At 48.0% G+C, this 57671-nt stretch carries 57 protein-coding genes; 33 read left to right on the top strand and 24 right to left on the bottom strand.

Features of this window, described 5'->3' with window-relative positions; genetic code table 11:
• The 3 genes from BGO59_RS03585 to BGO59_RS03595 form a co-directional block, all read right to left on the bottom strand.
• Positions 1–830: TolB family protein (locus tag BGO59_RS03585; RefSeq protein ID WP_367120181.1), on the bottom strand; the 830-nt coding region annotated here is incomplete at its 3' end.
• 7 nt (positions 831–837) lie between these two features.
• Positions 838–1359, bottom strand: coding sequence for a DinB family protein (locus BGO59_RS03590; protein WP_293680645.1), 522 nt, complete (start codon positions 1357–1359; stop codon positions 838–840).
• A gap of 206 nt (positions 1360–1565) precedes the next feature.
• Entirely contained in the window at positions 1566–3704 is a 2139-nt protein-coding gene (locus BGO59_RS03595; RefSeq protein WP_293680648.1) for a S46 family peptidase, read from the bottom strand.
• A 174-nt stretch (positions 3705–3878) separates the two neighbouring features.
• On the opposite strand from BGO59_RS03595, the gene BGO59_RS03600 reads away from it, so the two are divergent.
• Together BGO59_RS03600 and BGO59_RS03605 are read left to right on the top strand one after the other, a co-directional pair.
• Complete coding sequence (locus tag BGO59_RS03600; RefSeq protein ID WP_293680651.1) at positions 3879–4070, top strand: hypothetical protein; 192 nt, start codon at positions 3879–3881, stop codon at positions 4068–4070.
• Between the two features lie 167 nt (positions 4071–4237).
• Positions 4238–5065, top strand: a complete 828-nt coding sequence (locus BGO59_RS03605; protein ID WP_293680654.1) for a hypothetical protein — start codon at positions 4238–4240, stop codon at positions 5063–5065.
• Between the two features lie 68 nt (positions 5066–5133).
• Here BGO59_RS03605 and BGO59_RS03610 read toward each other — a convergent pair whose 3' ends face one another.
• The gene (locus BGO59_RS03610; protein WP_293680657.1) at positions 5134–6474 is read right to left on the bottom strand and encodes an NAD(P)/FAD-dependent oxidoreductase; all 1341 of its coding nucleotides are present in this window, start codon (positions 6472–6474) and stop codon (positions 5134–5136) included.
• A 221-nt stretch (positions 6475–6695) separates the two neighbouring features.
• Between BGO59_RS03610 and BGO59_RS03615 the strand changes: the two genes are divergently transcribed.
• Both BGO59_RS03615 and BGO59_RS03620 read left to right on the top strand, forming a co-directional pair.
• A complete protein-coding gene (locus BGO59_RS03615; protein ID WP_293680660.1) occupies positions 6696–9074 on the top strand; it encodes a TonB-dependent receptor in 2379 nt (792 codons plus the stop codon).
• A complete protein-coding gene (locus tag BGO59_RS03620; protein ID WP_293680663.1) occupies positions 9074–10045 on the top strand; it encodes a DUF4249 domain-containing protein in 972 nt (323 codons plus the stop codon). The genes BGO59_RS03615 and BGO59_RS03620 overlap by 1 nt, the downstream gene beginning before the upstream one ends.
• A 91-nt stretch (positions 10046–10136) precedes the next feature.
• Here BGO59_RS03620 and BGO59_RS03625 read toward each other — a convergent pair whose 3' ends face one another.
• Positions 10137–11240, bottom strand: a complete 1104-nt coding sequence (locus BGO59_RS03625) for a chorismate mutase (RefSeq protein ID WP_293680666.1) — start codon at positions 11238–11240, stop codon at positions 10137–10139.
• A 271-nt stretch (positions 11241–11511) separates the two neighbouring features.
• On the opposite strand from BGO59_RS03625, the gene BGO59_RS03630 reads away from it, so the two are divergent.
• Together BGO59_RS03630 and BGO59_RS03635 are read left to right on the top strand one after the other, a co-directional pair.
• The gene (locus BGO59_RS03630) at positions 11512–12738 is read left to right on the top strand and encodes a proline dehydrogenase family protein (RefSeq protein ID WP_293681152.1); all 1227 of its coding nucleotides are present in this window, start codon (positions 11512–11514) and stop codon (positions 12736–12738) included.
• Positions 12739–12911: 173 nt separating this feature from the next.
• Positions 12912–13736, top strand: coding sequence for a lipoprotein signal peptidase (locus tag BGO59_RS03635; protein ID WP_293680669.1), 825 nt, complete (start codon positions 12912–12914; stop codon positions 13734–13736).
• A gap of 137 nt (positions 13737–13873) precedes the next feature.
• Here BGO59_RS03635 and BGO59_RS03640 read toward each other — a convergent pair whose 3' ends face one another.
• A complete protein-coding gene (locus BGO59_RS03640) occupies positions 13874–14758 on the bottom strand; it encodes an OmpA family protein (RefSeq protein ID WP_293680672.1) in 885 nt (294 codons plus the stop codon).
• Positions 14759–15023: 265 nt separating this feature from the next.
• Between BGO59_RS03640 and BGO59_RS03645 the strand changes: the two genes are divergently transcribed.
• Both BGO59_RS03645 and BGO59_RS03650 read left to right on the top strand, forming a co-directional pair.
• Positions 15024–16151: a lactonase family protein gene (locus BGO59_RS03645; protein WP_293680675.1), complete on the top strand. Its 1128-nt coding sequence runs from the start codon at positions 15024–15026 to the stop codon at positions 16149–16151.
• An 80-nt stretch (positions 16152–16231) separates the two neighbouring features.
• A complete protein-coding gene (locus BGO59_RS03650; protein ID WP_293680678.1) occupies positions 16232–16831 on the top strand; it encodes a DUF1080 domain-containing protein in 600 nt (199 codons plus the stop codon).
• Positions 16832–16919: 88 nt separating this feature from the next.
• Here BGO59_RS03650 and BGO59_RS03655 read toward each other — a convergent pair whose 3' ends face one another.
• A complete protein-coding gene (locus tag BGO59_RS03655; RefSeq protein WP_293680681.1) occupies positions 16920–18017 on the bottom strand; it encodes a hypothetical protein in 1098 nt (365 codons plus the stop codon).
• Between the two features lie 72 nt (positions 18018–18089).
• Between BGO59_RS03655 and BGO59_RS03660 the strand changes: the two genes are divergently transcribed.
• Both BGO59_RS03660 and BGO59_RS03665 read left to right on the top strand, forming a co-directional pair.
• Positions 18090–18920 carry a DUF1080 domain-containing protein gene (locus BGO59_RS03660; RefSeq protein WP_293680684.1) on the top strand — a complete coding sequence of 277 codons (831 nt, stop codon included), beginning with the start codon at positions 18090–18092 and terminating at the stop codon, positions 18918–18920.
• Between the two features lie 136 nt (positions 18921–19056).
• The gene (locus tag BGO59_RS03665) at positions 19057–19704 is read left to right on the top strand and encodes a hypothetical protein (protein ID WP_293680687.1); all 648 of its coding nucleotides are present in this window, start codon (positions 19057–19059) and stop codon (positions 19702–19704) included.
• A gap of 90 nt (positions 19705–19794) precedes the next feature.
• Here BGO59_RS03665 and BGO59_RS03670 read toward each other — a convergent pair whose 3' ends face one another.
• The 4 genes from BGO59_RS03670 to BGO59_RS03685 all read right to left on the bottom strand — a co-directional run bounded on the left by BGO59_RS03670 (position 19795) and on the right by BGO59_RS03685 (position 23406).
• On the bottom strand, positions 19795–20286 hold the full coding sequence (locus BGO59_RS03670) for a DUF6265 family protein (protein ID WP_293680690.1): 492 nt from the start codon (positions 20284–20286) through the stop codon (positions 19795–19797).
• Between the two features lie 59 nt (positions 20287–20345).
• Positions 20346–21158 (bottom strand): LytTR family DNA-binding domain-containing protein, encoded by an 813-nt coding sequence (locus BGO59_RS03675; protein WP_293680693.1) that lies wholly within the window; start codon positions 21156–21158, stop codon positions 20346–20348.
• A gap of 131 nt (positions 21159–21289) precedes the next feature.
• A complete protein-coding gene (locus BGO59_RS03680; protein WP_293680695.1) occupies positions 21290–22327 on the bottom strand; it encodes a sensor histidine kinase in 1038 nt (345 codons plus the stop codon).
• A complete protein-coding gene (locus BGO59_RS03685; protein ID WP_293680697.1) occupies positions 22324–23406 on the bottom strand; it encodes a sensor histidine kinase in 1083 nt (360 codons plus the stop codon). Before BGO59_RS03685 ends, BGO59_RS03680 begins: the two co-directional genes overlap by 4 nt.
• Before the next feature lie 288 nt (positions 23407–23694).
• On the opposite strand from BGO59_RS03685, the gene BGO59_RS03690 reads away from it, so the two are divergent.
• From BGO59_RS03690 to BGO59_RS03740, 11 genes are all read left to right on the top strand, one after another.
• Entirely contained in the window at positions 23695–24105 is a 411-nt protein-coding gene (locus BGO59_RS03690; RefSeq protein WP_293680699.1) for a T9SS type A sorting domain-containing protein, read from the top strand.
• 171 nt (positions 24106–24276) lie between these two features.
• Positions 24277–25257, top strand: coding sequence for a cytochrome c (locus BGO59_RS03695; protein WP_293680701.1), 981 nt, complete (start codon positions 24277–24279; stop codon positions 25255–25257).
• A gap of 146 nt (positions 25258–25403) precedes the next feature.
• On the top strand, positions 25404–26444 hold the full coding sequence (locus BGO59_RS03700; RefSeq protein ID WP_293680703.1) for a sensor histidine kinase: 1041 nt from the start codon (positions 25404–25406) through the stop codon (positions 26442–26444).
• A gap of 142 nt (positions 26445–26586) precedes the next feature.
• A complete protein-coding gene (locus BGO59_RS03705; protein ID WP_293680705.1) occupies positions 26587–28119 on the top strand; it encodes a PKD domain-containing protein in 1533 nt (510 codons plus the stop codon).
• Positions 28120–28229: 110 nt separating this feature from the next.
• Positions 28230–29573 carry a sensor histidine kinase gene (locus BGO59_RS03710; protein ID WP_293680707.1) on the top strand — a complete coding sequence of 448 codons (1344 nt, stop codon included), beginning with the start codon at positions 28230–28232 and terminating at the stop codon, positions 29571–29573.
• 108 nt (positions 29574–29681) lie between these two features.
• Complete coding sequence (locus BGO59_RS03715) at positions 29682–30830, top strand: FAD-dependent monooxygenase (protein WP_293680709.1); 1149 nt, start codon at positions 29682–29684, stop codon at positions 30828–30830.
• 135 nt (positions 30831–30965) lie between these two features.
• The gene (locus tag BGO59_RS03720; protein ID WP_293680711.1) at positions 30966–32066 is read left to right on the top strand and encodes a sensor histidine kinase; all 1101 of its coding nucleotides are present in this window, start codon (positions 30966–30968) and stop codon (positions 32064–32066) included.
• A 103-nt stretch (positions 32067–32169) separates the two neighbouring features.
• A complete protein-coding gene (locus tag BGO59_RS03725) occupies positions 32170–33090 on the top strand; it encodes a J domain-containing protein (RefSeq protein ID WP_293680713.1) in 921 nt (306 codons plus the stop codon).
• 11 nt (positions 33091–33101) lie between these two features.
• A complete protein-coding gene (locus BGO59_RS03730; RefSeq protein ID WP_293680715.1) occupies positions 33102–33404 on the top strand; it encodes a chaperone modulator CbpM in 303 nt (100 codons plus the stop codon).
• 92 nt (positions 33405–33496) lie between these two features.
• Positions 33497–33979 (top strand): hypothetical protein, encoded by a 483-nt coding sequence (locus BGO59_RS03735; protein WP_293680717.1) that lies wholly within the window; start codon positions 33497–33499, stop codon positions 33977–33979.
• A gap of 118 nt (positions 33980–34097) precedes the next feature.
• The gene (locus tag BGO59_RS03740) at positions 34098–35162 is read left to right on the top strand and encodes a P1 family peptidase (protein ID WP_293681155.1); all 1065 of its coding nucleotides are present in this window, start codon (positions 34098–34100) and stop codon (positions 35160–35162) included.
• 6 nt (positions 35163–35168) lie between these two features.
• Here the strand turns inward: BGO59_RS03740 and BGO59_RS03745 are convergent, their stop codons facing one another.
• From BGO59_RS03745 to BGO59_RS03755, 3 genes are all read right to left on the bottom strand, one after another.
• Positions 35169–35729, bottom strand: coding sequence for a hypothetical protein (locus BGO59_RS03745; RefSeq protein WP_293680719.1), 561 nt, complete (start codon positions 35727–35729; stop codon positions 35169–35171).
• Between the two features lie 103 nt (positions 35730–35832).
• Entirely contained in the window at positions 35833–37896 is a 2064-nt protein-coding gene (locus BGO59_RS03750) for an OPT/YSL family transporter (protein WP_293680721.1), read from the bottom strand.
• A gap of 81 nt (positions 37897–37977) precedes the next feature.
• A complete protein-coding gene (locus tag BGO59_RS03755) occupies positions 37978–38646 on the bottom strand; it encodes a helix-turn-helix domain-containing protein (RefSeq protein ID WP_293680723.1) in 669 nt (222 codons plus the stop codon).
• Positions 38647–38837: 191 nt separating this feature from the next.
• Here BGO59_RS03755 and BGO59_RS03760 point away from each other — a divergent pair, with 191 nt between their 5' ends.
• The gene (locus BGO59_RS03760; protein WP_293680725.1) at positions 38838–39296 is read left to right on the top strand and encodes a sterol desaturase family protein; all 459 of its coding nucleotides are present in this window, start codon (positions 38838–38840) and stop codon (positions 39294–39296) included.
• A gap of 90 nt (positions 39297–39386) precedes the next feature.
• On the opposite strand, the gene BGO59_RS03765 is transcribed toward BGO59_RS03760, so the two are convergent.
• Positions 39387–39608, bottom strand: a complete 222-nt coding sequence (locus tag BGO59_RS03765; protein ID WP_009284883.1) for a DUF2795 domain-containing protein — start codon at positions 39606–39608, stop codon at positions 39387–39389.
• Positions 39609–39844: 236 nt separating this feature from the next.
• On the opposite strand from BGO59_RS03765, the gene BGO59_RS03770 reads away from it, so the two are divergent.
• Entirely contained in the window at positions 39845–40597 is a 753-nt protein-coding gene (locus BGO59_RS03770; RefSeq protein WP_293681158.1) for a copper homeostasis protein CutC, read from the top strand.
• Here the strand turns inward: BGO59_RS03770 and purU are convergent.
• The gene (gene purU / locus BGO59_RS03775) at positions 40571–41425 is read right to left on the bottom strand and encodes a formyltetrahydrofolate deformylase (protein WP_293680756.1); all 855 of its coding nucleotides are present in this window, start codon (positions 41423–41425) and stop codon (positions 40571–40573) included. The genes BGO59_RS03770 and purU overlap by 27 nt on opposite strands.
• An 80-nt stretch (positions 41426–41505) precedes the next feature.
• On the opposite strand from purU, the gene BGO59_RS03780 reads away from it, so the two are divergent.
• The 3 genes from BGO59_RS03780 to mog all read left to right on the top strand — a co-directional run bounded on the left by BGO59_RS03780 (position 41506) and on the right by mog (position 45041).
• On the top strand, positions 41506–42504 hold the full coding sequence (locus tag BGO59_RS03780; protein ID WP_293680759.1) for an isoaspartyl peptidase/L-asparaginase family protein: 999 nt from the start codon (positions 41506–41508) through the stop codon (positions 42502–42504).
• Positions 42505–42590: 86 nt separating this feature from the next.
• Positions 42591–44411, top strand: a complete 1821-nt coding sequence (locus BGO59_RS03785) for a glycosyltransferase (RefSeq protein WP_293680762.1) — start codon at positions 42591–42593, stop codon at positions 44409–44411.
• A 108-nt stretch (positions 44412–44519) separates the two neighbouring features.
• On the top strand, positions 44520–45041 hold the full coding sequence (gene mog / locus BGO59_RS03790; RefSeq protein WP_293680765.1) for a molybdopterin adenylyltransferase: 522 nt from the start codon (positions 44520–44522) through the stop codon (positions 45039–45041).
• A 104-nt stretch (positions 45042–45145) separates the two neighbouring features.
• Here the strand turns inward: mog and BGO59_RS03795 are convergent, their stop codons facing one another.
• Together BGO59_RS03795 and BGO59_RS03800 are read right to left on the bottom strand one after the other, a co-directional pair.
• On the bottom strand, positions 45146–45424 hold the full coding sequence (locus BGO59_RS03795; protein WP_293681161.1) for a twin-arginine translocase subunit TatC: 279 nt from the start codon (positions 45422–45424) through the stop codon (positions 45146–45148).
• 294 nt (positions 45425–45718) lie between these two features.
• Positions 45719–46873, bottom strand: coding sequence for a quercetin 2,3-dioxygenase (locus BGO59_RS03800; protein ID WP_293680768.1), 1155 nt, complete (start codon positions 46871–46873; stop codon positions 45719–45721).
• A 338-nt stretch (positions 46874–47211) separates the two neighbouring features.
• On the opposite strand from BGO59_RS03800, the gene BGO59_RS03805 reads away from it, so the two are divergent.
• From BGO59_RS03805 to BGO59_RS03815, 3 genes are all read left to right on the top strand, one after another.
• Positions 47212–47769 (top strand): hypothetical protein, encoded by a 558-nt coding sequence (locus tag BGO59_RS03805; RefSeq protein WP_293680771.1) that lies wholly within the window; start codon positions 47212–47214, stop codon positions 47767–47769.
• A 1253-nt stretch (positions 47770–49022) separates the two neighbouring features.
• A complete protein-coding gene (locus BGO59_RS03810; protein WP_293680774.1) occupies positions 49023–49691 on the top strand; it encodes a hypothetical protein in 669 nt (222 codons plus the stop codon).
• A complete protein-coding gene (locus tag BGO59_RS03815) occupies positions 49685–50269 on the top strand; it encodes a DUF418 domain-containing protein (protein WP_293680777.1) in 585 nt (194 codons plus the stop codon). Before BGO59_RS03810 ends, BGO59_RS03815 begins: the two co-directional genes overlap by 7 nt.
• Positions 50270–50359: 90 nt before the next feature.
• Here BGO59_RS03815 and BGO59_RS03820 read toward each other — a convergent pair whose 3' ends face one another.
• The 3 genes from BGO59_RS03820 to BGO59_RS03830 form a co-directional block, all read right to left on the bottom strand.
• On the bottom strand, positions 50360–50704 hold the full coding sequence (locus BGO59_RS03820) for a nuclear transport factor 2 family protein (protein WP_293680780.1): 345 nt from the start codon (positions 50702–50704) through the stop codon (positions 50360–50362).
• 138 nt (positions 50705–50842) lie between these two features.
• On the bottom strand, positions 50843–51319 hold the full coding sequence (locus BGO59_RS03825; protein ID WP_293680783.1) for a GNAT family N-acetyltransferase: 477 nt from the start codon (positions 51317–51319) through the stop codon (positions 50843–50845).
• Between the two features lie 234 nt (positions 51320–51553).
• A complete protein-coding gene (locus tag BGO59_RS03830) occupies positions 51554–52012 on the bottom strand; it encodes a hypothetical protein (protein WP_293680786.1) in 459 nt (152 codons plus the stop codon).
• Between the two features lie 229 nt (positions 52013–52241).
• Here BGO59_RS03830 and BGO59_RS03835 point away from each other — a divergent pair, with 229 nt between their 5' ends.
• The 4 genes from BGO59_RS03835 to BGO59_RS03850 all read left to right on the top strand — a co-directional run bounded on the left by BGO59_RS03835 (position 52242) and on the right by BGO59_RS03850 (position 55226).
• A complete protein-coding gene (locus BGO59_RS03835; protein WP_293680789.1) occupies positions 52242–53048 on the top strand; it encodes a helix-turn-helix domain-containing protein in 807 nt (268 codons plus the stop codon).
• Positions 53049–53152: 104 nt separating this feature from the next.
• Positions 53153–54022 (top strand): NAD(P)H-binding protein, encoded by an 870-nt coding sequence (locus tag BGO59_RS03840; protein WP_293680792.1) that lies wholly within the window; start codon positions 53153–53155, stop codon positions 54020–54022.
• A 65-nt stretch (positions 54023–54087) separates the two neighbouring features.
• Positions 54088–54585, top strand: a complete 498-nt coding sequence (locus tag BGO59_RS03845; RefSeq protein ID WP_293680795.1) for a DUF1772 domain-containing protein — start codon at positions 54088–54090, stop codon at positions 54583–54585.
• Positions 54586–54674: 89 nt separating this feature from the next.
• Complete coding sequence (locus tag BGO59_RS03850) at positions 54675–55226, top strand: dihydrofolate reductase family protein (protein ID WP_293680798.1); 552 nt, start codon at positions 54675–54677, stop codon at positions 55224–55226.
• A gap of 20 nt (positions 55227–55246) precedes the next feature.
• On the opposite strand, the gene BGO59_RS03855 is transcribed toward BGO59_RS03850, so the two are convergent.
• The 3 genes from BGO59_RS03855 to BGO59_RS03865 all read right to left on the bottom strand — a co-directional run bounded on the left by BGO59_RS03855 (position 55247) and on the right by BGO59_RS03865 (position 57473).
• Positions 55247–56209, bottom strand: coding sequence for an alpha/beta hydrolase (locus BGO59_RS03855; RefSeq protein ID WP_293680801.1), 963 nt, complete (start codon positions 56207–56209; stop codon positions 55247–55249).
• A gap of 135 nt (positions 56210–56344) precedes the next feature.
• Positions 56345–56968 carry a hypothetical protein gene (locus BGO59_RS03860; RefSeq protein WP_293680804.1) on the bottom strand — a complete coding sequence of 208 codons (624 nt, stop codon included), beginning with the start codon at positions 56966–56968 and terminating at the stop codon, positions 56345–56347.
• Positions 56955–57473, bottom strand: a complete 519-nt coding sequence (locus BGO59_RS03865; protein ID WP_293680807.1) for an RNA polymerase sigma factor — start codon at positions 57471–57473, stop codon at positions 56955–56957. The genes BGO59_RS03860 and BGO59_RS03865 overlap by 14 nt, the downstream gene beginning before the upstream one ends.
• Positions 57474–57671 lie beyond the last annotated feature (198 nt).

Raw genomic sequence — 57671 nt, forward strand, 5'->3', positions numbered from 1 at the left:
AGTAAGCCCTGCCCATTGGGAAGCCAATTTGCCGCCTGATAGGATTCAAATCCCCGCGTCAGTGGTTTCGGTTTGGCATTTTCGGCTACGTCTGTAATGTACAGATGCTGGAACGTGATGTCGGGTTCGGTCGTGGCTTCACCCTGAAAATTGAGCCGATTAATGACTTTGGCTTTTTTATCTTCTACGTCCTTTGCCAGATAGGCCCGAATTTCGGCCAATGAACCATCTGGGTTGGGCTTTATTTTCTTATCGACCTTTACGAAATCGTTATTGGCAAAACCAGGCTTTTCCAACGACCAGGATGGCCCGCCTTTATCGGGGTTTAGCAGCGAATCGGTGAGCATCTGGTTCATGGTTACGCCCCCTGTAAACACAATTCGTTTACCATCCGGCGACCACAGCGGATTAGATGCGCCGTAGTTGCTATTGGTCAGTTGCCAGGCTTCACCCCCATCTAGCGGCATAATAAAAATCTGGCTTTTGCCTTTCACCGTCCGAACAAACGCCAGTCGCTTACCGTCGGGTGCCCAAACCGCCTGACGAGCTGATTCGGCTCCATGCGTTAGGGCACGGCTGTCGCCGGGTTTCAGGCTGGTCAGATAGATATGGGTCTTGTAGTCGTATTCTTCCGGGCGAGCATCCGCTTTCTGATCGGAGTTCGGCTCAATGGTCGTGATCGTGTAAACGGCCTGTTTGCCATCGGGCGATAATTCAATGCCACCCACCTGTTTGATGCGGGTCAGGTCGGTAACGGTAACCTTCGATTTTGTTTGGGCAACAGCAATCTGCGCCGAAATGGCGGTAAAGAGGAGGATTCGTTTTAACATAGTTTGTTTATGAAAGGAGCGGTAAATAGCGTTCGCGGATAATGTTGACGTGGTGTTTCGCATGGCCGACCAGCACGAACCCCAGCGCTACTACGGATATGGTCCGGTGAAAGCAAACACCCGTTCTCAGAAGCATTTCATTGTCGAAACTCTTGAAGAGAGCAATACTCGACTGTCGCACCAAGGCATATTCTTCATACAAATCGGCAATGGTCCGGTGGCTGGCGTTGGCGGTTTGCCCAAACAGCTCTTCGTCGTAACCAGGCAGTTCGGTCTTGTCATTGCGGGCAAAGCGAAGCGCTCGGTAGGTCATAATGCGTTCGTTGTCGATGATGTGTTGCAGGATATCGGTGACCATCCACTTGCCCGGTGCATACCGACGGTCACCAAGCGCTTCGAGCTTATAAGCCGGAATCAGACTTTCAAACGAAGCCGACTGGGTAAGGGCATCAATAAGAAAAACGTTATCGGCCAGGTTGATATACCGATCAAAAAAATCGGGCATTACCGGAATTTCAGACTTAGTCATAATCAGGTTGGAACGGTTAAAACACAAACTCCCCGAAAGTACTAAACTTTCGGGGAGTTTACATGGCTGAGTTTACGTTACCATCAATGGTACGACCCCGATGGGGCCGAATGTCTATAGAAACAATTACCGCTATAAACCTTCGACCCCATCGGGGTCGCACATAACCGTTTCCTATATCTTTTCAGCTATGACACCAAGAAGCTTTATTTCTTTTTGGCCGTTGCTGGTTTAGGGGGTACGGCCGTGCCTGCTAATTCGCTTACTAAACGGTCGGCTTTGTAGATGTATTTAAGGGCAGCAACGATGCCTCCCGTATGTACGGAAATGGTCCGGTTAGCGTCGGGAACGAAAATAAACTCACCCGGTAAGCTTTCCATATTGCCATCGAATGCCAGGCCAACTGCTTCCCGATTTTTATTGATCATCGGGCTACCAGAATTACCACCAATAATATCGTTTGTCGAAATAAAGCACATGGGCTGTTTGAGCAACTCCATCGGTGGGGTTTTCCAGCGGGCAGGCAAATCCCAGGGCGCTTTGTCGGCAAACGAATAGTTTCGGTCGTATAGCCCGGCAAAGGTGGTCATAATTGGGGCTTTGGTGCCGTTGTAATTATAGGATTTAACCACCCCGTCGTTGATCCGAAGCGAAAACGTAGCATCGGGAGGTACAGCCGTTCCGTACACATCATACAACATTCGACCCAACTGGCCCCGCAACACTTCCTGACGCTGACTGATTTGCCGGGCCTGAAGGGCGGCTGTCCGGTAACGTGGGAAGCCAATCTTTGCCAATGCCAGCATGGGGTCGTTCGAAGCCGCAGCTGCATTCGGACGCGTCGCTAACTCACTAATAAAAGCCGGGTCAAGCAGTTTTGTGTTTTTGAACAGGTAAGCGGCTGCTTCCTTCGGTGTTCGGGATTTACCATCGGAGCCGGTCAAGGCCAATTTCACATACGGATCATCGTTACCCAGGGCCTGTTGCGCTTCTGAAAGATGAGCCGCCAGATACGCCTGGTCCAGCGTCAGATTTTTTATCGTCGGGACAACCATCAACGGTCTTGCCCGTTCGGCGTCCTGCGGCCTCGTTGCCAGAATCTCGCTGAATTGAGTTACCAGATTGGCAAAGGTCATCAGTTCACCCATGGTCTGTTCGCTAGGGCCGAGATAGCTGGCATCCTTGAATACACTTCGAAGCTGGGCCGTATTCGACGCGATCTCATCCCAGGTTTTCAGTTGGTCGGCCGGAAGGTTTTTGGCTTTTGCGGCTGCCTTAAACTGATTTTCGAATACCGCCTTCCGACCGAGAAGGCTCGCATCCTGTAAGCCTTCGAGCTGGCCGCCATAGGCTTTCAGGCTATTTTCCAGGCTAAAAATTTCGTTCAGTACGCTATCACTCTTGGCCGTTGCATTATAAGCCTGCAACGCGGCCGAACGATTACGGAGTAGTTGAATTGTAGCCGGGGTCTGTAAGTCGCGGTCAAATTCGAGTTCAGCAACGGTTTTGAGTCGTTCGGTATGACCGGGGTTCCCAATCACAAAAATAGGTTCACCATCCCGGACGCCGTTGGGGTTAAACTTAAAGTAATGCGCGGTTTGCAGGGGCTTACCATTATCATATACCCGGAAAAACGAACAGTCGAGGGCATAGCGAGGATACGTAAAGTTGTCGTAATCGCCACCGAAAAAGCCAAGCTGCAATTCGGGCATGAACACCAGCCGGACGTCTGTATACCGTTTGAACCCGTAGAGCGAATACCGGCCGCCGTTGTAGAACGTAATGGTTTGCAGCTCCAGCCCTTTCCAGCCTTCTTTCTGATTGTACTCCTGCTTAATGTCGGAAAAGACCTGTTCACGAGCCTGCAACTGTGCCTGCTCCGAATTGGCAGTATTCATCGCGTCTTGCACCCGTTTGGTGATGTCCTCAATTTTCACCAACTGATCGACGAACAAACCGTCTACTTTTCGCTCTTCGGCTGCTGTTTTTGCCCAGAATCCGGTCGCATTCAGGTCTTCGCCTTTACGCGTAACGCCCGTTCCCGACTCGCGGGCACAGTGGTGATTGGTCATGACCAGACCATTGGCCGATACAAACGAGGCCGAGCAGTAATCGGCAAATCGCAGCGAAGCAAGTCGGGCTTCATCGAACCATTGCTGATCGGCTTTGAAGTTGTAGGTTTTCTGAAAAAAGTCGGAGGGTGGATTGTCAAACGTCCACATCTTGCCCAAATCGAGCGGCCCTCCTTTAGTGGTGTCAGATATGGATTGGGCAGGCAACGAAGCCGCCAGAAAAACCAGGGCATTTGCCAGTACAAAGGTTCGTAATAAGGTCAGATAGCGCATGGACGTAAATGTCAAACGATTAATTACAAAACGCGAATATGCGACAAACGTTTGGTTATCGACGTTAATCTGTATGGGCCCGGCAACTTTAACCGAAGATTAATGAAGAGACCTTAATCGATTGTATCAGCACATGATCTAACCAATGATTTTACACAAAAAGGATGTAAAGCTATGAAAACGTTAAAATGGTTTGGATACGTAACAGCGTGTGTACTGGCTCTGGCGGTCAGTAGCTGCACCACTTATTATAGTCGGCCAAATTATAGTTACGGCCGTCCGTATGGCTACCACCGCCATCATGCCCCTCCTCCACCACCCCGACCCTACGGTGGTAACTATGGGTATGGACGCCCTGGGTGGTAATTTGACTAGTTTGTGCGGTATAAATGAAAAGGTAGTCACTGATCAATGTGGCTACCTTTTCATTTATAGATGTTTAGGGAACTTTATAGGGGCAATACGTCTTTTGTATCATGTGTTTCCTACTAACGTCTAGGTAACCGCCATTCACTATACCGTAATTGTACTTCATGGACCTTAAAGTTCTACTGTCTGGTATTGTCTTTTGTTGCTGGCTGCAACCTGTTTTCGCTCAAACGTTACCTCCCCAAAATACAGTTAAGCTTGGCAAAATGCGAGGTAGCCTTTACTTCACCTGGGGTTATAATCGTGAATCGTATTCCCGTAGCACCATCCACTTTCGCAATACGACCACCGATAATTACGATTTTACATTTATAAAAGCCAGCGCACACGACCGGGCCGATATGAAAGACTTTTACCGGCTTGATAACCTGACGGTTCCCCAGTACGACATGAACCTCGGCTATTTTTTTAACGACAAACACGACCTGGGCATTGAACTAAGCTGGGACCACCTGAAATACATCGTGACCGACAATCAGGTTATCCATGTGCAGGGTCAGATACGTGGCCATCAGATCGATAAAGACACGCTCGTTACGCCCGATTTTGTGCATTTACAACACACCAACGGCAACAATTACCTGATGCTCAACCTGGTAAAACGTCATAAACTCTGGCAGAGTAAACATCTTCAACTGAGTGCGATCGGTAAGGTCGGTGGTGGAGCCCTTATTTCGTACACCATTTCGACCATACTGGGCAATCAGCAGGAAGGGCCGTTTCATTTTCATGGCGTCGTAGCGGCCATGAGTGGTGGTTTAAAACTGGATATCTTCCGGTATTTTTTCCTGCAAACCGACGTTCAGGGGGCCTGGGCCGACTATACCAATACCCGGCTGGGTGCAGATCAGCAGGGATTGGCCACGCATCATTTCTATTCGTTGCAATACAAATATGCCTTTGGATTCAATTTCCCGCTCGGTAAACGGTAGTGTCTAACGTTCGTCAAAATATGTGCTGAGCCACGATTGTATTGCGGACCAGCACATAAAAATAGCCTTTAGCTCATTTCGTTGTGTGCCATTATTTCCTGTCCTACTTTATCGTCTTTCCGGACAAACGGGCGGATAATGATACGCGTACCTCGTTGGTACGTGAATAATCGGTATATCCAATTGCTGAATACAATCAATTTGCTGCGGAATCCGACCAGATACCAGATATGCACGAACAACCAGGCCATCCAGGCAATAAACCCACCCAGGTGTAGCTTACCAGGCAAATCGGCTACAGCCCGACTACGACCCACAATGGCCAGTGAGCCTTTGTCGAAGTATTCGAAAGGTGTCGTTGGCTCGTTTTTCATCAGGTGTTTTAGGTTTTTAGCCAAGTGTTTGCCCTGTTGAATGGCTGGCTGCGCTACGCCAGGATGCCCTTTTGGGTAGTCGTTCAACTTCATAAAGGCAATATCGCCAATAGCAAATACATCGGTCAGCCCCTGAACCCGGTTGATCGGATCGACCAGAATACGGCCTTTCTCAATCGAATCGGCCGGAATCCCATCCATGAGCGCCCCAGTAACACCAGCCGCCCAAACGAGCGTTTGCGTCTTGATTTGTTCGCCACTTTTAAACGTTACCGTTTCCCCATCGTACGAATCAACCAGCGTATTCAGCTTGACAATAACACCCAAATCTTCCAGATAGCGCTGTGCTTTTTGCCCGGCTTCGTCCGACATGGGAGGTAACACTTTACCAAGCCCTTCGACCACAATGATGTTCATCTCACTGAAATCCAGACCCGGATAATCGCAAGGAAGTACATGTTTACGCATCTCGGCCAGAGAACCAGCCATTTCAACTCCCGTTGGTCCAGCCCCCGCAATGACAAAGGTTAACAAACTTCTCCGTTCTTCGGGGTCGGTAGTGACGCTGGCCTGTTCAAAACATTGTAAAAACTGACTTCGAACGTTGAGGGCTTCGGGGATGGTTTTTAGCGGAAACGAATATTTCTGAATCTGCTCGTTGCCGAAAAAATTCGACTTGGCCCCTGTCGCAATGACCAGATAATCGTAATGCAGGTCGCCAATGAGAGTGGTTATGGTTTTTGTAGTAGGATCAATTTTGCTGACCCGTACCATCCGATAATGAAAGTCGTCGTAGCCGTCAAACATCTTTCGGAATGGTTCGGCAATGGCATCGGGCTCCAGACCGGCCGTAGCTACCTGATACAGCAATGGCCAGAAACCGTTGTAATTCTGTTTGTCGAACAGCACCACCTGCACGTCGGCATCGCGCAGCGCTTTGGCTAAGTTCATACCGCCAAAGCCGCCCCCAATGATGACAACGCGCGGTTTTGACGTATCGGGTATATTGAGCGAAAGTTTATCAAACGTAAGCATAGCTATTCAGGTGTTTACACGACAGGTGCCGCCGGTTGTATTACCGTTCTTACCGTTCTTTTGTTTAGTAATCGACTAAAAAACAGCCGTATGGATTCTCTCGAAGCACCTGTTCTTTCTCACTTGTATAACATAATTTAGCCATATAAACGTTTTACATTTTACAGACTCAGCGCTCGTTAGCTCATTTTGTTTGCTTTACTCATTTAGTCGTTTGGTCAATGCCCATACGTTTCCAAAGTCTGCTTATTCTTTTCCTGTTCCCCTGTCATTTATTCGCTCAGTCGGGCAATCGATTTACGGTTAGCGGCTATGTGCGTGAGTCGGGCAGTCTGGAGGCCCTGATCGGTGTTAATGTGTATTTGCCAGGCACAACCACAGGCACTACAACCAACACCTACGGCTTTTACTCACTGACATTACCCGCTCAGGATAGCATACGTCTGGCTTACTCCTTTGTCGGCTACGAAACAGTGGCCTATACGATCAGTCTACGAACAAACAAAACACAGAATATTCTGCTGGCACCCGGCCAGGCACTGTCGGAGGTGAATGTGAAAGCAAGTAGCACCGTAGAGAAAGTAAGCGAAAGCCCGCGCATGAGCACCATCGACGTTCCCGTAGCTCAAATCAAGAAAATACCCGCTTTCCTGGGCGAGAAAGATGTACTCAAAGTACTTCAGTTGATGCCCGGTGTACAGAAAGGTTCTGAAGGGCAAACCGGCATTTATGTGCGCGGGGGCGGTCCCGATCAAAACCTGATCATCCTGGACGATGCGGTTGTATACAATGCCAACCACCTGTTCGGTTTCTTTTCCGTTTTCAATGGCGATGCGATCAAAAGTGTTGAATTGATAAAAGGCGGGTTTCCGGCCCGGTATGGCGGTCGTCTTTCATCGGTGATCGATCTGAATATGAAAGATGGAAACCGCGAGAAATTGCACGGTGAGGGCGGCATTGGCCTCATTGCCTCACGACTGGTTCTGGAAGGGCCGCTGACAAAAAATAGAAAGCCGGGCCAGCGTTCTGGTTCTTTTCTGGTCTCAGGCCGACGAACGTATCTTGATTTTGTAGGTGCTCCCGTCATCAATGCCCAGACCAACGGTCAGTTGAATGCCGGGTATTACTTCTATGACCTGAACGCCAAAGCCAACTACGATCTGACGCCCAAAGACAAAATCTACCTCAGTGGTTATTTCGGCCGCGATCGTTTTTACGCCAACGATAAAGTACTGAATACGGATACGGGCCTACGCTGGGGCAATGCAACCGGCACCCTACGCTGGAATCATTTATTCAATCAGAAGCTGTTTTCGAATCTATCGCTCATCTTTAGCGATTACAAATTCCAGATTTCGTCGGTTGAAAAAAGTACGCAGGATACGGCGGTTTACTCACTGTTCTACAATTCGGGCATCCGGGATTTATCACTCAAGTACGATTTCGATTTTTACCCAACCCCTCAGCACTCGATCCGGGCAGGCATTCAGGGCATTTACCATCGCTTTACACCCAGCGCCGTTGTTCTTCAAAACACCACCATCCGCCAGTCGATCGATAACGCAACGAATATTGATGTGCTGGAATCAGGTGTGTATGTGGAGGATACCTGGCGCCCATCGACCCGCTGGCGGCTAAATGGTGGTGTCCGGCTGAGTTATTTTTCGGGCCAGAACATCAGCTACCTCCGGCCTGAACCTCGTATCTCAGCCGCCTATACGCTAAAACCGGATCTGTCGATCAAAGCGTCGTATGCCCTGATGAATCAATACGTTCACCTGCTGTCGAATACCGGCATTGGTCTGCCTACCGATCTATGGGTACCCACCACCGACCGGGTAAAACCCCAGCAGTCGCAACAGGTAGCCGCTGGTATTGCCAAAGATTTTACCAATAGTGGGCTAACGCTGACCATTGAAGGGTATTACAAGCAGATGAATAACATCATCAACTATAAGGAAGGTGCCAGCTTCCTGCTGATCAACGACCCTACGAATGCCAACAGTGTACGGTGGGAAGATAATGTGACGGCAGGACGAGGCTGGTCGTACGGAGCCGAATTTTTGCTGCAAAAGAAAACAGGGCGTTTTTCGGGCTGGGCGGGCTATACCCTTTCGTGGACCCAATGGCAGTTTGCCGAATTGAATGGAGGACAGCCATATTACCCGCGCTACGACCGCCGACACGATATTTCACTGGTCGGGATTTATGAGCTAAACAAACGAATTACGGTATCGGCCCTATGGGTATACGGTACCGGCAATGCCCTGACCATACCCGTTGGGCGTTATGATACCTATCGGCTCGATAACTCGCTCATTTATACGCCCCGCACTTCGGACGATTATGGTAACCAGAAAAACACCTTCCGAGCCGAACCCTATCATCGGTTTGATGTGAGCATACAATTTCACAAACGGAAAAAGCACCATGAACGAACCTGGGAATTCAGCGCCTACAACCTGTATAACCGCCGGAACCCGTTCTTCTACCGACTCGAATCCGTAGCCGCCACAGCAACGACCCCTTCCCGGACTGCCCTGTTCCGCTACTCCGTCTTCCCGATTGTTCCGGCAATTAGTTATAATTTCAAATTCTGATGGCTCTGCTCATTCGTTTATATAACCCATTTCCGGTACTCATTATCGGCCTGATGAGTCTGTTTCTATTTAACAGCTGCACTGGCCTGCGAAACGAAGTAGACCCAGGTGAGTTAGGTGTCGATCCGCCCAAACTGGTCGTAAGTTGCTTTCTGTCGCCACAGGACGTTGCTTTAACGGCAAACGTAACCCGCTCCCGAACCGTAGTAGGCGACAGTATCAGTCAGTATTTGTCAGGCACATCGGTCTCCGATGCTACCGTCATGCTATCGGAAGGCGGCCGATCGGTACAGCTTCTTTACAAGAACGTACTTTTCCCCGGCGATTCTGTCCGTTTTTATTACAGCGCCGATGCCAAATTGCTGCCTATTATTGCGGGGCATACCTATAAACTGACCGTAACGACGGCCGACGGACAGAAAGCTTCCAGCACCTGTACCATTCCGTATGCGGTCAAGCCCACGTCTGTTAAGCTGGATTCTAACGCCAACGCTATTCTTAATCGGAATCAGAACCAGCGGTATTTTGTACGAGCAAGCTGGCAGGACCCTGCTGGTCAGACGAACTTCTATCAGGTATCCGGAAATTTCCAGTATGTGCTCAATTGTAGCAGTTGTAGCCGAACAGATGGCAATAGCAACCTGTCGTTTGATGATGACAACCGAGGGCTTTTTTCGGACGAAGGCGTCGACGGTACTACTGTAGTGTCGGGAAGGGCGTATTTAACATCCAATCAACCGTCGGGCAATCAGGACCTTGATTTCTACCACCGCTATCGTATAGCCTCCGTATCGGTCAATTTAATGACCGTTGATCAATCATATTATCGGTATCGGGAAGCAATCATCCGACAGAATCGCTCCCGTAACAACCCGTTTGCTGAACCGGTTCTTATACCCAGCAACATCGACGGTGGTTTAGGTTGCTTTGCGGGGTATAACAACTCGGTACTCTCTTTAAGACTCAGGTAAAAAGCTTGGTCAGTAAAAAAGGTAGACTCGTATAGCCAGGATAATCACCTGTTATACGAGTCTACCTTTTTTACTGATTATACCTATCTTACTACGCGCTTTGTGCGGTGTTATGGATGATTTCGGTCTGCTTCCGGATCGACTCCATGTGGATAATCTTGTAGATTTCTTCCACCAGTTCAGGATACAGGCCTAATTTCTTGCCTAATTCGGTACGCGTTTTCAGAATTTCTTTCCACCGCTCAGGCTGGAACAGCGTCACGTTATTGTCACGCTTGTATTCGGCCAGCCGCTCAACCAGCGCCATACGGGCAGCCAGCATTTCGACAATCTGACGGTCTACGTTATCGATGCTCCGACGCGACTGTTCGGTAAAGCTCTGAAACTCCAGGTTCTGCGATTCAACCTGACGGATTTCCAGATGATCGAGCATGTCACCAAAAGCGGCTGGGGTCAACTGCTGGGCAGCATCACTCCACGCCTTGTCGGGGTCAATGTGCGATTCAACAATCAGACCATCGTAGTTGAGGTCCATAGCCATCTGAGCCAGTTCGTTCAGATATGCCCGCTTACCCGCCATGTGGCTTGGATCACCGATAATCGGTAATTGTGGGAAAATGGATTTCAGTTCGATTGCCATCTGCCACATCGGTACGTTCCTGTATTTGCTGGATTCGCCCGTTGCAAAGCCCCGGTGAATGGCAGCCAGTTTCTTGATACCTGCTCCGGCAATCCGCTCAAAGGCGCCAACCCACAGAGCCAGATCGGGGTTTACCGGGTTCTTGATCAACACGGGTACATCAACCCCCCGAAGTGCATCAGCAATTTCCTGTACATTAAATGGATTGACGGTGGTACGAGCACCAATCCACAAAATATCGACACCATATTTCAGCGCCAGTTCGATATGTTCGGGAGTCGCTACCTCTACGGCAACTGGCAAACCCGTTTCGGCTTTTGCCCGCTGAAGCCAGGGGAGAGCCGCTTCGCCCATACCTTCAAAACTCCCCGGACGCGTCCGAGGCTTCCATACACCCGCACGAAGGGCATGTACTGCTCCCAATTTACTCAATTGGCGAGCCGTTTCCACTAACTGATCTTCGGTTTCAGCGCTACAGGGCCCCGCAATGATCAGAGGTTTGCCGTTGGTCTCAATCCACGATCCAAGCGGCTCTACAGCTAATTCTACTTTCATACTAATCAGGTATTCTAAGAGTATTGCTTATACTCTATGGGGAACTTTCAATTTAAATTTGTGGTATATTTGCATTGGGAACCAGCTGTCAGTCAAGCCGGTTCCCTAATTTGTCTAAAACCGTTTTTGTTAGTCAAACTAAGTCGCGCCGGAATTTTAACCGTTTGATTTAAAATTCGTTTATATTTCGGCCGTGTAACCGACACGCACTCAAGCTATGCAAGTAGCACCGCCCAAACGGAGCACTGATATGTCGAACCGAAGTAATCTAATGCCGGAGACTATCCAGGGTCAATCCGATCGAAAACCAAGCTCGGAACGCCCCATTTCATTTGAGGATACTTCGATTGCTTTTTCGTCCCAGTCGGACTTCAAACTCCGAAAGACCTACTGGTTATTTGCGTTGATGAATCAGGGATGGCTGGTAAATTTAGGTACTTTTTTTATAAAGATTGCCTTACGCCTACATCTTCCCATTAAATTCCTGATTAAAAACACAATTTTCGAGCAATTCTGTGGTGGTGAGAGTATTCGCGATTGCGAAACAACCATCCGACACCTCCACAACGTGCATGTTGGCACTATTCTCGATTACTCAGTAGAGGGAGAAGATACGGAAAAAAGTTTCGACGAAACTGCCCTCGAAATCCTCCGCACGATCGAACGTGCCAGCGAATCGAAAGACATCCCATTTTCAGTTTTTAAGGTCACCGGTATTGCCTCAACTGAACTGCTCGAAGCCGTTCAGATTGGCGATTCGCTCAACAAAACCCAGAAGGCCGAATTCGACCGGGTTATGCAACGAGTCGATATGCTTTGCCGACGGGCCCATGAACGCAACGTCCGAATTTTTATCGACGCTGAGGAAAGCTGGATTCAGGATACGATTGACACGTTAGCCTACGAAATGATGGACCGTTATAACCACGAACGCCCCATCGTTTACAACACCTACCAGATGTATCGCTGGGAAAGCCTTTCTCACCTTCAGCGTGATACGGCAGAAGCTCAGGCCAAGGGCTATTGCCTGGGCGTAAAACTGGTACGGGGAGCCTACATGGAAAAAGAACGGCTGCGAGCCCATGAAGATGAGTATCAGGACCCTATTCAGGCCACCAAAGATGATACTGACCATGACTTCAATGCCGCCATCGATTTCTGCCTCGAACATCGGGATACTATCTCGGTCTGTCTGGGCACGCACAATGAAGAAAGCTGCCAGTATTGCGTACAGGAAATGAGTCGACTGGGTATTGCACCCAACGATCCCCATATTTTCTTTGCGCAGTTGCTGGGCATGAGCGACAACATCTCGTTTAACCTGGCGAATAAAGGATATAATGTAGCCAAATATGTGCCTTATGGGCCTATTGACGCTGTGATGCCTTACTTATTCCGCCGAGCCGATGAGAACAAGTCGATTGCCGGGCAAAGTAGCCGGGAGTTTACTTTAGTCAGTAACGAGTTGAAACGCCGGAAGGATTGTCGCTCGAAATAAGTAAATAGCTACAGGTGTAGGCGATGATTGGTAAGAATAGTCAGGACTGAAACGACAACGCTTGCCAATCATTGACTACACCTGACTATTTTTGGCAGTTTTTATGACTGGCACAGCAAACCGGGAACTCGCCCGGCCGTGAAAGCGGTCCCTGCTGTGCCTACTTTTTTATCATGATTCAAAAAAATCCCCTTAAATTTTTTCTACTGACACTCGCTTTGATTGCACTGGATCAGGGCGTGAAGCTGGCTGTTCATTTCTACATGGCTCCGGGCTTTGCCGGTCAGATAAAACTAGCTGGCGACTGGCTGAAACTGCATTATGTGCTAAATCCGGGCATGGCATTCGGGATGCAGTTGGGTCATGAATACGGGAAATTACTACTTAGTATATTCCGGCTGTTCGCCATGGTAGGCATTGGTTATTATCTGGTTAACCTGGCGCATCGGGGCGCCCCAAACGGATTGTTGTGGGCAATGGCCATGATTCTGGCGGGCGCCGTTGGCAACGTGATTGACAGCACCTTTTACGGTGTTTTTCTGAATAATGCACCTTATGGCTCACCAACGCCCTGGTTTCATGGACAGGTCATTGATATGATCTTTGTGGATGTGTGGGAGGGTTTTATTCCCGACTGGGTGCCTGTATGGGGAGGCCAATATTATTCTACGCCCATTTTCAACATTGCGGATTCCTGCATTTTCATCGGTGTCTGCCTGATTTTGTTCTTCCAGCGTCGATTCTTTGGCGAACAGCATGTGGAAGATAGTATGTTACCCGTTTCAAACCCTGACCCTATCGAAGCATCGGTCCTGCCAGCCGCTGACTATCTTCAGGAAGAACAGGATTCGCCCTCAGTCGATCCAGAGGCAGTCGATACAGAGTCGGAAACAACTAATTTATCAGACGAAGAAGCCCGGCCAGATGCTGAAACCGTTTTACCAACGGATACGGACTCTTCTGAGCAACCCAGCCATACCGATTCGGAACGGGAATAAGCTAGCACTTAATCGAAAAACCCACGCTCCCCGGGGGAACAATGATTGGACTACATGTTTAAACAGATTCAATAAAAAATCCCGGTTGATGCCATCAACCGGGATTTTTTATTGAAAGACTATAAATAGATCAAACCTTATTTGCTTCCACCAGCCTGGCCGCTCGACAGCAGATTGAAGAACTGGTCTAGTTTTGGTGTAATGATGATCTCGGTCCGGCGGTTTTGCTGGCGACCAACATCCGTCGTGTTATCATCTTTCGGAGCGAACTCTGAGCGACCACCAGCGGTCATACGCTCAGGAGCCACAGAAAATTTCTTTTGCAGCGTCCGCACAACCGACGTAGCCCGCAAAGCGCTCAAATCCCAGTTATCTTTGATCGACGCAGTTGAGATGGGGACAATGTCGGTATGACCTTCAACCAGAATATCCAGCTCTTTGTGGTCATTTACCACTTTAGCCACTTTGCCTAATACCGTTTCGGCAGCAGGCAGAACCTCATAGCTACCCGATTTGAACAAAAGCTTGTCCGACAGAGACACATACACGACCCCTTTTTTCACTTCAACCTGTACGTCCTGATCGTTGATGTCGTCCAGTGAACGTTTCAGGCTCATCACCAACGCCAGGTTCAACGAATCTTTACGCTGAATGCTTGAGTTGAGGTTGTTGACGTACTTCGTTTGTTCGTTCAGGGTTTCGAGCGATTTTTTGATGCTCTCAGCCCCTGATTTACTAACAATCGACAAATCTGACATCCGGTCCAGAAGGTTGGTGTTGGTTTTTTTCAGATAGTCGATCTGAGCCTGTAAATCACTAACCTGTTTGTCTTTACCTTGCAGATCAGTGTCTTTGGCCGACAGTTGAGTACGCAGATCAGCCGTCAATTTGTCGCAATCGGCCAGTGAAGATACGGCCTTGTCACGAGCATCCTGTAGGGCTTTCATTTCGGCCAGCCGCTTCTTACTGTTACAGGAAGCCAGCATCACTACTGCCGAAAAAAGAATCAAAATTCGTTTCATACTGATAAGAGAAAATAGTAACGGTAACGAAAAAGTTAGGTTAAAACGATACCTACTGTTGATAGACAGAATCGTTTTGCAAAGTTAAGGGATTCTGCTTAATCGTTTTACAACTATTGTTTCATGTAAACCTATAAAATTGCACTATTTCTTTATCAGGCGGTTTCTTCAAAAACAAACCTAAGATTCTGCTAGCCGACTTGATTGGGCCTTAACGGTAGTTTATGTAGTTTTCACCCTTATTAGTCCGACTCATCCTTGTTTTATGAATAAGCTATTGACTACTATTTTAGTAAGTGCCAGTTTGGCAGCCCACGCCCAGACTGGCAAAGAAATCATGTACATTGGTACGTACTCGTTGCGAGGTAGTGAGGGTATCTATGTGTTTGAATTCGACCGGAAGGCGGGGACCATGCACCAGATTCAGGCCGTTTCAAATGTAAAAAGTCCATCTTTTCTGGCAATACATCCAACGGGTAAGTATCTGTACTCCGTCAACGAAGGGGCCGATAAGGGCGCAGGTGGCGTAAGCTCCTATTCGATCGACAAGGCTACGGGAAAACTTCAGTTCATGAACAGTCAATCATCATTGAGTGCGGGGCCCTGCCATGTGAGTGTCGACCATACGGGTAAAACCGCTTTTGTATCCAATTATGGCGGTGGAAGCCTGGCGGTATTACCCATCAAAGCTGATGGCACTCTGGGGGAATCGACCGACAAAGTACAGGATGAAGGCACTGGCCCCAATGCACAGCGTCAGGAAAAAGCCCATGTCCATTCGGCAACGCTGGCCCCCGACAACCGATTTGTTTATGTAGCTGATCTGGGCACCGATAAGCTGAATATCTTTGAAATCGACGTAGCGAATAGTAAAGTAAAGCCCGCTTCAACACCCTATGCGAGTGTAAAGCCAGGTTCCGGACCGCGCCACTTTACGTTTCATCCTAATGGTAAATACGCCTATCTGGTCGAAGAACTGACCTCTACGGTAGCTTCTTTTTCCCGCGATGCCAAAACGGGCAAACTAACGCTCATGCAGGATAATGTACCAACGCTACCTGCCAACTTTAGCGGTCAGAATACCAGTGCCGACATCCATATTGACCCATCCGGAAAATTTCTGTATCAGTCGAATCGGGGCTTTAACGGCCTGGCGATCCTGGCTATTGGAAAAGATGGAAAACTGACCAAAGTAGGTGAGCAAACGACGGAAGGCAAAACACCCCGTAATTTCCTGATCGACCCGAAAGGAGAATTTGTATTCGTAGCCCATCAGGATACGGACAACATCACTATTTTCAGACGCGATCAGAAAACAGGCCTATTAACCTACACTGGTCAGTCTGTCAAGGTACCCGCTCCAGTTTGTGTGCTTATGGCGAGCTCGCATTAACCGTAGCCTGACAGCTTCTGATCGCCGTTTTATCTGTAATTTCGAACCCAGAACCCCAAATATTAAACCTGTAATTTCTAATGACCAAAGTACTTACGGCCGGATTACTGCTCGTTCTGTTTATAATGGCAGCCCCCGCTAAAAAAACCATTAGCCTGTTCAATGGAAAAAATCTGGACGGCTGGAAAATCTACGGCACTGAAAAGTGGTATGTTGAAGACGGAAATCTGGTATGCGAAAGCGGCCCCGACAAAAAATACGGCTACCTGGCTACCGAAAAATTCTATAAGAACTTCGACCTAACGCTGGAATTCAAACAGGAAGCTAACGGCAACAGTGGCGTCTTTTTCCGGTCGACCATCGAAGGTACTAAAGTTAGTGGCTGGCAGGTTGAAGTAGCTCCTCCCAACCACGATACGGGCGGCATTTATGAATCCTACGGCCGAGGCTGGCTGGTTCAAATTCCCGACGAAAAAGAAACGATTCTGAAACCCGAGCAATGGAACAAAATGCGGATTCGGGTTGAAGGTGACCATGTTCAGACCTACCTGAATGGTAAAGAAATGGTCGATATGCACGACGAAAAAATTGGCCAGGCCGACGGTTCTATTGCCCTGCAAATTCACGACGGTGGAGGCATCAAAGTTCGCTGGCGCAATCTGGAACTGAAACCCTTGTAACGCGAACTTCCAGTCCGCATAGTTAATACGTTATTGACTATGCGGACTGGAAGTTGGTATATTCCGCCGGGAACCGTGCATCATTCCGTTACAAATCTACATACGACATAGTATGTACTTTATCAGCTTTCGTATTGACGAATTTCTTCTCAGGCTTATCAAAGTCCGTAATATAGAGCCGATTCCCTTTCAAAAGAACCTCAGCGGGCTGGTCAATTTTACCCGTTTCGCCTTCTGTATCCCCATTCTGGACGAGTGTGCTCACTTTACCTTCGGGCGTAACGGTCATCACAGCATTCATTCGTGAATTGCACAGGTAGATTTTATCTGTTTTCCGGTCAATGATCAATCCATCCACACAGGCAATTTTATGATCGGTATTCACCACTTCTTTCGACGCTAAAGAGCCATCTGGCTTCAATGTCAGTTTGTAGAGCGTTCCGTCGCCGAACGAACCCGTATAAAAAGCACCTTTACTGTCGTAATCCAGGCCATCGGCTCCGTTATCAACCCCCGTCTCGTTAACCTGTGTCGTAAATGTGGCCAGAATGTGCGAATCCATCGTTTTAGGCTTTAAAGTAACAAGCCCTTTAGCGAGTTCATCCAGTGTGAAATGGAACACCGCACTGCCTTTGTCGTTGTCAGGCATATCCCACTGGCTGTCGGTCACGTAAATTGTATTCCCTTTCCAGACTACGGCGTTCGATAAACCAAAGCCGGTTACCACAGGATCAATTCCAACGACCTGACCACCCTTCAGGCGAATCCGCATCAGCCTCGACTTGTAATCTTTGTCGTTTTCATACTGGTTATCAGCATAATACAGGTTACCATCGGGTCCGAAAGCCAAATCCATAGGGCAGGCATGTTTTGTGTCGGGATGGGCGGGTAAACTGGTAAAAAACTGAACCGAATCGCTGGCGAATTTTACGATAACACCGGGGTAACTATTATCAGCCAGGTTTGGAACCGACAGGTAAATAGACCCATCGGGTGCCAGAGCCATCCCATCAGGCGTATTGTACTTGTCAGGTAGCGTGTATAGTAACTTCGGGTTACCAACGGTCGATACGTCTTCTTTGGCACTATCGAGGTTTCCTGTATCCACTCCTTTTGCATTTTCTTTCTTCTGACAACCAGCGGCCAAACCGAGGCCGAGTAGAAGCACGATCAAAGACTGTTTCATATTCATACGTTGTGTAAATCATAATCCCGACGTTAACAGTCTGTTCGCTGAATTGTTGTACATCTTCGTTCTATGAAAGTATATGTCCTGGCATCCTGCCTGAGTTTGTTTTACGGTTCAATACTGGGTCAAAGCAGGGAAAAAGCAACCGGCTGGCAATCGCTTTTCAACGGAAAAGATTTGAGTGGCTGGGAAACCTATCTCGATCGACCTTATTCGGCAGATAAGCAAGCACCAAAACCAGCTCCGATTGGCCTCAACAACGATCCCAACCATGTTTTCTCAGTCGTGACAGTCGATGGGAAGCCTGCTTTACGGATTTCTGGCGAAACCTTCGGGGGCATCAATACACTGGCCGAGTTTGAGAACTACCATTTCCGGGCCGAATTCAAATGGGGAACTCAAAAGTGGCCGCCCAAACTTGATCAGCCACGCGATAGTGGTTTGCTCTACCATAGCGTTGGATCGCATGGAACACCTATGCTCTGGATGGAGTCGTTCGAATTCCAAATTCAGGAGGGTGACTGTGGTGACTATTGGGGGGTGATGGATGTACTGGCAGATATTCCGGCCACGAAAAACGACAAGGGAAAATTCATTTATCAGCCCGAAGCACCACTGATTACCTTTCAGGATAAAACCCCTAATGGCCGCACCTGCCTAAAAAACCCCGACAATGAAAAACCGTCGGGCCAATGGAATGTCATTGAATTATATTGCCTGGGCGACACCTGCCTGCACGTTATAAACGGCAAAGTCAATCTCAGGCTGGAACATACACGTCATGTCGTTAACGGCGAAATCATGCCCCTCACGAAAGGTAAGATTCAGATTCAGTCAGAAGGGGCAGAGGTATTTTACCGAAACATTCAGATTAGCCCCATTAGCCAGTTACCGAACTAGCAGGCTTTTCCCGAACTACGTAGACTGTGGTTTACGCTTTGATCTACTCCGGTTATTCACTTTTCAACTCCCGTTACAAACTGGCACTGGCTATTGGGGTATGCGTTCATGTAGTTTTGAGCAAGACAACAACGACATGAACACCTTTTATACCCCAGTCCTCGGATTGGTGGCTACTCTGATTATGACACAATCCATTGCCCAGAAAACGCCGAAATCTATCGCCGGAGAATACTACCTCACAGGTGTCCGTGAAGTTGGATCGGGGATCAAACTAAACCCAGACTCCACGTTTGAATTTTTCTTCGCCTACGGTGCCCTCGACCGGATGGGAAAAGGGACCTGGAAACTCCAGGGCGACCAGATTATTCTGAACAGCCGCCCAAAACCGGATAAAGACTTTGCTCTGGTCAAAAGTAGAACGGTTCCCGGCAATCAACTCACGATTCGTATTGTTGACACCAACAAGCAATTGTTGAGTTATATCCTGGTTGGTGTTAAACATGGAGCCGATATTCAACAGGGCACCACCAACGCCAATGGGCAGGTGCATTTTAATAAACACCCCGTTGATGCCCTTATGCTCCAGTTTGAGTTCTGCCCAGAACGCTTTTCTATTTTCCAGGTCGCTCATAAAGAACACAACGACTTCGAATTCCGATTCGAACCCTGGCTGATGGATGTGTTCTTCGAGAATCTGTCTCTTACTCTTAGCGACAACGCGTTGAAAGGACCTCATCCACTACTAGACCCCAATAAATCATATTCATTCCAACGAAATTAGCTAGATTAAACACAGAGGCACGGTGTGCACAGAGAATAAATCGTTTAATTCTCTGTGCACACCGTGCCTCTGTGTTTAAATTAACCCGCCCTAGTTGACGCGTTTGAATACGAACAGGTCGCTGAACGACCAGCTTCCATCTTTGGGCTGGCCGCGTTGAATCACTAACTGGTTGGCTCCGCGTTTTTCATAAATGATTCGGATAGATCCGTCCTCTTTCTCGAACAAAGCCCGGTTAGGGCTGGCTTCAATGAACCGATAGCGATCCGACTTATCTTTTTCTTCCTGCCCAATCAGGCCCGGCTTAAAATGTTTGACGAGTACAATTGGCCCTTCGCTGGTCTGTTCAAAGATCAACATCTCGTACATCGTTACCTTGTTGTCTTTCATCATTCGCATGAAGCCCGACAGGTTATCGCCAACGGGTGCAATCCAGGCGGCTTCAATAGGCCCTCCGTTGAATGTGCCCAGCCAGCGACCTTCCATAAAAGCAACATCAGTCAATGATCCTGTCGATTTACTTGTTTGCGCCTGAGCTGTAAGCGCGAGCAGCAGGCAGACTAGTGAATAAATTTTTTTCATGCAGATTTAGGAATATTGGTAAGCGAAGGCAGATAGCGACCAAATCTACCGTTTCGGCTCTATTTCCCCATCCATTTCTTGAACTCTGTAGCGCGTTCTCGGCTTACCAGAACCTCATCGTCGGTAGCAGGTTTGAGGGTCAGTTTGAGTTTGTTATTGAAGTAGGGGTGAATTTGCTGGACGGTGTTGATGTGCACGATGAATTGTCGATTGGCCCGGAAGAACTGCGATGGATCAAGCATATTTTCGAGTTCATCGAGCGGGTAATCCAGCGAAAATTTCTGATTGTTTGTCGTCCGAAACAGGCTTACCCCTTCTTCCGAATAGAAATAGGCAATATCGCTGACCTCTACAGGCACCCACTGCTGCAAGTGCTTTACCAGAAACCGACGTCGGTAATCGCTGGGCTGAATCTGCTGGCGAAGTTGTTGTACCAACGCATCAATATCGACGGTCCCCAGGTGGTTGCTTTTTACCTCGCCCGACTCGTTGGTCGTTCCACCTTTGGTGCGTCGGTATTTGGTCAGACTGGCTTCCAACTCGTGCCGTTTGATCGGCTTTAGCAAATAATCAATACTATTGACTTTGAAAGCCTTAAGCGCATACTCATCGTAGGAAGTGGTAAAGATAACGGGGGCGCTCACGGTGGTCTGCTCGAAAATCTCGAAGCTTTGCCCGTCGGCCAGTTCAATATCCATCAGAATCAGATCGGGAGCCAGCGGTTGCCCAGGGCCGTTGGCATTGAGCCAGGCCACCGACGACCGAACACTGGCTTCGGTGCCTACAATCGTAATGGTTGGGTCTACGTCCTGCAATAATTTGGTGAGTTTGCGAACGGCTAATTCCTCGTCTTCAATCAGCAGTACGTTCATTGGTTAAAAGAGTTAAGATGATTGCGCATTTGAGACATTAAAAATACATGACAGACCGACCAATCTGCAACCTACATGGGCGCTAAACCAGCAAATCGCTGGTCGAAACGGTATGAACCCGTTATGAACTGTCAGCCCTGGCGAATCAACGGTAAGGTCACTGTAAAAAAACGATCATCGTCCTGCACGTTAATATCGCCCTCACCCAGTAGTCGATACTGAGTGGCGATGTTCGATAAACCAACCTGATGCGACACAACCCGACCACTTCGTCGCTGTATGTTGTTGCGAATAACCAGTCGTGCATCGGGGTGGGTTTCGATACAAATGTGAAGCGGCTGTTCAGGCAATATACTGTTATGCTTTACGGCGTTTTCGAGCAGCAATTGTAAGGTGAGTGGCGGTAAGAGATGGCCATCAAATCGGCTGTCAACTGTATGTTCCAACCGAATGTTATCGCCATAACGCGTACGGAGCAAGTGGAAATACGACCGGGCAAACTGCATCTCTGCCGAAAGAGGCACTAACTGTGCTTCATTACTTCGGAGCAGATATCGATATACACTGCTCATTTCCTCGACAAACAACTCGGCCTTTTCAGCATCTTCTTCAACTAGCGAAGAGAGTGTATTCAGACTATTGAATAAAAAATGGGGATTGATCTGACTTTTCAGGCTCTCAAACTTGCGCTGTAAGTTGGCCTTTTTGAGTTGCTCCGTTTCGATGATTGTCTTCTCCCATTCCTCAAATGCATTGATACTCTCATAGGTAAACGATACAATCAGTACGGTTAACACAACAAACAACAGCCCATAGCCTAGCCGCTCAAGCTGAGGCTGATAATTGGGCAAACCCACCTGGCCGAAACACCACCAGGCCACCGTTGTGAACAAACTGGAGTTGAGTGCCAGCAGCAGTAAATTCGGAATAAACCGCTGAATAAACTGCCGATTGTTTGGAAAAATCCGGTGCGACTGCAACGTAATCAAATTGTTTACATACCAGTGTGGGTACATAAACAACAACATAATGATCGAGGTCGCTAAAAAGATGTGCCTGCTGTGCCAGTACTGGCTCCCCAAAAGCAGGCTGTTTTCAATCAATATGAAAACAGGCAGTACAATCCACTGTATGGTAATATCCTGTTTTGTGTAGTGAGGGAGTTTCAAGACACAACGGGTTTAGCTAGTAGTGAATGAACATCGAACCGTTCTTTTTGGGCGAGCGCCAGTCGAACAGTAAAGAAATGACCATCATCGTCGATAAGAGGTCGGGCTAATCCAAACGACTCAAAGCGAATGGCCAGCGTTGCCAGGCCACCTCCCTGCTGCTGTACATTAACAGCCACTTTTTTCCGTAGAATCGTATTGCGCACAATCAGCATTCCATCGTCGGTGTATATACAGATTCGTAAAGGCTGCTCAACCAGTAAACTATTATGGCGCAGTGCATTTTCGATGAGTGTCTGCAACGTAAGCGAGGGAAGCAGACAATCCAGTTCCTGTTCATGTATGTCAATTTCCCAACATAGTGTAGCGGGGCCGTCGCTCCGGCTGAAACGTGTATCGAGCAGATACCGGTAGGCCGTCAGAAAATCCAGTTCATCGGATACGGTTACCAACGGCCGTTGCCCAGCCTGAAGGATATACCGATAAACACTGGCCAGTTCGTCAATGAACAAACCAGCCCGTTTTTTATCGTCGGCAATGAGCGCCGAGAGTGAGTTCAGGGCATTAAACAGAAAATGCGGATTTACCTGGTTTTTCAGGCTGTCGTACTGACTCTGTAGACCGGCTTTTTTTACGGCTTCGGCTTCTTCAACTGCCTGTCGATAGCGTTGCAGGTAATACGTCACTTCGTAAAAACCACCTATCAGGAGCATTGTTGCAAGGCCGATGGCCCAATAAATCAGATAGACTTTAGCCGTAATTGGAACCAACGCAAGGTTTGTAGCATCGGTCAGGAAAACGAAGAATACCTGAGATAACGTAGTTATTACTCCCAGCCCTACTAACGTAAATAAGACCCGCCGACGAGTTTGTTCAATCGCTTCGTAGCGCTTACGGACCAGCATAAGCCAGCGCACATGAATTTCCCAGACAATAGCGACATAGACCATACCGAAGATGGCCCAGCTAAAGTAGACTACCGGATTGTAGCTGTACTCTTTAAGGTAGACCAGGTTGGCCAGCAGAATCGAAATGGGGATAGCGACCCAGCGTATCCACTTGTCATTCAATCGTTCCAAGAATGGTAATGTTGCTTCATGCAATATAGAACAAACACCGTAAAATTCCTCAGGTCGTATCCGTACACAATACAGGCTTTATCAAACGATTCTCTCATACTATCCATCTTTGCCAGATTACGCAAAACCAGCAATTATCAATTGAGAGTGTGATTCACGCGGTTCACCCTTGAATCTTAACGCTTCGGCTAACAATCTGTTTAGCAGCGAATTGAGCCGCCCTACTTTTGTATTGTTCTTTTTTAACCGCTACGGCGAATCATAAACAACAAATAACTTCTGAAAGTCATGAAAACAATTGCCACAACACTCCTTGCCGCTGTACTGCTGAGTACATCAACGTTTGCAGCACACACACCTCATTTACCAAAGTCTCCGGTGTCGGTTGGCCCAACGGCTATTACAAATTCGTATAAAGTAGCCATTTACCCATCGGCAGTGCCATCGAAAGTAAATGTAATGATCGAACGCGAGCCTGGTAAAGCTATGGAGATTTCGTTACTGGATTCGGATGGGTTTACCCTCGCCACAAAGTACATCAATAAAAAAGAAGGTAACGTTCATGTAAAATTCGATTTGTCAGAATTGAACGATGGTGCCTACCAGATCCAGATTGTCTCGGGTAGCGACAAAAGTGTACATGCGATGAGCATTAACACACCTACTGCTCAACCATCGCGTACCATTGCGGTGAAATAAGACGCAGGTCATAAAATTCAGCTAGCTAAAAAGGCCGTTTCACAACGGCCTTTTTTCAGTTCAGCCCACTAGAATACCGCTTCATCCGAAACTGAACTGGTATATAGGCTTTTAGCCCGCAGTTTTGCTTTGGTCTTTACGGCTATGTTCCTCTTTAAACAGACAAATACAATGAAAAAAGCTCTCAAAATTGTCGGCCTTATCCTGGGCTGCGTCCTTCTGGCACTGCTTGGATTTGGCGCTTATGTATCCATTGTGGGTGTCCCTACCTACGACCCACCTACCATTCCTGATATTACGATCGAAAGCACACCGGCCCGTGTAGCTCGTGGTGAAGTCATTGCCCAGATTCAGTGCATGTCGTGCCATGCCGACAAAAACAACCGCCTAACCGGCAAATACCTGGCCGAAGTACCAGCCATTTTCGGCAAGCTCTACTCCAAAAACATTACACAGGATAAAGAGAAAGGTATTGGCAAATGGACCGACGGTGAACTGATGTATTTCCTGCGTACAGGCATACGACGGGATGGTTCGTATGCACCGGTTATGCCTCAGTATCCAAACATGGCCGATGAAGACCTGAAATCGGTCATTTCCTGGCTTCGCTCCGACCGTTTCCCGGTACAACCTTCGAACCAGGAAGCGCCAGCGTCCGAATTCTCGCTGTTCTCGAAAGCACTGGCTCACACCATTATGAAGCCACTTCCCTACACGGGTCAGGTAGTAGCTTTTCCTGATAGCGCCAATCTGGTGGCCCTTGGCCGCTACACAGCCGACGCCATTGGCGATTGCTATGCCTGCCATTCGGGCGACCTGATTGACCAGGACAAAGTCCATCCCGAAAAAACCAAAGGGTATTATGGCGGTGGTATCGAAATGGTGGGCGAAAGCGGCAAAAAAGTAATAACTGCCAATCTGACTTTCGATGAAAAAACGGGTATTGGTAGCCGGTATACGAAAGAGCAGTTTATCCGGGCTGTGAAGTTTGGCGTACGACCCGACGGCAGTATCCTCAAATATCCGATGGAGCCCAAAATGGTTTTATCGGATCGGGAAGTTGGTGCTATTTATGAATACCTGAAAACGGTACCGAAAATCAATCACGACATCGCGCAAAAAACGGCCGAACTTCAACTGGCAGAGAAGTAACGCTTTTTCAAAGACTCCGATGAACGGTGATGACGGCTGACTATCGCTAAAATTACCACTGAGAGTCAACGCCTACATCGTTCATCGTAGTCCATAAATCACTATTTTTAACCTCGCTTTAATGTAGACTTTCTATTCAGGACCGCATGAAACAATGGTATAAACTCGACCGCTATGATCTTCTGGTCATGCTGTTGAGTTACCCGGCGATATTCATTGCGAACTACCTGGTCCTGGGGCCCCGTTATTTCAACGATCTGGCCTTATTCTTTTCGGTCACGGCTGGTATAACGGTTTTATATGTAGCCTTTGCCTGGGTCATGGATACCTGGATGAAGTATATGCGCTACTGCTACACTGAACTCGATCAGGCTCTCCGGCGCATCCTCTACTGTCTGCTGTTCTATGTCATTGTCACGGTCCTTTTTGTTTGCCTGATTTTCCTGTTGTACGACTGGTTCAAGGTTCCCGGCTATCGCTATGATCCCGTCATTTTTCGCTGGACTTTACTGATTGGCTTTATTTGCAATCTGCTTTCCATCGGTGTTTTTGAGTCTATCTATTCCTATCAGAAATGGAAGGAAAGTGTGAAACGGGAATACGAGTTGAAAGAGTTGCATGTACAGCGACAACTCGATATTCTGAAGCAGCAGGTCAATCCACATTTCCTGTTCAACAGTCTCAATTCGCTGGTTTCACTGATTGGCGAAAATCCCGCCCAAGCCGAGCAATTTGCCGAAGAACTTAGCTCCGTGTACCGCTATATTCTCCGCGCCAGTGAACAGAATCTGACCGACCTGACAACGGAAATGACCTTCGTGGATTCGTATTACCACCTGCTGAAAACCCGACATGGCTCCGGGCTTATTCTGACCGTTTCCGTCGATAAACGATTCGACACCTACCAACTTCCCCCTCTGACGCTTCAACTGCTGCTCGAAAATGCGGTAAAACATAATATCGTTTTGGCCGATCAACCGCTAACGATCAGTATTGAAACAGATGAACGAGCGTTTCTGACCGTTCGAAATACCTTACAGAAAAAACAGGCGCGGGTGTTATCCAATGGCGTTGGCCTGAGTAACATCCTGGCAAAGTATCAGATGCTTGGCCAACCAATGCCAACCGTTCAGGAAACAGACGATCAATTTGTGGTCAGATTGCCGCTTATCAACGTCACTTCATAGGCTGTTTTCTACAGTCTACCTCCAACAACGCCAGTTCAACCACGGCTTTTTCCGTTTCAGCCGATTCCGTATTCCGGGCCATAACGCGTGCCAATACCTTTGTTGCCGTTAAACAACAAATCTCCGCACGAGCGGCCTCTTCATGAAACCAACACCAACGTACCAAACGCTGGCCCTCCCGGCCCGCATTACCTTTACCCCGGCAGTAGTCGGCCTTAAACTGCTCATTTCGTTTATGATGGCCAGCCTCTTTTTGCTGACCAGTTGCAAGAAAGAAACCGAGGTTAACCCATCGGGCTCGCTTACAGCCAACGCCGGTCCTGATCAATCGGTACAGGTTGGGCAGACTGTCAATCTCGATGGGTCAGCTTCCAACGACAGCCAGGGCAAGCCTTTATCGTACCAATGGACGCTGGTGCGTAAACCCGCTAAAAGCACCGTTACCCTAAGCGACGCGGCTTCGTTTAAACCCACCTTCAAACCCGACGAAATCGGGGAGTATGAACTGGAACTGGCCGTGACCAGCACCAATGGTAAAAGTACCGACAAAGTACTCATAACGGCCTCTGTAGCTGAACCTCTGGCAATTACGGCGAACATCACCGTTAAAACCACTCTGATCGACCGCGTCCTGAATCCTGATCTGCCCGATTATATCGTAACGAAAAGTATTGATGTCAACAACGAACTGACGATCAATCCAGGGGTGGTTATTGCCTTCGAGCGTGATGTGCGGATGAATGTCAACGATGGCGGTGGTTTACTAATCGCTAAAGGAACGGCAGAGAATAAAATCAAGTTTGTGGGCGTACAGAAAACCAAAGGTTATTGGATAGGCGTGTCGCTCTACTCAGGCAGCAATGCCAACACAATGGAATACGTAGAGGTAATGCACGCAGGCAGTCGCACGGTATACAGCACCACCAAAGCCGCCCTGTTCATGTCGGGAGGAAGCCGCGCTCAGATTGCGCTGAAAAACTGTCTGTTCTCACAAAACGATGGCTACGGCCTGTATGTGCTGGACGGTGGTATCCTCAGGGAGTTTGCTCAGAACAGCTTTACCAGCAATACAGAAGCAGGTATCCTGCTAAATGCCGAAAACGTAGCCAAGCTTGATGCCGCTTCAACCTTCACGGGTGGCAATGGCCGCAACATCGTCGACATTACACCATCGGGTATCAAGGGTACCAACGAGGTGGCCTGGAATGGCTTCAACGACAAAACCCCCTATCGGATCAGTGGCGACTTCTCGGTCGATGCAGGTTGGAAACTAGCGCCTGGGGTTACCATCGAAATGAACCGCGATGCTGTTATCCGGGTCAACACTGCTGGGTATTTATCAGCCAAAGGAACAACGACCAACAAAATCGTCTTTACCGGAGCCGACCGCACAACGCCCTCCTGGAAAGGCATTATCTGCTACTCGCAGGATAGTAAGAATGAATTAGAATATGCCGAGGTTAGCAACGCTGGCAGCAGTGTGATCGTATCGGCTAAGAAAGCCAGCATTGCGATTTACGGCACGAAAGCCCTGATGTCGGTTAAGAATACAAAAATCAGTGGTAGTGGCGGTTATGGCGTGTTCGTCAGCTATGGGGCTTCGGCCAATACCGACCTCAGTACAGCCAATACCTTTGAAGCAAACGCCCAGACCAACGTATTGATCGAGAAATAGTAATAAGTTTTAGTCATCGGCTTCGCCGTCATTGATAGTCATTGGGGCCATCAAACAAGATAACTACCAATGTCGACGAAGCCAGATGACCTTGAATGACATGTTACCTTATGACCTTCCAGATTTGGGGCGCGGTTTTTACAGGCATGGTACTCTCGATCATGTTGATGAACATAGTCCAATGGACTACGTATCGGGATCGAAACTATGGCCTGTATACATTATACATGCTGGCCTGGTTATTCTACTTTGGCCTGCGCGTGTATACATTCCGCGATTGGTTTTCTCTTGAAACCAACCATTTCGTTCGGGCGGTCGCACCCATGGGAGCCTATTACATTTATTTCGACTTCATCGACTCTATTCTCGACCTACGTCATCGGCTACCCAATTTTTACCGCCAGTTGCAACGAATAAAGATTGGCATTGTCATTTACATCGGTATTCATCTTTTGCTTTGCTACGGGCCATCGTTATGGAATCCAGTTTTCTACGAAGTAACGTTTATCATGATGCGTTTAGCAATGGCCGTTCTGGGTGTTTATGGCATTCAGCAAATGCTATCGTTGTGCGATCCTGTATCGCGCCTGTATGCCATAGGGACCTTTTTTCTACTGGTCGGCGGGCTAACATCGATGTTTCTATCAATGGTCAGACCTAATGAAGACTGGGCCGGGCCCTTCTGGATGGTATCACTAACCTATATGCAAACTGGTATCATTGCCGAACTGGTCTGTTTCTCGCTAGGGCTGAGCTACCGCCAGCGTAGGGCAGCCATTCGCAATGCCATGATTGAACAGGAGCTTATGCACGAGCGAGAAAAACACCACCGCGACCAATTAGAGGCAGAACTGGTGATGCAACGTCTGGAACAGGAAAAAACGGAGGTGCATATCCGGGCTTTACAGGCACAGATCAACCCCCATTTTCTATTCAACAGCCTGAACTCGCTAAGTGCGCTGATTGACGATGATACACAACAGGCTGGCATTTTTCTGGATGAACTCAGCTCGGTGTATCGCTATATGTTACGAGCCAACGATCAGATTTTGATTCCGTTAGCTTCCGAACTGGCGTTTATCCGCTCATACTGTCATTTGCTGCAAACGCGGCATGGGCAGGCCCTTCGGGTAGAATGGGCCGTTTCGCCCGTACTACTGGCGCTCCAGTTGCCTCCGCTCACCTTGCAGTTATTGGTCGAAAACGCCGTGAAACACAATGTAATTTTAGCAGACAACCCATTAACCATTGCTATTTCGACCAATGAGCAAAATCAGCTACAGGTTCGAAACAATGTACAGCGAAAAACGGTCCGGGTAGCCTCTAATGGTGTGGGCCTGGCCAATATATGGTCAAAATATCAGATATTAAATCAACCCATTCCAACCATTCAGGAAGATAGGGGTCTATTTATCGTGACACTTCCTCTTATAGACAAAGAGTGTTCAGTATAAATAGACAAACGAACGGTTTAGTAAAAGACAAGCGTATGAAAATTTGTCAAATCGTTACTATTTGACAGTCTAACGATTCCTCACAGTTCAAGAGTAGTAAAACGACGTATGAAAAAAAAATCTTCTTTCACTATCGTTGGTGGTGGTATTGCCGGTTTAACTACAGCCATTGCTCTTAATCGAAAAAATATCCCCACCACTGTTTTCGAAGCAGCTCCAACTATGCAGCCATCAGGTGCTGGTCTGGCGCTGGCGGCAAATGCCATCAAAGCGTTTCAACGACTGGGGATTGCCGATCAGATTATACACGCTGGCCGCCAGCTTGATGCCTTTACCATTCTCGACGAGCAAGGGGACAAAATTACCCGCACCGATAGCCGAATTGTAAGTCAACGCTTTGGGGTCAATAATTTCACCATTCATCGGGCCGATCTGCACAAAATCCTCCTGGCTCAACTCCCTCCAGATAGCATTCGTACCGGCAAACGAACCATTCACCTCAATCGTCAATCTGATGGCATAACGGTTTACTTCGACGACGGCACCAGTCATAAAACGGATTATTTGCTCGTGGCCGATGGTATACGCTCACCGATTCGGCAACAACTGATACCAGGCTGCTTACCTCGTTATGCGGGTTATACCTGCTGGCGGGCCGTTGTAAACCTTCCAGGTAACACGTTGCAGGAAGCTACCGAAACATGGGGTACTAAAGGCCGGGTTGGTGTTGTTCCGATGGCGAACGATCAGGTATACTGGTTTGCCTGTATCAATGCCCCAGCTAAGTCGGATGAAATGCGTCAGATGACGGTTCAAAAACTAGCCGACCGCTTTGCGAATTATCATGCGCCTATTCCTGAATTAATAGCGAAAACCCCCAACGAGTCGCTGATCTGGAACGACATTATCGATCTGAAACCATTAAACAGCTACGTTTTCGGGCGAGCCGTTTTACTCGGTGATGCCGCTCACGCTACAACCCCCAATATGGGTCAGGGTGCTTGTCAGGCTATTGAAGATGCGGTTATTCTGGCTGACGAATTAGCTAAAAATCAGCCGACAGAAGCCGCGTTTGCCGCCTTCGACCTCCGACGATTACAGCGTACTCATTACATTACCAATACCTCCTGGCGTATTGGCCAGTTAGCCCAAACCAGTAGTCCCCTGCTGGCCTTCCTGCGGAACGGTTTGTTCCGGTATTTACCCGAGAGCCTGAATCAACGTCGATTAGAAACCCTCTATGCTGTAGATTTTTAGCCATACTGGTTATCTCAATCCCGTAAACTGAGGTAACCAGCATTATGATTGAGTAACCCCACACTCCTCAATAATGGCTGTTTCGTCCTATTGAAACAAACATTATCTTTACCGAAAAGCCTGAACTGCTTCACGTTGAACACGATCAATGACAAATGGTTGCGTATAGTTGGCATTACCCTAATACTGGCATTCAGCATAACCGGCAATGGTTTTCATAGGCAGCCGCTAACAGGTGACATTTTACTCCGCATTTTTATTAGTCTGGTGTCCATTACGATAACCTGGCACGTCATTCGGGCGATCGTATTCCATTTCCGACAGAAATATTTTTCCAGGAAAGACATTTGGAAACGGCTACTCCTGACGTTTCTGGCAGGGAGTGTAGCAACAACAGTAAGCCTCTGGGTAACAGGCGCCATTCGATACTGGGTTACTCATGGCACCCTGCTAGGCTATCACTCGTATGGTCACACAGCCAGTATTACGATTAATAAAGCGACGATTGCCCTAAATCTGTACGGATTCGATTTTGTGCAGGCAGCCGTTAATTTTATCTTTTTTCAGACGATCTACGAAACCCTGTTTTTTGCCCGCGATTCGGCACTTTACCAGAAAAAGCTGAGATTGGCAGAGAAGGAACAGGAAAAACTACGTACGGCCAATTTACAAAGTCAGCTCGATGCGCTAAAGCAGCAGGTCAATCCGCATTTCTTATTCAATAGTCTGAATGTTCTGGATTCGCTCATTGAGGATGATCCTAAACAGGCACGAGTATTTCTGGAGGAACTCAGTACGGTGTATCGGTATCTACTTCGCGCCAACGATCAGCACCTGACCGAGCTAGGTGCTGAGCTGGATTTTATTCAATCGTATTATCACTTGCTGAAAACCCGGCATGGATCAGGACTGACGATGAACGTGACTATTGATGACCGTTATCAAACCTATCGTCTTCCTCCGCTTACGCTCCAACTTCTGGTCGAGAATGCCGTTAAGCACAACATTGTCCTTCCCGACCAACCGCTCAGCATCGACATCCTAACCGATGCGCAATCACATCTACAGGTTCGTAATACTATACAGCGGAAAACCGTACGCGTAGCTTCCAATGGCGTTGGCCTGACCAATATTCTGACCAAATACCAGATGCTCAATCAGCCTAAACCCATCATTCAGGAAACAGATGGGCAGTTTATCGTTACCCTTCCGCTGATCGCCAATAGCATCGAGTAGGCTGTACTATATAAATTTTGTTACCTATCACAGTAATAGCCAACCTTCCCGGCCACTTTTGTGTTTATAGAGTTGATTATAACTCTATTTATTCCCACCCAACATGGACTTTATCGACTATTATAGCGTTCTGGGCGTACCGAAAACAGCATCGGACGACGATATTAAGAAAGCCTATCGGAAACTGGCCCGGAAACACCATCCCGACCTCAATCCGAACGATGCAGAGGCCAATAAAAAATTTCAACAGATCAACGAAGCCAACGAGGTTCTGAGCGATCCTGAGAAACGCAAGAAATACGATCAGTACGGCAAAGACTGGCAACATGCCGATCAATTTGAGCAGGCCCGGCATGGAGATGCCCGGCAGCAACAGCAGCAATACCGTCAGCAGTATGCCCAAAGTGATACGGGCGATTACGATTTTTCCGATGGCTTTGGTGGTGCTGGCTTCTCTGATTTCTTTTCGTCGTTGTTCGGTCAGGAAGCCGGAGCGCGGGGCGGCCGACGTACGCAGTTCAAAGGTCAGGATTATCAGGCCGATCTTCACCTAAACCTCCAGGAAGCCTATACCACCCATAAGCAGACTATGACGGTGAATGGCAAAGCGATTCGCATTACGGTACCGGCGGGTATTGAAGATGGGCAAAAAATCAAACTGGCGGGTTATGGTGCGCCGGGTGTAAACGGTGGCCCCAACGGCGATTTGTATATTACCTTCGTCATTGATGAAGATCCCCGCTACAAACGGAAAGGCAATGATCTGTACATCAATGAAGAGATCGACCTGTACACGGCCCTGCTGGGCGGAGAGCGTGTGGTCGATACAATGGGCGGCAAGGTCAAGCTAACGGTGAAACCCGAAACGCAAAATGGTACCAAAGTGCGCCTGAAAGGCAAAGGGTTTCCCGTATATAAGCAGGACGGCAATTTCGGTGATCTCTACATTACCTGGCAAGTAAAACTTCCTACCAACCTGACCGATCAACAGAAAGAGCTATTCCGCCAGTTATCAACCCTTTAACACCTTGACCTATGCAAACCCAGCATCTGATATCCGTTCTTGACTTCTGTACCCATCACCACATCGAAATCACATTTGTGGAAACGCTGGCCGATAACGGACTGATTGAGATAACCACCGTTGAGCAGACTACGTATGTACAGCCTGAGCAACTGGGTCGATTAGAGAAATTTGTTCGTCTGCACCAGGATTTAGCCATTCATGCTGACGATCTGGATGTGGTAAGTGACCTCTTGGAGCGTGTCGAGAGTCTTCAGCACGAACTCAGGCAGGTACGTAGCCGATTGATTTTCTACGAATCAGATCAACGATAAAAAGCGTAACTAACTAACATGTAAAATGGTCAGAAATAGCCTTTCTGGCCATTTTACGTATTTCTTCCCTCAACAAAAAGATTATCTTGCTCATGATGAAACAACGTCCCTATTTAACACACCTGCTAATCTCACTATTTACTCTTGGAGCCTCGTTGACCGCCTGCCAGCAACAAACTAAACATACCGAATCATCCTCGTTAGGAGACTCATTGACTGCACAATCGGCTACTCAACCCGATACATTATGCTTTCAGCAGATAGAAGGGAAAGATTCGACGCTATTGCAAGTAGTCAGAAATGGATCAGCTATAACAGGTCGATTAGAGGTACTCCCTTTTGAGAAGGACCGAGCGTCGGGAACACTAAAGGGAACAGAATCCGGCAATCAGATCACCGCTGACTGGCAACGTTCAGGTGAGGGGATGACACAAACTTATGAAGTAGTATTCACCCTAAAAGGCGATGCCATCACCTGGCGAGAAGGAGAACGTATTGAAAAACAAGGAAAATGGGTTTTGAAAGACCCTGCTCAAGGCTACGACTACACGCTGATGAAGACAGATTGCCACTGAATTAACCCTTTTTAAGCTGGTTTATCCTAAATTGGTCGAAACAAACGTCTGTTGTCAGATGCTGACTCCTACCCGTTTTTACCATTTTCTTCTCTTCGCCTTTTTTATCAACGCTGTCATGGCGCAAACACCCAAACGTCCTCGCGACTATGGTATCCGGTTTGGTGTACTGCCAACGGGGCCGCTCAACGCTATCACCGATGTGCCAGGTGTACGAGTAGGCCAGGTTACGCTTAAACAAGGTCAGAATGTTCGGACAGGGGTGACCGCCATCTTACCTCACGAAGGTAACCAGTTTCAGCAGAAAAGTCCGGCAGCCATCTACATCGGCAATGGTTTTGGAAAGCTTACAGGCATCAGTCAGGTGGACGAACTGGGCACCCTCGAAACGCCCATCGTGCTGACGAATACGCTCAGTGTTCCTACAGCCGCCGATGCCCTGATCGACTATACACTATCGCAACCGGGCAACGAACAGGTGCGCTCCGTAAACTCGGTAGTAGGCGAAACCAACGATGGTTTTCTAAACGACATTCGTAGTCGGCACGTTACCAAACAACATGTGCTGGATGCGCTCAAACAAGCCAAATCGGGGCCCGTTGAGGAAGGTAATGTAGGCGCAGGGACTGGCACCATCTGCTTTGGTTTCAAAGGAGGGATCGGTACAGCGTCGCGTAAGCTACCTGCCTCATTGGGTGGTTATACCGTCGGTGCATTAGTGCAGACTAATTTCGGTGGTGTCCTGCAAATTGCGGGTGTTCCTGTCGGAGTAGCGCTAGGAAAATATTCGTTCAAAGAGAACCTCGACGGCTCCTGTATGATGGTTGTCCTGACCGACGCGCCATTGGACGCCCGTAACCTCAAACGACTCGCTAAACGTGCTTTCATGGGGCTTGCTCAAACGGGTGGTATTGCCTCCAACGGCAGTGGTGATTATGTGATTGCGGTATCGACTGCCTATCGCATTCCCCATGAAACCAGCAACCCATTCGACGACTTAAAACTGCTTCGTAACGACAACACTTCGCCCCTCTTCCTGGCAGCCATTGAAGCAACAGAAGAAGCCATTATCAATTCACTATTTGCCGCGCAAACACTTACCGGCGACCAAAGCCATCAGATCGAACAATTACCTGTCGATAAAGTGGTCGAGATGCTAAAGAAAGCGGGGCAGGCTAAGTAAGCCGTTCTATCCCAATTGTGGCTGTCGCCCACCTACAACCCACCGAACAAATCCATACACGATAAAGCCTAAAACAACCGCAAAAGCAGCCCATTTCAGATTGGTCAATACCGAACAGAACGACGCTACTGCTATTGAGGTTTCAGGATAGCTTTTGAGCAAATACACGATACAGAGATTCTCCAGCAGATCGAATGCCCAAATCCAGACCGGAACAATATTTACAAGCCGAAAGGGTGAATAGATTCGGTTTCGATATAGCAGCGAAAGAATTACACATAACAGAAACGTATAAATAAGCGGATAGGCCAGATCATCCGTCAATTCTCCCCTGGCATACAACGCCCGCCCTTCTGGACCATACTCAGACACCATCTGCATAACTCGGCCTGGGTCATACCCAACCAGCAAATCGATTGGCCCCAGTGACTTCCCGGCCAACGCATTCATGTCGGCTTCGAGGTGTTTAAAAATATAGGCCGGAAACGGGATGTAAAGAGCTAATCCCAGCAAAAGCGTTTTCCAGGACGCAATTCGATAAAAGAAAGAAGAGAGTGCAGGTAGCATGATCATGAAAAGAGGTTAAGACCAAAAGCAAACCTAAGATTTACTTTACTGATACTTAACCCCTTACGATACCTACAATGTTATACTTTAGACGCTACTGAATCTAGGAATGTCTATTCTCGGCGACACGCCACAAGATAGTTGCCAGACCTAAAAAGGCGACGGCACCCAATAACTCATAGCCACCTTCGCCCAGAGCATTTGCCAAAGCTGGCTCAACGGTCAACGATGTCAAGGCATTATAAACGGATTCGTTTACCGACAATAGCGCAACGAGTACACCAGCCAACGCCCCTCCGGCAACTAAGCCCGTAGCAAACAGATTCCCTTTTCCAAGGTCAGCATCTTCTTCGACAATTCCTTTACGCTTGGCATTCCAGTCGACGATGGCTTTCACTAAGCCACCCGCAAAAATGGGCAGCGTGGTCGAAAGCGGCAGATATAGACCTACCGCAAAGGCTAAGGCGCTCACGCCAACCAGTTCGAACACAAAGGCAATAAAAGCCCCGGCCAGTACAAATTGCCAATCCAGATTAAACGAGAGCAACCCTTTGATGAGCGTAGCCATCAACGTGCCCTGTGGAGCCGGGAATTTATCGGAGCCAATCGCATGAGTGATCCCCTGCGCCACTAAATCCGGTGTAGGCGTATCCAGAATTTTGACCGTAGCCCCGACCACCAATGACGAAACAATAACGCCGATAAACAGCGCCATCTGCTGATATTTTGGGGTTGCCCCGACCAGATAACCTGTTTTCAGATCCTGCGAGGTACCTCCGGCATTGGCAGCCGCTACGCAAATCATACTACCTACTACCAGTACGGCTGGCTCATAGAGTTTGCCCGTAAGCCCAAAGCCGATAAATACCAGCGAGGTCCCCATAATGGTAGCAATGGTCATGCCCGACACAGGTGAGGAACTTGACCCGATCAGGCCCACAATCCGGCTGGCAACCGTAACGAAGAAAAACCCAAAAACAATGACCAGTATGGCAATGAGCAATTTGGTCAGGATGGAATCGCCCGGAATTTGTGGGAGTATAACCATCAGAGCCGCCAAGGCGATGCTACCGATAACGACAATCCGAACGTTCAGATCCTGCTCAGTACGGGCTGTACGGTTGCTTTCGCTCATGTTCTCTTCCTGCTCCATACCCGCAACCGACGACCGGCTGAAACTCTGCCGAAACGACGACACAATGGTCGGAATGGTTTTGATCAGGGTCATAAAGCCGCCGGCCGTGACCGCACCGGCACCAATTTGCCGGATATACGCCCGGTAGATAGCTACAGCTGTATCGTTAAAACTGTGCGTTGTGGGATTCCAGCCACCGGGACCACCTGCGGTCTGAAGATTGGTCAAGTATCCCAATTTTTGCAATTGTAAGGCAATGGTATCGCCGGGTACAACCGATGCCAATAAGGGAATCAGGCCGAGCCATGCCAGAATACCGCCCCCTACTAACACTGCCGAGATCCGAAAGCCAATTATATAGCCTACACCTAAATATTCTGGGGTGATTTCACCGGCTACCTGTGCCGACGGAAAATATCGGTTGGCCTGTTTCGTAGCCCAAACGGGTACTTCGGCAATCACATGCAGTACCTTTTGCAGAAACGCATACAGCAGTGCTACCCCCAATCCCTGATACGCGGTCTTGGCAAAATCGCCCCCTTTTTCACCCGCAATCAGTACGGAAGCACAGGCTGTTCCTTCAGGATACGGGAGCGTTCCGTGCTCCTGCACAATCAGGGATCGGCGTAGTGGAATCATCATAAGCGTACCGATAAGGCCGCCCAGAATAGCCAGAGTCAGAATGGTCCAGTAGTTAAAAAAGTCGGCCCCACTGCCATTTGTCAGAAACAGGAATCCCGGCATAGTAAATACCACCCCCGAGGCAATACTTTCCCCAGCCGACCCTGTTGTCTGAATGATGTTGTTTTCCAGAATGGTTGTATTCAGGAACTTCCGGCCGAGCGAAATGGACAATACGGCAATCGGAATGGAAGCGGATACCGACAAACCCGCTTTAAGGGATAAATAAACCGTTGCCGCTCCGAACAATACGCCAAATACGGCTCCAGTAATAACGGCTTTGAGCGTAAATTCTGCGGGTGATTGACTGGCAGGAACGAAGGGTTTATGAGCAGTGGCTGTTTTGGCCATAGTTGTTGACTTTGTGATACGTAACTGGTAAGCATCACAAAGTACGCTTTTCTCCAATCCTACCGAAGCGGTTCACCGATTTTACTGCAAAACCCGCGTGGTATATCGATCCACCACATCGCTGGGATGAATCTCCAGCACATTGGCCAGTACCAGCAGCACGAGCGTTCGGGAGGCAATTCGTCGCGATATTCCGGCAATGGAGGCAAATAAATCAACCGTAATGCTATTGTGTTCTCCCAGGTGCTGCATCAGCATACGTTCCTTATCGCCATAGCTGAAGCGAATATTGCGTTCGGCCTGCTCTCCCTTCAAAATCTCGCGCACTTCGCGGCTTGCCTGCACCGACTTATCCCCTACGCGTACGTACGCCTTTTTATCATCGGGATTGGAAGGATCGGGAATGATGTAATGAGGGCGTGTGGGGCTGCGGGGCACCCGAATCACAAGCACTTCGCGTTCGTCGTAGAGTTGTACACGCTCAATAGTGTAGGAAATTCGCGGAAAACAAAATTTGTTGATAGCCCGGACGAGCAGGTATTCGTCCTCATCGGCATATTTCAGTCCCGGAATCGACTTGTCGTCACCGACGCCGATGAGCATGATACCGCCATTTGAATTAGCGAAGGCTACCACGCCCCGAATGATTTTCTCGGGATGATTTGTTTTCAGCTTGAACTCTAAATTGCTACCCTCTCCCCGTTTGACCAGGTTCTTGAGTGCCTGATAGTCCATAACCGATGGGTTCATCTGGTGAGCACCGAATTGCGATAAAGATACGGCTTTTCTCTAAACTTGCAAGAAGATCACCGACATCTCTATTTTTCGTTAAAAACTGTGTCGATCTGTCTCAACTTTTCGACTCAGCAAACCGTTAGCAAGAAATAAGACGTACGAAAAAACAGTAGTCTTTTTACTAATTCTAATCAGATAACATAAAAATGCTGGTAAACGTTGCGTTGGTTTTAGGGACTTTCCTGTTCATGGAAGGTGTTGCATGGTTTACACACAAGTACGTGATGCATGGCTTCCTGTGGAGTTGGCACCGCGATCATCACAATCATCATCCTGGTTTCTTTGAACGAAACGATTTATTCGCGGTAGTGTTTAGCCTTACGGCAATAAGCCTGATCTTGATTGGTGTAGAAGTGCCTACTCTGAGCTTTCTAACCTGGATTGGGGCTGGTGTTACACTCTATGGTTTCTTTTATTTTGTCTTTCACGATGTCATCGTACATCGTCGGGTAAAGATGAAGATCAACACCGACGGACGATACATGCAGCGAATCATGCGGGCGCACTACATTCACCACAAAGTGCATACGAAAGAGGGGGCAGAAGCCTTTGGCTTTTTATACGCACCCAAAAAATACGATCGGCCGGTAAAGAGCAAAAAGTAATGTACCGGAATCCCGTATTACCCCGTTATAAAAAAGGCGTAACCCTCTTGAATGGATTACGCCTTTTTTATGTGGAATGGCTCGAACAACTCAGTATTCATCTTCATTGAAGAAGAAGTCGTCTTTGGTTGGATAATCTGGCCAGATTTCTTCAATACTTTCGTAAGGCTGACCATCATCTTCGAGTTCCTGTAAATTTTCAACTACTTCGAGGGGCGCACCAGAGCGAATTGAATAGTCAATCAACTCATCTTTGGTGGCCGGCCAGGGGGCATCTTCCAGGTAAGACGCAAGTTCGAGTGTCCAGTACATAGTGTGTTCGTCTTTTAAGTCTATTTTTTAATAAGGGTGCAAAAGTAAAAAAACCGTTAATATGCAAGCTATTTTACGCAAAAATGTTCGCTACCGTTGCCCCATTGGGATTTAGGCGTTTAACGCGAAATTATTTCTTTTGTTTCAAGTTCAAAATGTACGCTGTAAAGTTTCAGGTTGCCAGTTCTATTTAGTGCTTCTTTATCCTGATGCTTTACCCATTAAAATCGAAAAATATGCTTATCGAAATCTGTGCTTATTCGCTTACGTCCTGCCTAACAGCTCAACAGGCTGGCGCCGGACGAATCGAACTATGTGGTGGCCTTCCCGAAGGGGGTACTACCCCCAGCGCTGGCCTTATCCAACTAGCACGAAAGCAGTTGCACATTCCTATGTACGTCATGATTCGGCCACGGGGTGGGGATTTCCTCTATTCTGATCATGAACTCGACGTTATGAAAGCCGATATACAAATGGCCAAGTCGCTGGGGGCTGATGGGCTTGTTCTCGGTTTGCTGAATGCCGATGGTACGATTGATGAGGAGCAAACACGCCACCTGATTGAATTAGCCAGCCCACTGCCTGTTACTTTCCACCGGGCTTTCGACATGACCCGCGACCCACTTGAAGCGTTGGAAGCCGTTATCCGAACTGGTGCAGAGCGGATTCTTACGTCGGGTCAGCAATCTACTGCAGAGCAAGGCATCGATTTGCTTCGACAACTTACCCAACAGGCAGCCGGACGCATCGAAATTATGGCGGGGGCCGGGGTTAATGCCAGGAATGCAGCACGATTGATTGAGGCCGGTGTCGATGCCTTACATCTGAGTGGTGGTCAGAAAAAAGATAGCCTTATGCATTATCGGCAGCCGTCTGTATCCATGGCATCAGCTATTCCTGGCGAATATGAACACATCGAAGCAAACAGCGAGAAAATTCAGGCGATCATCCAAATCACCGAATTACAGAACAATAGCCCGGTTGCCTGAAATAAAGACCCGATCGTTGAAAACCAGTTTCAGAGCCTGTGAAAGCACAATTTTTTCAACATCCTTACCTTCGGTTGCCATATCGGCAGCCGTATGCCGATGATCTACTTCTTTCACATTCTGAGCGATGATTGGCCCTTCATCCAGGTCATTATTGACAAAGTGAGCCGTTGCCCCGATAATCTTAACTCCTCGTTCATAAGCCTGCCGGTAAGGATTGGCACCAATGAACGCGGGCAAAAATGAGTGATGTATGTTCACAATTCGATTCGGGAAATGACGGACAAAGTCGGGCGTTAGTACCCGCATGTATTTGGCCAGGACTACGTATTCGGGTTCATAAATCGCCATAGTTCGCAGAATAGCCGCTTCGTGCTCCTCACGGGTTTTACCCTCATGCGAAATGTAATGAAAGGGAATGCCAAACTTGCTGACCAACGGTTGTAGTACATTATAATTACTGACAACGGCCAGAATATCGGCATCGAGTTCATCAAATGCATAGCGAATCAGCAACTCACCCAGGCAATGGTGCTCCTTAGTAACCATAACGACAATAGCTTTTTTTCGCTTTGGATTTAGCCGAAACGTAATTTTTCCGCTATTGGCCGAATCGGGCAGCGTTGTTTGTAGCTCATGCAATAACGCGGTATTATCAAAAACACCTTCAAACTCGGTGCGCATAAAGAACTGTCCGGACGGGCTCACATATTCATCATTGTGGATAATATTCAGATTATGCCGAAACAGTACACCCGTTACGTGGTAAATCAGGCCTTTACTATCGGGCCCATCCATGAGTAATATATGCTTGTCAGACTGAGTCATATTTCCTTTTGAATAAATTGACTAAAAGTAGCGATTACCAACGGTTTATTCCTTTATTTTGGGCCATAAGCCTTCATCCTATGGTAAATCGACGTCGTTTTCTGACGCTTAGCTCACTCGCTGGTCTCTTTCCATCATTCTCATTTAGCTCGCCACAATCGTCTGTTGATAAGGCAGCAATCACAGGTTTATCTACTAATTCTATGCCTGCTAATAGTGGCCCACTGGTCCTGTCTACCTGGAAGCAGCCTAAAGCAAATGCTGCCGCACAGGCTGTATTGGACAAAGGCGGTCGGGCCCTGGATGCAGTAGAAGCAGGCGTTCGCGTACCCGAAGCTGATCCAAACGATATGAGCGTGGGATACGGCGGCCGCCCTGACCGCGACGGGCATGTTACTCTGGATGCCTGCATTATGGACGAAAAAGGGAATGCAGGTTCGGTAACGTTCCTGGAACATATTATGCACCCTATTTCGGTAGCCCGTGCTGTTATGGAAAAAACCCCGCACGTCATGCTCAGTGGTGAAGGGGCTTTGAACTTTGCGCTCTCGCAGGGTTTCAAGAAAGAAAACCTACTAACTCCGAAAGCCGAAAAAGAATGGCGTGAGTGGCTTAAAACGGCCAAATATAAACCCATCGCCAACATCGAGCGGCACGATACCATCGGCATGCTGGCGATCGACGCTCAGGGTAACATCTCGGGAGCCTGCACAACCAGTGGGCTAGCCTACAAAATGCGCGGACGAGTAGGTGATTCGCCTATCATCGGAGCCGGTTTGTTTGTCGATAACGAAATTGGTGGAGCCTGCGCTACTGGCCTGGGCGAATTAGTTATGCGTACTTGTGGCTCATTTCTGGTAGTCGAACTGATGCGCCAGGGGCGAACACCCCAGCAAGCTTGTGAAGAAGCAGCCATGCGTATCGTTAAAAAGCAGGATTACAAAGATATACAGGTTGGCTTTATCGCCGTTAACAAGCAGGGCGAGTATGGAGCTTACAGCATTCAACCGGGTTTCAATTACACCTTATCGCAACAAAAGAATACGCAGGTGACCGACGCAAAATCATATTTGAAATAAACAAGTTTTTCTTTTATTGTTTATAGTACTTAATTGCCGTCCCAAATCGGCATTATCCGTACTGAACTATTAAAATTGAGAAAACATTGGAATCGGTATTTTCAACATCGAAGCGGAAACTCCTACTCGAAATCGCCTGGGAGGTGTGCAATCAGGTAGGAGGAATTTATACGGTTATCCGGTCGAAAGTGCCAGCAATGGTCGAAAAATGGGATGATAACTATGTGGCTATTGGCCCTTATTTCCCACAACGATCGGCTGCCGAATTTGAACCCATCACTGACGCTGACGAAACAGAAATTGGGCAAACTGTTCGAAAAATGCGACAGTTGGGCTATGGAGTAGAATACGGTTACTGGCTCGTTACGGGGCGCCCCAGGGTAGTTCTGTTCGATATTAATAGTGTAAGCGTAGAACAGCTCAACGAGATCAAAACGCAGTTGTGGTTGAAGCATCAGCTTTCTACACTGAACGTAGAAGATCTTGTCAATCAGACCATTGCCTTTGGCGAAATGGTCCGATTATTTATCACGCTCCTGGCAGAAGATCACGCTCGTCGGGTCGATTTTGTTGCGCATTTTCACGAGTGGATGGCCAGTACTGGCCTGCCCGACTTACGTCGCGATAATGTAAAAGTAGCCACGGTCTTTACCACGCATGCTACAATGCTCGGACGGTATCTGGCGCAGAACGAATCCGGTTTCTACGGCAAGCTCCCCTTCTTCGACTGGAAGCGTGAAGCCCAGCATTACGGCATTGAAACGCAGGCCACTATCGAGCGGCTGGCCGCTCTGCAATCGCACGTATTTACGACGGTAAGTGACGTTACGGCCCGGGAGTGTGAAGTTTTCCTCGGACGAAACCCTGATCTTGTTCTACCCAATGGCCTGAACGTTACCCGATTTGCCGCCGTTCACGAATTCCAGAATCTACACGTCCAGTACAAACAAAAGATTCATGAGTTTGTGATGGGGCATTTTTTTCAGAGCTATTCGTTCGATCTGGAAAAAACACTGTACTTCTTCACCTCGGGTCGCTTCGAGTTTTCCAATAAAGGCTACGATCTCACGCTCGAAGCTCTTGCCCGGTTGAACTACCGAATGCGTCAGGCCAATATGGATACCACGATTGTGATGTTTATGGTTACCAAACAGCCGTACACATCCATCAATCCCGACGTCCTTCATTCGCGTGCGTTGCTTGATGAAATCCAGGATACCTGCGAAAGCATTGAGAAACAGGTTGGTGAACGGCTCTTTCATGCGGCTGCATCCAATACGCAGAGTACCACACTTCCTGATCTGAATAGCTTTGTTGATGAATATTGGAGGCTTCGTCTCCGTCGGACGGTACAAAGCTGGAAAACGAAACATCTTCCTCCTTTTGTCACACACAATCTGGTTCAGGAAGATGATATGACTCGCTTTATCCGGCAAGCTAATCTGGTCAATAACGAATACGACCGGGTTAAAATCGTTTATCACCCCGACTTTATTGCGTCTACAAATCCCTTGTTTGGCCTGGATTACAGCCAGTTTGTTCGGGGTTGTCACCTGGGCATATTCCCAAGCTATTACGAGCCGTGGGGCTATACGCCACTGGAATGTGTAGTTCGGGGCATTCCAACCGTTACGAGTGACCAGTCGGGCTTTGGCGATTTCATCATGCAAATCATGCGCGACTACGAAAACAGGGGTATTTATGTAATCAACCGCCGGACGCAGTCGTTCAACGAAGCTGCCGACCAACTGGCCGATGTGCTTTATCGTTTTGTCAGAATGGCACAGCGCGACCGTATCAAACAGCGAAACCTGGTAGAAAGCATTGCCGACGTATTTGACTGGAGCAGCCTCCGCTCGTATTACGATACGGCCCACGATCTGGCGTTAAAGCGGAAGAAACCTTAATTTATCAGTAGTTAGGAGCGAGGAGTGAGAAGCGAGAATGGCGGACGCAAAATTGCTGCCGGATGGATTCTCGCTCCTCACTCCTCGCTCCTAATACTTACTACCACTATGACTAAAATCGGTATCATTAACGTTTCTGACCGGGCTAGTGCAGGCATTTATGAAGACATTCCCGGCAAAGCGGTAGTGAGTCTATTGACCGAATGGCTGACGTGCCCCTGGGAGCCCGTCTACCGGGTTATTCCTGACGAACAGGACCAGCTCGAAGCCACCCTAATAGAGTTAGCCGATAAAGAAGGCTGTTGCCTGGTTGTAACCACGGGAGGTACAGGCCCAGCCCCCCGCGATGTAACGCCCGAAGCTACTGAAGCTGTCTGCCATAAAATGATGCCGGGTTTTGGCGAACTGATGCGTCAGGAAAGCTTAAAATACGTTCCTACGGCCATTCTATCGCGCCAAACAGCGGGAATTCGAAATCAAACACTCATCCTTAATTTACCGGGTAAGCCCAAGGCTATTGGTCAATGTCTGTCGGTTGTTTTCCCTGCTATCCCCTATTGCATCGACCTCATAGGTGGGCCATACCTCACAACGGATCAAAGTAAGATGACAGTTTTTCGCCCGCAGTAACGATCCCAGCGCCATACTTCGGTTTGTATTTTACTTTTGTAGAATCCGTGCAACCAGTGTGTTCAGCATAATGATCTGTAATCGTAGATACAAAGATGCTGATCTCATATAAGCCCAACAAAGGCAGCGCCACCAGGATTTAGCTGTAAATTTCGGGAGACGTGGCAATAACTCCTGCAATGGCCAGTATAATGATCCAAGCGTGATGCCTGTACACCTGCATAAAGGGGTTGGACAACCTTGGAGAGAACAAACACTACAATCGGCATTTGGAAGATCAGCGCACAGCCTGATGAAAGGGTAGCTAAAACCGACAAATAAGAAGTACTATCAAATTGATTTTTTAGCCCTGGGGCTACCTCGAAATTAGCTAGGAAGTTGATCGATAAAGGTGAGACAAGGTATTAACCAAACAGTAAGCCTAATAGAAAAAGCGTGGATACAAAGAAAACAGCACCTTTAGCCGCCTGTTTTCAGCAGGACGTGCCCCGTTAGAACAAGAACCCCTATTATAAGGCTCAATCTATTTAACAGACACAGCGGCAAAAGGGTGTTGCAGGTGTGAAGCTTTTCCCAGAATCATTGAATTGACAAACAATACGCATGATGTATTTAATGATATGTGACCAGCGAGCACCCGGCTCATATCGAAGCTGGGCGTTCGCTGGTTTGGGGAATTAATGCCGGGGTGAGGGTGGCGGGCCGGGGCGCTCCAACGGCACGATGTCCAGCTCGGCAAACCGGCTGGCGTTGAGGCCTCCCGTGGGCTGTTGTGGATAGACATGTTGCGTAGAGGGGGCCTGCGAACGGAAAAATAACTCAAAAATGCTCGGTGTCAGCAAACCTACGTGGTGCGTATACGGCTTCAGGTGCTGATAAGCATGAATCGTACCCGCTGGCAGCGTAACAATATCACCAGGATAAACGTCAAGCACCACCTGGTTCGACACCATCCGTAGTTGCCCATCGAGGCAAAAAAACGTTTCGGAGTGCTTCATGTGAAAATGTTTGCCGATCATCGGCCCAGCCGGGCCTTCACAAGTGACCACCAGCAGTTTGCCGTTGGTGGTCGCGTTGTCGCAGAGGATGCCAAACAACTGATCCGCAATGGTATAATGATCCCCTTCGCCAGCGGCCAGTACATACGGCACAACACTCTTAGGCAGTTGGGCGTTAACCACGCGCTGAGCGTTGCCTTCCGGTAATGGCTTGCCATCAAAGTGGATGTCGGCGGCTTTCTCGGCCTGTTTGAGTGCGGCCGGGTCTAGGGCGGAAATATTATCCGAGGGCTGCACGTACCCCGCATACGGTTTACCCAGCGTCTTGTAAAGCGCGGTCATCTGATGGCCGCTATTCATCGACATCAACTGAGTATGATGCGACTGCATCCGAAAAGCGTGGGTGGTTCCGGGTGGAATGCTAGCGAAATCGCCTTTAATCATGCGGTAATGTTGGCCGGAAAGCCACAAGTCAATTTCGCCGTCAAGCACAAAAATTACCTCATGCGTTTGGCTATGGGTATGCGAAGGTAGCAGCGCCCCCTTTCCACCTGTCAGCACCATCCACTCATAGAGGTTGTCGGTATCGATACCCCGGGCCATCAGACAAGCCACGAACCCACCAACCAGGTAGCGTTCGCCTTCGCCACTGCGCAGGTAATACGGAATGGACCGACCGGGCAATTCTCCCTGGGGCGTAATGGCCTGAATGGCGGTAATGTTGGCAGGGAGTGACACAGGAGGCCCCTGCTGGGCGTTGGCGGAGAGGCAGTCCACAACCTGTAGCAGGAGGCAGCCCAAAGCAGCGATGAAACGGTAAGTACTGGTTTTCATGAATAAGTTAGTGGTGAGCTTTGTTAGCTAGTCAGAGCTGGCTTAAACGCTTAAAAATAACTTACTTAGAATTATACTGTACGTTGCCAACTAAAAGTAAAAAAAGGGCCGGGCGACGCTTCGGCGAGATGGGTGTCGCTCAGTAGCTAAGCGATTTCCGGGGCAAGTACGCACTACTCGATTTCTGGGTGAGCCGGTGCAATTCCTGTCAACTGAGCGTGTTCAGTAAAGTGTGTCAAGTTAGCTCAATCCAACTTGACACACTTTACTGAACACGCTCGTTGTTTACATACTGAGAAGTTGGCTTAGCCGTTTCTAGGTAAATAGCAAAATCTCATATGAAAACTAAACAATACATCAACCTCATCGTCTTCGTAGCAAGCTCACTACTCCAACAGGCTTTCGCTCAAAAACAAGCCTCGCCACAAACCCCTACTCCCTTTCAGACTGGTAGCTGGCAAATGGGGGTTAAAGAGGGATATACGCAAGGAAATCTGCTTAAAAACCGCAATAGCCTTCAAGTTCATGGAAGTTACTTTTTGGTTAAGCAGCTGGCAGTTGGCATAGCTGCCAGTTGGTCTAGAGAATGGGTGGGCGATTTTGGCTATACTGATCTTTCAGTAGGCCCTTATGCTCGTTATCAATTTACCAAGACCCGCCTGTCTCCCTTCCTGGAAGCATCCTATCAGTTTGGGAAACGAAGGGCCAATGAGGTTTCTGGGATGAGCTATGCCAGCTTAGCCATCCAGTCCACTCAACTCACTCCAGGGATTAGCATTAGTTTATTGAAGCCGCTCCGGCTTGACCTTAGTTATCGATTCGAATGGGTGGATTTATCGACCAACATTCAGGCTTTTGGGCTACCTCAGGTAGGACTTACCTATCTATTGAGGTAGTGGTAAGCGCTACCCTGATCTGGACTATTTAGTGCTTGTCATGCATTTGGCTGGCGTTCACGTTGCCCTATATACCGATCCCCATCCTGGATTACGCTTTCATTCCTCTCATTTGAAAGCAGCTTCATGAACGCTCTCTCGTCTCAAGCCGAACTATTTTTGAGAATGACGTTTTAGGTGACCGGTGTGAATGTGTATTATCGGCTTTCTGGCAAACTTAACCACTAGCATATTGGGCGCACGGGACTGATCCATCAATAAAAATAAGAAGGGTCAGCAGCCTGCTATCCGGGCAATACGCGAATTAATACGGCACCTTCATCGCTTCGCTACAGGCCTTTAGATAATAACAAAACCGAGGCTATTGCTAAGATGGCAATAGCCTCGGTTTTGTTATTATCTAACTTCTGTTGACTGGGTATTCGAAGATTTGATGTACGGAGGTTTAAGAGGAGATGGTCTGTAGATTGCTCCTGTAGCAAAATCGACAATAGTACCTGGCCAAAATAAAATAATGTCAGCAATCAAAGCTCCTACTCGTACTTCTCGTTGTGGTTCTCCATCACGTGGTTTGGTGACTTGGTAGCTAGTACGGGGGCCACCAAATACAGTTGCACAACCAGTTAAGATTATCACGCTACAAGCTACTATGCAAGCTTGGACAAAAATTGATTTGACCTGTTTGTGAGACATAATAAGATTGAAAATAGATACAATTCAAAGTAAACATTTTTATTGTTTCTATCATAAAAATATGTTTATGGGTAGTTCTGCGGAAAAGCACAAAATTCGTCGTTTGGCCGGCGGGCTACAAAGTCGTCTCAAGCGAGAGCTTATTTTGAGAATTTTCAAGTCAACATTCTTACGGGCTAGCATACAAGTTTCAGTAAGTCCTTATTGGCGGCTCCTCTATCCTCCTGCACAGGCTATCCGACTGGATGTGCATCCTAATTTAATGTGACTTGACTTAGAATGAATAGTCTTTATATATGATGTAACTGACTGGATGGCGCAAATAATTCCTAAACGGAGCGTCTATCTCTGGTTATTAGTTCAGGACTCAACGACCACTTCTCGGCATCCTCAACGTCAGGATGAGGGGTAAGTGACCTCCTATACTGGATCAAATCCTTCGTTCGGAGACGCCCCAAATCCCCCTTTAACAAGCTTTCCATACGCGGTAGAGTCTTCCACTCGCCCCATAGCTTCGGTTTTATTACCTCGTTAACGGTTAGTCAACACTGGCCACTCTCATGAAACGAATTGAAGTAGTTGATGCTCTGCGGGGCATTGCTTTATTTGGCATTTTACTCGTCCATGCCGCCAACTGGTTTGATGGGGGAACTCTGCCTAACAGGACTTATCAGATGGCAGCGAGTCATCCTGTCGATGCAGGGGTCAGGTTAATCATTAACTTCTTTTTCGCCGGTAAATTTTATACCTTATTTTCCTTCCTATTTGGTCTCAGTTTTGCCTTGATGCTGACGCGCAATAAGGTGCCAAAGTCCGCATTTCTGCGTCGGTTCTGCTGGCGTCTTATTCTTTTAGGAGGGATTGGCTTCTTACATCAACTGCACTGGCGGGGTGATATATTAACGATTTATGCAGGACTGGGATTTATTCTGCTCCTGTTCCAAAAGGCCCCCTTACCGCTTATTCTTGGTTTTGCCTGTTTACTGATGGTCAATATGCCTGGCCGAGTTCAGGATACCTATGCCCATATCCATGCAACGCGCCAAACAGAAGCTTTTTTAAAAAACCAGCAGAAACAAGAGGCTCATCGAGTGGAGACGCTATATACTATACTTTTACAAGGGAGCTATGCTGATGTAGCCCAGGCTAACCTACAGGATTATGCCTATAAGATGAACTATCAGCTTTACGGTGGGCGGCTCAGTGTAACCCTTGGTTTTTTTTGTTAGGCCTGTTTGCCGGTCGCAAACAGTATTTCCAATACCTGGACCGCTATCAGTCATTTACCAAACGACTATTCTTGTACGTCGGTTTACTGATCGTGGCCGTCGGTAGCTTGTATGTCTGTATGATCGTTGCTTCCAGGCTCTACAGATTTCCAACTCTTTTGATGAGCCAAGTAGTTCCGCTTTTACATGACACGGCAAAAGCAGGCTTAACGGTGGGATATATAGCAGGTTTCACCTTACTGCTTTATCGGTACCGCTCCACGCGATTTGTCGCATGGTTGAGTAGGGTTGGCCAAATGGCCTTAACCCATTATGTGCTCCAATCGCTGATGGGTACTTTGATTTTTTATGGGTATGGATTAGGCCTAATGAGCCAGGTGAGTGTAACGATAGCCGCTTCGCTCGCGATACCTATGTTTGGCTTCCAGCTTTTAGTGAGCCATTGGTGGCTGAAACACTTTCGGTATGGTCCCTTTGAGTGGGTTTGGCGATCGCTTACCTATCTAAGATGGCAGCCGATGGGGCGCCACGCGGCAGCCAGCGCCGTAGAACCAGTAAAGGTGCGGGTAACCCACTAGTGAGTAAGATGAACCGGCTAACCAGCTGGTAGCCGATGGCGACCTCATGCCTAACGGATTCCACCAAATACTACGTTGAGATAAATCAGATTACGTGTAATAGGAGAACATACGGTTTACTTTCCCCTGATCATCGAAAAACATGACTTCAATGGCTTTTTTATTCATCACTGATTCGTAATAAAGTGCCACCGAATTTACCCCTGCGGTCACCTCCAGCAGCTTAAAATGTAGGCCAGGAATATTATCCAGCGCTTTCTGCCAGTAAGCACCGATGGCTTCTTTACCAACCAATGAATCCTGAGTACCGCCCGTAGCCAGCTTGATCATTAGCGTAAAAATCTCTATATCATTCGCATAGTGCGCTAATATAGCCGTCAGATCGTGGGCATTCCACGAGGCAATCCAGTCGTCTGCAAATGCATAATGGTCCATAGTCTAATTGGTCTACGCTAAAAACCGATTTACTAATACGCTGGTCATGGTTTTCAGGAATCGAAAATTAAGTTAAAAGATACGTTCACCTGTTTTGTACAGATTCAATTTGCCAAGAGAGGTATCCGTAATTCTTCGCTAAATTTCTTTTCTCATTACTGTGTTTTGCTCATCAAATTGGTATTTCACAAAACCCATTTTTTCAACAAGCCGTATGGCTTTAGTATTCTTTGTTTTTGTACATCCAACTAATGCTTTTACACCTAATTCCTGTTTGGCAATTTCTGCCAACAAGTTAAAGGCAGCCTGCATATAACCCTTTCCCCAGTAGTCAGGAACCAGCGACCCGCCTATAACAACTTCCTTATTTTGCTGGTCCCAATGGTGTAAAGCACAATCGCCAATAAGTACGTTTGGTTTTTCGGTTGTTCGTACGGTAAAAATATAGTCGCAGAGAGCACTAATTCGCTCTGTAAATTCCGTTGGTATTTCATTCGGCAAAAAAGGGCTTTCGTCAACGTTTGCAATCAATGCCGGGTGCGCATTTAGTTCGTAGAAAAAATCCGCATCTTTCACCGTCAGGGGCCGAAGTATAACCTTATCGTTATATAACATGTCAAAAATTCCTTTTTAATCTCTTTATCGCAGGATAATCTGTTTTTTTATCGTACCAATTGTCTTCTATTTTCAGGAAACGTATAAAATAAGTAATACCCTACCGCTTAGCGCAACCAAAACGATAACCCAAATGCACAGTAGGAAAAATAGACCATTTGGACTGGCTATAAATCTGATTTTGTTGAACAAGCGAGGAAGCACCTGGGGTATACAGTAAAGCAACCCATGGAACTACGTATAAGCCTCGGTAATGAGCTGTCGATTGGCCAAGCATAAACGGTAACCGCTACGTATGCCCATCACAAAACCACTCAGTGAGTTCGATTCTCTGGATGTCTTAAGACTGATTTTATCGGTTCCGTAGTCGGCTTGAACGCCAAAAAACAGTCCCCGTTCCAGCTTCAGCAGGTAGTCTGCTTTTAGGCCAACCCCCGAACTAAACACTGAAAAGTTTTGATTCGTAGTAGCAAACGAAGGCTGCTTTATACCAAAAGTCCCGACATCAAATCGCCAGTGATTAACCAGATAGCCAACATGAATGGAATAGCCACTGAAGATGAAAGCAATGGGATCAGCCTCCAATTCAATGCGTTTAATTTTTTCCAGGTGTTGCCCGTTGAGCTTTACACTCGTTATCGTTAGAAGGCCAATAACAAAAAAGGAAAGCCACTGTTTACTAGAGTTGTACATACGTTGAGTGTTTACAGCTCGCAAAAGTAGTGTTGCTACTAGCGGGTAAATAGAACAAAACCGACAGTTCTGTTAAGTAAGTTACCGGCTTGCCCGATATCCATCGATTCTAGTCACCAATAGGCGCTACCCATGACCAGCCTATAACCGTCTATCAAGCTTTTCTTGATTCTTAGGCCATTTAGGTGAACATTTAATCTATAAACCAGAACAAGCGAATCTCTCAACGATGCAATATTGTCAATATCAGCCACCTGCCTATCTTAGTACCTATGTTCGCTGCTTCTGGACGATGGAAAGCCCTATGGCCAACCGGACTCCCCAAAGCTTCGGTCCCCTGGTAGATGGTTGTCCGGGCCTTCTGTTTCAGCGGTCTGATGAAGGGCGTTTCTATGATCAGGATGGCACACCAATGCCTGAATTATTCGCTTACGGGCAAACCATAAAGCGAACGGCTATCTATATGCTCGGCCGGTTCAAGACGATTGGCGTTTGCTTGCAGCCTCATTCCCTGCCATCGCTATTCGGGTTGAATGCCCGTGAATTAACGGACGGGTGTTTAGATATAAAGCTTATATCGACCGGCTTGGTTGATCAATTAGTACATACCCCTTCGGTTTCGGGACAGATCGAGCTTCTTTCCGGTTTTCTTATCAGACAGATAAGACGAATGAACAAACCCATCGACGAGCTAACAACCCATGTGCTGACCCAACTCATTGCGTCGAAAGGAACTATTTTTCTGCCCGATTTACACCGTTCACTCCGAATCACTGAGCGTAGCCTGGAGCGGAAATTCGCGCATCAGGTGGGAATTCCTCCCAAATTATTTGCCCGCCTGTGTCGATTCCAGGCTTCGCTTACTCAGCTAAATGAAGGGAAGCTGATGAAGCTTTCGGATGTTGCTTACGAGAACGGTTATGCTGACCAATCTCACTTTATTCGTTCCTTCAGAGAATTTACCGGCTATACGCCTTCACAGTATCAGCAACAGCCCTATCATACATTCAATGAAATCCCTTCATTAATCAGCTAAATCATACCCTGTCGGTTTTGTTCTATCCTGCGGTATGTCAGCCAGCTACTTTTGCCCGAAAACAAGTTCACAATCTAAAAAGCAAAAGGATGGCGCAGGACAAAATGAAGATACTGGTTTTAGGCGGTACAGGAAAAACGGGCAGCCGGATCGTTCAGCAACTAATGGACCAGGGCTTAGCTGTTCGTGTAGGGTCTCGATCGGCCGAGATCCCCTTCGACTGGCTGGACCAATCCACGTGGACACCTGTTTTACAGGACATTAATACCGTATACATTGCTTACCAACCGGATCTGGCGGTTCCCGGAGCGGTCGATGCAATCCGTGACTTTACTCAGCTTGCCGTTAACAACGGGGTACAGCACTTCGTGCTTTTATCGGGTCGGGGGGAACCTGAAGCCCAGGAATGCGAGCAGGTGGTTATACAATCCGGGGTTGACTGGACGATTCTACGATCGAGCTGGTTTTGTCAAAACTTCAGTGAGGGCTATTTGCTGGAACCCATACAGGCTGGCTATGTAGCACTGCCGGTAGCCGATATTGGGGAGCCTTTTATTGACGTCGATGATATTGCCGATGTCGCTGTTGCCGCCCTAACTCAATCCGGACATATCGGAAAGATCTATGAGTTGACAGGCCCTCGCCTGTTGACGTTTGCTCAGGCCATTGACGAGATTGCTGGTGCTACGGGTCGATCCATTCAGTATGAACGGGTAGCCATCGAGGTTTATAATGCTATGCTGGCCGAGTATGGTGTTCCCCAGGAAGCCATTGCCCTGACGACTTACTTATTTACAGAGGTGATGGATGGCCGTAACAGTCTGTTGGCAAACGGTATCGAGCAGGCCTTAGGCCGAAAGCCTACCGACTTTTCCAATTTTGTTCAGAAGTCGATTGCCCAGGGGATGTGGACTGAAACCTTAGCCGGCGAAGAAGCCGGTTCAATTCACGCATCAGAAATCGAAAACCCATAGAACGAACTTACCAGCCTGCCCATTGCGTAACGAGCAGTGGGCAGGCTACTAACAACCTACGGCTAATGCACACGATTATACTAGGCGTAACTGCCACGACAACCGCCCTGATGAGTGGGCTTTTTTTTGCCTTCTCCTGGGCCGTAATGCCCGGCTTAAAACGCTTGCCGGACGCAAGCTTTATTATGGCCATGCAATCCATCAACCGGGCCATTCAAAACCCCGTATTTTTTGCTGCCTTTTTGGGAGCGGCTCTTTTGCTTCCTCTCAGTACGTACCTGGACTATTCGTCAACAAAACCCGTGTCAGCCCGATTTTGGTTGTTGCTGGCGGCATCGGGCGTCTATATTGTTGGGGTAATCGGGGTCACAATAGGCGGCAATGTTCCACTTAATGAAACACTGGACGCTTTCGATGTACAAGCTGCGTCTGTTTCGGACGTGTTGAATCACCGCCGGGATTTTGAGTTTCCCTGGAGCCAATTTCATACGATCCGTACCGGGGCATCGTTCCTGACTATTCTGCTCGTAGTGGCCGCTTGTCTGCGCCCGGAAAACCACTAAGCCGTACACGTGTTTATAGATTTACCATCTATTCAAAGCCTATTCGCAAAAGACGGATCATTTAACTATTGACATAGTCAACTACTACCATGCGTAAACTGATTTATGATGTAGCAGCCTCGTTCGATAACTTTATTGCCCATACCGATGGGTCTATCGATGGCTTTCAAACGGAGGGCGATTTTGTCAGCGATTTTCTGGAACGTATTAAAACGTACGGAGCTGTTTTGATGGGCCGCAAAACCTACGAGTGGGGATTTGCCCTAGGTATGCAGCCCGGAGAACCCGCTTATACGCAGATTAACCCTCAACTAAAAAATTACATTTTCTCTTCGTCCATGCACTTTGAGGAGGGGGCTTTGATCCAATTGGTCACAGAAGAAGCAACTGACTTCGTCCGGCGTTTAAAAACTCAGCCGGGTGAACCCATCTGGCTTTGTGGTGGTGGTGAGTTGGCTGGCAAATTACTGGACGCCCATTTAATCGATGAGTTAGTTGTCAAACTGAATCCAGTCGTGTTGGGTGAAGGCATCCGTCTGTTCGGATCAAGCCAGACTAAAGTCGGGCTAATCCGAACAGACAGTAAGCCCTATGAAAACGGCCTGATTCTACTGACTTACCAAATTCACTACTTAACTTGACTCTAGGCTTTCCCTGTAATCTATCGCTTGCTCTTTCTGGCATTGTCAATGATGAGGCTGGTCAACTGGTCCGTTAATGCCTCCGGCAGGTCGTGTCCCATGCCGTTGATTAACTGAAAGACGGCTCCCGGTACGTTGGCGGCCACATCGCGACCAGCCTCAACGACGACGATGGGGTCTTCACTCCCATGAATCACCAACGTGGGGACCTTAATTGTTTTTAGCTGCTCCTGCCGTCCGGCGAAGAAGCCCGCCAGAGAGGCTGCTCCCTGGCGGTGTAAACCATCCGGGTAATAGGCCCGCTGAACCGCCTGCTGAACACGTCTCTGTGCCTGCAATTCGGTTAACGGGTACACGGAGCCCGCCAGAATTTTCATGGATTGCACTTCCCGCTTGATGTAAGCCGCCGTATCGGAGGCAGCTCCCGGCGGGGGAATTTGTCCAGCAAGTTCAGGCTTTGCCACCAAAGGGAAAGTAGGCTTACCCCCACCGGCCATAATACTGGTCAGCGACAGGGTGTGTTCAGGATGATTATAGGCGACCCGCTGGGCAATCATGCCGCCCATCGACACGCCAACAATATGCGCTTTTTTAATACCCAGTGCGTCCAGCAGGCCAGCAGCATCAGAGGCCATATCATCGAGCGTGTAGGGTAAAGGAGGAGTCTTTTGTTCCGCTAACGCTTTGCCAATGGCCGCCCAATCAGGGAGTCCAACCTGATCAAACTTTGTAGAAAGGCCCACGTCCCGATTATCGAACCGAATGACCCGATAGCCCCGGCGAACTAATTGCTGACAAAAAGAAGCAGGCCAGGCAGTTAGCTGCATGTTCGTACCGGCAATTAGTAAAATGGCCGGGACTTTGTGCGACCCCTGACTTTCGTAAGCAATCGTTGCGTTGCCGACATTTACCTGGCCCTTCTCTACGTTCGGGTTAAGTTGCGCTACGCACCGGCAAGCAACCAGTACGCTAAGGAGAAGCATGAACCCGATAATTTGTTGACGTTTACTGCTCATGTTGTTGTTTTGACGATTGACTGACAAATGTATTGGGCCATGTTTGGTGAGAATAGAACAAATCCGACAGCACCAGTCAGGCAGCGATCTCCTGGATTTACGTCACTCCTGATAGTCTTGAAGCAATGTTTTAAGTTGCTGGAGTGGCTCAGCAAAGCTTTTTCGGTTCTCGGCGCGAATAGCGACGTAGCAGGAGAGCACCGTGACCGCGTACGTAATGAGGGCGCCAAACGGAAAAGCCTGCACACCACCTGGCACGTATAATTTAAACGTTAGAAAAACACCAATGGCGGTACTTACGGGAATCAGAATCAGTTCATACCGCTTCTTGAAGTTAAAAAAGCTGTTTACTAGCTGATACTGCTCTACCAGATAGTTATGAATCGAGGCTGACTCTCTACCAGTAAGCCGCCCTGTAGCGACTCGCTTGAACTTGTTCATCAGCATAAGCGTGAAAGGAAAATACAATAGCATACACAGTAGACTTAGCAGACGAACCTCGGTTTGGGACCAGTATTTGATGAGCAGATGGCTGCACAGGGCATATACCATTAGTTGCAACGTAAACGAAGCCCAGAAATAACTGAAGCTGGCTTTCGTATGCTTCCGTACCTGCGACATAATGATTTTTCGGAGTGACGCTTCGTCCAGCAAAGCGTTTGCGTTAGCAGCGGACGTCCTGGTGGATGGCTCCCAGTGTTTTTTGAGTTGATCAAGTGTTGACATTGTAGGGAAAATCGGCTTGTTTCTTCAGTTGGATCTCTAATTCCTTTTTGATACGTACCAATCGTACGCTAACGTTGGATTTGCTCAGGCCGGTAATGTCGGCGATCTCTTCGTAATTCACCTCGTCTAAGTACAAGAGCACAATGGCTTTATTCAGGGGAGACAACGTAGCAATGGCCCGATAGAGTGACTGCCGTTGCTCTTCATTGGGGTCAGCAGGCTGCTCAGGTATCTGCTGGTGGCTTATTGAGAGGCTTTCCCAGCTTGTGCGGGTAGCTTTCTTCCGCCAGGTCAGGGCAGTATTTAGGCACACCCGGTACATCCAGGTGGTGAAACTGGAGCGGCCCCCGAAAGCAGGGTAGGATTTCCAAAGCTGATACAGCATTTCCTGTATGAGGTCGACCCGCTCCTCCGGGTCCTGGCAGTACAACCGGCACACCTTATGGGCAATGCCGAGGTGGCCATTAATGTGCTCCAGAAAGGTCTGCTCTAACAGATTCGCCATCGTTCAGGTACGTTAGTTCCCTTGCTACTTTACCAGTTAGTATCCCGTACTGCTCAAAAACTACATCTCATCAAAAAAAATGATTCCTGTCGCACGGACAGTGCTATTTACTCATTCGGGTCGATCTTGCTGGTGTACAGGCTATTTTGGCCCAGACAAAAAAGCCGCCAGTCCTGGATTGGGCTGACGGCTCGTTAG

Origin of the sequence: Spirosoma sp. 48-14, assembly GCF_001898575.1 — a bacterium.
GTDB lineage: Bacteria > Bacteroidota > Bacteroidia > Cytophagales > Spirosomataceae > Spirosoma.

Bases quoted from the DNA above. Each gene is read 5' to 3' on its own strand.
- BGO59_RS03590 (WP_293680645.1), bottom strand. From the start codon at position 1,359: ATGACTAAGTCTGAAATTCCGGTAATGCCCGATTTTTTTGATCGGTAT.
- BGO59_RS03595 (WP_293680648.1), bottom strand. From the start codon at position 3,704: ATGCGCTATCTGACCTTATTACGAACCTTTGTACTGGCAAATGCCCTG.
- BGO59_RS03600 (WP_293680651.1), top strand. From the start codon at position 3,879: ATGAAAACGTTAAAATGGTTTGGATACGTAACAGCGTGTGTACTGGCT.
- BGO59_RS03605 (WP_293680654.1), top strand. From the start codon at position 4,238: ATGGACCTTAAAGTTCTACTGTCTGGTATTGTCTTTTGTTGCTGGCTG.
- BGO59_RS03610 (WP_293680657.1), bottom strand. From the start codon at position 6,474: ATGCTTACGTTTGATAAACTTTCGCTCAATATACCCGATACGTCAAAA.
- BGO59_RS03615 (WP_293680660.1), top strand. From the start codon at position 6,696: ATGCCCATACGTTTCCAAAGTCTGCTTATTCTTTTCCTGTTCCCCTGT.
- BGO59_RS03620 (WP_293680663.1), top strand. From the start codon at position 9,074: ATGGCTCTGCTCATTCGTTTATATAACCCATTTCCGGTACTCATTATC.
- BGO59_RS03625 (WP_293680666.1), bottom strand. From the start codon at position 11,240: ATGAAAGTAGAATTAGCTGTAGAGCCGCTTGGATCGTGGATTGAGACC.
- BGO59_RS03630 (WP_293681152.1), top strand. From the start codon at position 11,512: ATGCCGGAGACTATCCAGGGTCAATCCGATCGAAAACCAAGCTCGGAA.
- BGO59_RS03635 (WP_293680669.1), top strand. From the start codon at position 12,912: ATGATTCAAAAAAATCCCCTTAAATTTTTTCTACTGACACTCGCTTTG.
- BGO59_RS03640 (WP_293680672.1), bottom strand. From the start codon at position 14,758: ATGAAACGAATTTTGATTCTTTTTTCGGCAGTAGTGATGCTGGCTTCC.
- BGO59_RS03645 (WP_293680675.1), top strand. From the start codon at position 15,024: ATGAATAAGCTATTGACTACTATTTTAGTAAGTGCCAGTTTGGCAGCC.
- BGO59_RS03650 (WP_293680678.1), top strand. From the start codon at position 16,232: ATGACCAAAGTACTTACGGCCGGATTACTGCTCGTTCTGTTTATAATG.
- BGO59_RS03655 (WP_293680681.1), bottom strand. From the start codon at position 18,017: ATGAAACAGTCTTTGATCGTGCTTCTACTCGGCCTCGGTTTGGCCGCT.
- BGO59_RS03660 (WP_293680684.1), top strand. From the start codon at position 18,090: ATGAAAGTATATGTCCTGGCATCCTGCCTGAGTTTGTTTTACGGTTCA.
- BGO59_RS03665 (WP_293680687.1), top strand. From the start codon at position 19,057: ATGAACACCTTTTATACCCCAGTCCTCGGATTGGTGGCTACTCTGATT.
- BGO59_RS03670 (WP_293680690.1), bottom strand. From the start codon at position 20,286: ATGAAAAAAATTTATTCACTAGTCTGCCTGCTGCTCGCGCTTACAGCT.
- BGO59_RS03675 (WP_293680693.1), bottom strand. From the start codon at position 21,158: ATGAACGTACTGCTGATTGAAGACGAGGAATTAGCCGTTCGCAAACTC.
- BGO59_RS03690 (WP_293680699.1), top strand. From the start codon at position 23,695: ATGAAAACAATTGCCACAACACTCCTTGCCGCTGTACTGCTGAGTACA.
- BGO59_RS03695 (WP_293680701.1), top strand. From the start codon at position 24,277: ATGAAAAAAGCTCTCAAAATTGTCGGCCTTATCCTGGGCTGCGTCCTT.
- BGO59_RS03700 (WP_293680703.1), top strand. From the start codon at position 25,404: ATGAAACAATGGTATAAACTCGACCGCTATGATCTTCTGGTCATGCTG.
- BGO59_RS03705 (WP_293680705.1), top strand. From the start codon at position 26,587: ATGAAACCAACACCAACGTACCAAACGCTGGCCCTCCCGGCCCGCATT.
- BGO59_RS03710 (WP_293680707.1), top strand. From the start codon at position 28,230: ATGACCTTCCAGATTTGGGGCGCGGTTTTTACAGGCATGGTACTCTCG.
- BGO59_RS03715 (WP_293680709.1), top strand. From the start codon at position 29,682: ATGAAAAAAAAATCTTCTTTCACTATCGTTGGTGGTGGTATTGCCGGT.
- BGO59_RS03725 (WP_293680713.1), top strand. From the start codon at position 32,170: ATGGACTTTATCGACTATTATAGCGTTCTGGGCGTACCGAAAACAGCA.
- BGO59_RS03730 (WP_293680715.1), top strand. From the start codon at position 33,102: ATGCAAACCCAGCATCTGATATCCGTTCTTGACTTCTGTACCCATCAC.
- BGO59_RS03735 (WP_293680717.1), top strand. From the start codon at position 33,497: ATGATGAAACAACGTCCCTATTTAACACACCTGCTAATCTCACTATTT.
- BGO59_RS03740 (WP_293681155.1), top strand. From the start codon at position 34,098: ATGGCGCAAACACCCAAACGTCCTCGCGACTATGGTATCCGGTTTGGT.
- BGO59_RS03745 (WP_293680719.1), bottom strand. From the start codon at position 35,729: ATGCTACCTGCACTCTCTTCTTTCTTTTATCGAATTGCGTCCTGGAAA.
- BGO59_RS03750 (WP_293680721.1), bottom strand. From the start codon at position 37,896: ATGGCCAAAACAGCCACTGCTCATAAACCCTTCGTTCCTGCCAGTCAA.
- BGO59_RS03755 (WP_293680723.1), bottom strand. From the start codon at position 38,646: ATGAACCCATCGGTTATGGACTATCAGGCACTCAAGAACCTGGTCAAA.
- BGO59_RS03760 (WP_293680725.1), top strand. From the start codon at position 38,838: ATGCTGGTAAACGTTGCGTTGGTTTTAGGGACTTTCCTGTTCATGGAA.
- BGO59_RS03765 (WP_009284883.1), bottom strand. From the start codon at position 39,608: ATGTACTGGACACTCGAACTTGCGTCTTACCTGGAAGATGCCCCCTGG.
- BGO59_RS03770 (WP_293681158.1), top strand. From the start codon at position 39,845: ATGCTTATCGAAATCTGTGCTTATTCGCTTACGTCCTGCCTAACAGCT.
- purU (WP_293680756.1), bottom strand. From the start codon at position 41,425: ATGACTCAGTCTGACAAGCATATATTACTCATGGATGGGCCCGATAGT.
- BGO59_RS03780 (WP_293680759.1), top strand. From the start codon at position 41,506: ATGGTAAATCGACGTCGTTTTCTGACGCTTAGCTCACTCGCTGGTCTC.
- mog (WP_293680765.1), top strand. From the start codon at position 44,520: ATGACTAAAATCGGTATCATTAACGTTTCTGACCGGGCTAGTGCAGGC.
- BGO59_RS03800 (WP_293680768.1), bottom strand. From the start codon at position 46,873: ATGAAAACCAGTACTTACCGTTTCATCGCTGCTTTGGGCTGCCTCCTG.
- BGO59_RS03805 (WP_293680771.1), top strand. From the start codon at position 47,212: ATGAAAACTAAACAATACATCAACCTCATCGTCTTCGTAGCAAGCTCA.
- BGO59_RS03810 (WP_293680774.1), top strand. From the start codon at position 49,023: ATGAAACGAATTGAAGTAGTTGATGCTCTGCGGGGCATTGCTTTATTT.
- BGO59_RS03820 (WP_293680780.1), bottom strand. From the start codon at position 50,704: ATGGACCATTATGCATTTGCAGACGACTGGATTGCCTCGTGGAATGCC.
- BGO59_RS03825 (WP_293680783.1), bottom strand. From the start codon at position 51,319: ATGTTATATAACGATAAGGTTATACTTCGGCCCCTGACGGTGAAAGAT.
- BGO59_RS03830 (WP_293680786.1), bottom strand. From the start codon at position 52,012: ATGTACAACTCTAGTAAACAGTGGCTTTCCTTTTTTGTTATTGGCCTT.
- BGO59_RS03835 (WP_293680789.1), top strand. From the start codon at position 52,242: ATGCAATATTGTCAATATCAGCCACCTGCCTATCTTAGTACCTATGTT.
- BGO59_RS03840 (WP_293680792.1), top strand. From the start codon at position 53,153: ATGAAGATACTGGTTTTAGGCGGTACAGGAAAAACGGGCAGCCGGATC.
- BGO59_RS03845 (WP_293680795.1), top strand. From the start codon at position 54,088: ATGCACACGATTATACTAGGCGTAACTGCCACGACAACCGCCCTGATG.
- BGO59_RS03850 (WP_293680798.1), top strand. From the start codon at position 54,675: ATGCGTAAACTGATTTATGATGTAGCAGCCTCGTTCGATAACTTTATT.
- BGO59_RS03855 (WP_293680801.1), bottom strand. From the start codon at position 56,209: ATGCTTCTCCTTAGCGTACTGGTTGCTTGCCGGTGCGTAGCGCAACTT.
- BGO59_RS03860 (WP_293680804.1), bottom strand. From the start codon at position 56,968: ATGTCAACACTTGATCAACTCAAAAAACACTGGGAGCCATCCACCAGG.
- BGO59_RS03865 (WP_293680807.1), bottom strand. From the start codon at position 57,473: ATGGCGAATCTGTTAGAGCAGACCTTTCTGGAGCACATTAATGGCCAC.